The organism is Pedobacter jamesrossensis (assembly GCF_042650905.1).
GTDB classification, from domain to species: domain Bacteria; phylum Bacteroidota; class Bacteroidia; order Sphingobacteriales; family Sphingobacteriaceae; genus Pedobacter; species Pedobacter jamesrossensis.
This window is the reverse complement of sequence record NZ_JBHSBY010000127.1, coordinates 1-45,998: the sequence shown is the minus strand read 5'-3', so window position 1 is coordinate 45,998 and position 45,998 is coordinate 1. Positions and strand designations below refer to the sequence as shown.

Genomic DNA, 45,998 nt, shown 5'->3' with positions numbered 1-45,998 from the left:
TCGCACAAAGCAAATAAGCTTCAAGAACTTATGCCAAACAATTGGGCTAAAACAACTGTCTAAAAATTATCTGATAAAAAAAGATGGGTTGGTCGTATGCTTACAAATCAACGTAGTCGCTAGAAATTTGGTCAACATAACAAAATGCTAGTCTATGAAAAAATTCACTTGTTGAGTTCTTGTACCAAAACTCATTAATTTGTGGGTCAGCCCAGCTTAAACGCATACCATCAAAACTTTTCATTGCGATATGCTCATCAAGTTCTACAAAATCTTTCATACCTATAATTTAGGAAATTTAGTTAACTCTTCTTCTTTCTTCTTATCCACAATTTTGGCATAAATCTGTGTCATTTCGATTTTGCTATGTCCCAATAATTCTTTCATGGTATATAAATCAATTCCGAAAGTCAAACCAATTGTGGCAAATGTGTGTCGAGCTGCATGAAAATGCATATTTTTCGTTATTCCTGCTTCCAGCCCCCAAAATTTTAAGTACATATTAGTAACCTGTCCAGTTGGCAAATCCCAAAATATTTTTCTATTGATAGGGTGAACCTCTACTTCTTTTATAATTTCCTTAACCTGCTCAGTAAGTGGTATTCTCACAATTTTCCGAATAGTTTTTTGGGGTCTAAAAACGATGTGTCCATCTTGAATTTCGTCAAAAGTTATTTTCCTCACATCACTGTATCTCAAGCCAGTGAAGCAACTAAAAAGAAATGCATGTCTCACTTGACTATTACCTCTTTTAGGAACGCTTTTCGCTAACGTTCTAACTTCGTCTATAGTTAAAGTTGTTCTTTCCAAGTATTCTTCTTCAACGGCCTTAAACTCGGAAAATGCAGAAGATTTTATATAGCCTTTAGTAATCAACTTATTGTAATACTGCCTAAATACGCCCATGTAGGCACTGGTAGTATTCTGACTAACCTTAGTTAAAAGGTATTTTTGAAAATTTTCTAAGAACTCAACATTAACATCGCTAAATGTCGTATGCTTATCTTCTACATATCTATGAAGATGTATATTAAGACATTCCAGTTTATAGTTAAATTTTTTATTTAAACAATCGTCAACATAATCCAACAGGTTGTAATTAACCTTTCCTGGAACTTCATATCCATGAGCTGAAAAATTTAGTTCTGTTTCTCTAGCATTTCTTATTGCCTGTAGTAATTTAAAGTTTTCTTTATCAACTTCCATCACACGAGCCTTAGGATTTGAGTAATCCTTATGAACATATATGCTTAAAAATTCATAATTGCGCTTACCTTTGCCATCAGATTTCATATAGATATCTAAATAGGCGCTAAATTTACCAGATTTGAGTTCTTTATATCTTACACTTATCATTTGTTATTTTTGTTACTCGAAAACACACAAGTTACTCGATGAAGTAACAAAAGTAACATAAACTGTCAAAGATTAAAATTTAAGTAAATAAATAATTAACACTTAAAATACTATTAAATAAGTAATTAACTATTAAAATCTATATTAAGCTATTTAAATTTACATCATAATAAAAGCATGTCCGGTATTTACATCCATATTCCATTCTGCAAAAAAGCTTGCCATTATTGCGATTTCCATTTCAGCACCTCGTTAAAATATGCTGATGAAATGGTTGAAAGCATTTGCAAAGAAATTAAAATGAAAAAGGATAGGATTAATGGTCAGGTCGGAAGCATTTATTTCGGCGGGGGTACACCTTCCATCCTATCTCAAGCAGCTTTACAAAAAATTTTCGATGCCATAAATCACACTTTTTCTGTTGATGCAAATGCAGAAATTACGATAGAAACTAATCCAGATGATTTAACTGCTCAAAAATTAAAAGAATTAAAACAACTGCCAGTTAACCGCTTTAGCGTTGGCATACAATCTTTTTTTAACGAAGATTTGATTTGGATGAACCGGGCGCACAACGCTACCGAAGCGGAAGACTGTATAAGGAGAAGCCAGGATGCTGGGTTTGAAAACTTAACACTTGATTTAATTTATGGCTATCCTTTACTCACCGATGCTAAATGGTTAAATAACATCCAAAAAGCTGTAGAATTACATGTTCCACACATATCAGCCTACGCCCTTACTGTTGAGCCACGAACTGCATTGGCGCATGCGATAAAGGCTAAAAAGCAGGTTCCAGTGAGCGATAACCAAAGTGCTGCTCAGTTTGTTATTTTAATGGAACAGTTACAAAAAGCAGGTTTTGAGCATTATGAAATATCGAATTTTGCAAAACCTGGCTGTTACGCCATTCATAATACAAATTACTGGAAAGGTGTAGATTATATAGGAATTGGCCCATCAGCGCATGGTTTTGATGGCCAAAACAGATATATGAACCCTGCAAATAATGCCCAATACATAGAAACTTTAGCCGGAAATAAACTTCCAGAAGTTATAGAAGAGCTTAGCTTAAATAACAGGTTTAACGAATATATTATGACTTCGTTGAGAACCATGTGGGGTGTTGATTTAGCAAAAATAAATAGTGACTTTGGCAAAGACTACCATGAAGAAACGATGCATAATCTTCGCAGCTTTGAAGATAAAGATTGGTTAATAATTAACGAGAATAATGTTAAGCTAAGTAAGGAAGGCAAGCTATTCGCCGACCATATTGCATCAGAATTGTTTATAATTAATGATTGAATAAGCGAATTTTGAATGATTGATTATGTAAATCGCTAGCATCAATTCTTGTCTGATTCAAAATTAAAAAGATATATGTCAAAAATTGTATGGATTACAGGCGCTTCATCAGGAATCGGCGAAGCGTTGGTTTATAAATATTTTAATGCTGGTGATAAATTAATTATTTCCGGCCGTAATCGTGATGAGTTATTTAGAGTAAAAGGCAATTGCCAAAACTCTTTTAATGTACATGTTTTAACTTTCGATTTAAGTGAAACAGAAATACTGAAAAGCAAAGCAGAAGATGCAATAAAAATTTTTGGTAAAATAGATTTGCTAATCAATTCTGGCGGTGTTAGTCAAAGAGGATTAGCTTTAGAAACCTCAATAGAAACCGAACAACAAATTATGAACACCAATTTTTGGGGAACTGTTGCCTTAAGTAAAGCTGTTTTACCTGTAATGATTAAAAGCGGTGGCGGACAAATTGTTGTAATAAGTAGCTTGGTTGGTAAATTCGGAACAAAATTGCGTTCGGCTTATGCGGCTTCAAAACATGCACTTCATGGTTATTTTGATTCTCTTCGTTCGGAAGTTTACGATAAAAATATAAACATTACGATTGTTTGTCCGGGCTTTATAAAAACAAATGTTTCGGTAAATGCTTTAACCGCTAATGGCAACGCCCAGGGAACTATGGATGAGGCACAAGGCAATGGAATGAGTGCAGAAGAATGTGCAAACCAAATTATTACAGCAATAAACGCAAAAAGCGTAGAAGTTTATATTGGCGGAAAAGAAACCAAAGCAATATTTTTAAAACGTTTTTTCCCAAACTATTTTTCTAAGAAAATTAGAGAAGCAAAGGTTACCTAAATAATTGCCTACTATCTAAAAGCCTGTAAATTTTATCAGAATTTATAGGCTTTTTCATTTAAAATCTGCTGGAAAGAATAATATAAATTGAACAGAAACCAAGTTCTGTAAACCGCATTATAACGATATACTTTTTCGTTGCATTCCTTTAAGATTAAGGTAAACACTAACGAAAAAGATTTAGCGAAAAGGCGGACTACACTACCAATGTAATTTCTACAGTACCTTTTCAATACAAAATAAAACACTAAATATCAATAACTTACAATTTTATTTTTATTTCTAAAAACCAAGCATCTGTTTCCCATCGTAAATGGAATCAAATAACAGAAACTTAAAAATTAGAAATAATGAAAAAATTAATCCTATCTGCAATTGCCGTTGTAACTATGGCATTTACAAGTCAAGTTTACGCTCAAAAAAATCCAATGGTTGGTGGCGCTGCCATGTATGCAACTAAAGATATTGTTGATAATGCTGTAAATTCAAAAGACCACACGACACTGGTTGAGGCTGTTAAAGCTGCAGGGTTGGTAGAAACTTTAAAAAGTGATGGTCCTTTTACCGTTTTCGCTCCAACAAATGCCGCTTTCGATAAATTACCTGCCGGAACAGTTGCTACTTTAGTAAAACCAGAAAACAAAGCTACTTTAACCAAAATTTTAACTTACCATGTTGTTGCAGGCAAAATGGATAGCAAAGCAATTGCTGCTGCAATTAAAGCAGGTGGTGGTAAAGCTGAGCTAACAACGGTTCAGGGCGAAAAAATTACCGCACACATGATGGGCAAAAAATTAATGTTAACTGATGCAAAAGGTGGAATGAGTACTGTAACCATTGCTGATGTAAACCAAAAAAATGGTGTTATACATGTTATTGATACCGTTTTAATGCCTAAATAATATTTCACATCCCAGTAACTATAACTAAACGTTTCTACCTAGGTAGGAACGTTTTTTTTTGTGTATAAGTTAATCAGGTATAAGCTTATTTGTCAGCTGTTTTTCAGGTTTTGTATTTTGTAGCAAATGCTGCTTCCAAGTATTTAGCTTTGCACAGCAATAACTTGAATGAGTTTTGATTAATAAAATCTTAAGTATCTAAATCTTTCGCAACTCAATTATTCAATAATTAAAAACCATGCATCCCAACATCGTAAAAATTCAAGAGAATATCGAGCCGTTAAGGCAGCAGATTATCAACCACAAAGTTTATAATGAGATTAGCGAATTAGAGGATTTACAAATTTTCATGGAGCACCATATTTATGCCGTATGGGATTTTATGTCGCTTTTAAAAGCTTTACAGATAAACTTAACTTGTACCACTTTGCCGTGGTTTCCGGTTGGCGATGCTGTAACCCGCCAATTAATTAATGAAATTGTTGCAGGCGAAGAGAGTGATGTTGATGCTAATGGTGATATTAAAAGCCATTTTGAGTTGTATTTAGATGCAATGGCTCAATGTGGTGCTAATGTAGAAACAGTTAAAAATTTCTTAACTTCTATACAAAAAGGAAGAGATTTTGATATGGCCTTCGAGTTGGCTCAGGTTCCTGCTGCCGCCAGAGATTTTGTAAAATCAACTTTCGATACAATAAACATTGGCAAAACACACTTGCAAGCAGCTAGTTTTACTTTTGGTCGCGAAGATTTAATTCCTAATATGTTTTTTAGCATGGTTAACGATTTAAATAGTACGCAACCAGAAAAGGTGTCGGTTTTTAAATATTACCTGGAACGTCATATCGAAATTGATGGCGATCATCATAGTCATTTAGCATTATCTATGACAGAAAAACTTTGTGAAAAAGACGAGGCTTTTTGGGCTGAAGCAGAAGAAATAACTAAAATTGCTTTGCAGAAACGTATAGATTTGTGGGATGCTGCTTATGCAGAAATCGTTAAAAACAAAGTTTTAGCTTAATTATTAAATTGTTAAGGATTTATTAATTTTAGATTACGTGATTTTCGTCACATTTGATAGTTAGTATATATTTTGTAAAATAAAATTTACACATTTGTTGTTCGGCACAAATAACCGATTTTAAGCGCATGAGTTTCATTTTAAAACCAGTTGATATCGTTGAGAGTATCACTCCCGAAGATTTCAAGAAAAATTATCTGAAAACAAAACGTCCGTTAGTAATTAGAGGCTTAACTAAAGATTGGCCTGCGAGAGAAAAATGGACAACAGAATATCTAAAAGAAATTGGTGGCGAATTAGAAGTTCCATTATATGATAACTCTAAAGCAGACCCATCTAAACCAATTAATGCGGCAACTACACACATGAAATTTGGCGATTATTTGGATTTGATTAAGCGTGAGCCAACAGAATTGAGAATTTTCTTCTTTAATCTGTTTAAAAAAGTACCAAGCTTAATTAATGATATAAAAATACCTAAAGATTTAATGGGTGGTTTTATCGAAAGTATGCCAGCAATGTTTTTTGGTGGTTCTAACTCGGTAACTTTTCTACATTATGATATCGATTTACCCCACATTTTCCATACACATTTCGGCGGACGTAAACACATCGTTCTTTTCGATAATAAATGGAAAGACCGCTTATATTGCTTACCAAATGCTACCTATGCTTTAGAAGATTATGATGTAGCTAATCCAGATTTCGAAAAATTCCCAGCATTAAATGGCGTGGAAGGTTACGAAGTTTTCTTAGAACATGGCGACACTTTATTTATGCCAACAGGTATGTGGCACTGGATGAAATATTTAGATGGCTCTTTCTCATTAAGTCTTCGGGCTTGGGACCAATCTATTACCAGAAAGGTAGCTAGTGTTTGGAGTTTATTTACTCACGGTGCCATTGATAGCTTAATAAAAATGACTTTCAAAGAAAAATACGCTCATTGGAGAGAAAAGAAAGCAGTTAAAATTGCAGAGAACGCATTAGCAAAAGGAAAACCTTAAAATAAAACTTTAACGCCATCAATTTACTGGCTTTTTAGGAAAAAATTACAACGGGGCATCGTTTTACGATAGCCCCGTTTTTTGTTATTATTGCGTTTAAATACTGGGAATAAAAATCAGAGTTCAATGGAAAACAATATACTTACCGAAAAAGAAAAAATGCTTGCCGGCAAAGCTTACCAAGCTGGTGGCACCGAATTAGCAAATGAAAGATTGAAAGCCCGGGAAATTGTTCACGAGTTCAATAATCTTGCTCCAAAATTTATCAAACAAAGAAAAGAGTTATTAAAAAGGTTATTTGGCAAAACGCAGAAGATGTTTTATGTCGAACCACCCTTTCGTTGCGATTATGGCTATAATATAGAAATTGGAGATAATTTTTATGCCAACTTTAATCTGGTAATTTTAGATTGCGCAAAAGTTAGTATCGGAAATAGTGTTTTTATTGCACCAAATGTTGCTATTTACACAGCAGGGCACCCAATACACGCACATTTACGCGATCAGGAATATGAGTGGGCGCAAGAAGTTACGATTGGCAATAGCGTATGGATTGGTGGCAATGTGGTTATAAATCCTGGCGTAAAAATTGGCTCAAATGTGGTAATTGGTTCTGGTAGTATTGTTACCAGAGATATCCCTGATAACGTATTTGCAGCAGGAAACCCTTGTAGGGTAATTCGTCAATTATCAGATGCTGATAAAGATTTCTATTATAAAGATTTTAAGTTAGGAGAATAATTTCTACCTGTTATCTTGAGCTTGTCGAAAGATTTATAAAGGTCTTCGACAAGTTCAACAATCTTCGTTCCCATGAAGGAATGAATCTTAAAACAACAAGTTGGCTTTTCTTTCGTATTAAGATTCCCGTTTTCTCGGGAATGACGAGAACCAAAAAGATATTTCACTCTGTCATAAAAGCCTAACTGCTATGGTCTATAAATATTTTCCATTCCCCATTAATCTTCTTTAATAAAAGTGTAAAATAACCCTGAGGCTCATCCTTTTCTCGTTTCAAATGCCAGCTTCCTAACACAAAGGCTACATCTTTATTTAAAAATTCTACTTTTTTAATTCCGAAAGTTAAAAAACCCATTCCGGCTTTGCCAGGATAAGATTTTCTGTAATTTTCTAAGGTTTTTTCATAGCCATAGGTTGGCCCGCTTTTTCCTACAAAAAGTAAACTATCGCTGTTTACATAAGCCTGCATAAAAGTTTCTAAATTGCCTTTGTTCCATTCTCCTCTTTGCTTTTCTAAAATATCAATTATAGATTGTTTGTCTTTGGAGGTTTGTGCAATGGCTGAAATTGAAAACAGCATTAAAGCGATAACTAAGATTTTTTTCATAATTTTTAGGTCTTATGATAAAGATATGAAACAAATTATTTTGTTCCATGTATAATAATTGTTTCTTTACAAGCTTAATTCATCAAAATGCAAAAAACGGTAACATCAATTGGCGAAATTTTGTGGGATGTTTTTCCCGAAGGAAAGAAAGCTGGCGGCTCATCAATGAATGTGGCACTCAATCTTCATAAGCAAGGCATAAACAGCAAATTTATAAGCGCTATCGGTAACGATGATTTAGGTAAAGAATTAGTAGATTTCTTATCATCACAAAATTTCAAATCTACTTTAATTCAGCAAAGCGATTTACCAACAAGCACAGTAGACGTTAAACTTGATAAATCACATCAGGCAACTTATACCATTGTAGAGCCTGTCGCCTGGGATGCAATTGAACTTTCTGATGAACTCATTGATGCAGTTAAAAACTCCGATGCTTTTGTTTACTGCAGTTTAACCTGTCGAAACGAAAAAAGCAAAAACACCATTTTAGCATTGCTAAAGCATGCTAAGCTAAAGATTTTCGATATTAATCTTCGCCCACCATTTTATAACATTGAGACCTTAAAAACATTATTAGCCGAGGCTGATATTTTAAAAGTGAATGAGCATGAATTGCTTTATTTAAGAGAGGAACTTTCTCTAAGTGGCAGTACCGACGAACAGCTTTTAAAACAATTAAACCTTCAATTCGATATCCAGATTATTTGCTTAACTGTTGGCGAAAAAGGAGCCTACGTTTTAAATGATGGGCATTTACATCATCATAAAGGCTATCAGGTTAAAGTAGCTGACACAGTTGGTGCTGGCGATTCATTTTTAGCCACTTTTATTTCGAGTTATTTAAATGGCTACCCAATAGATACCGTTTTAGATAGAGCTTGTAAAGTTGGTGCTTTTGTCGCATCACAGGTTGGTGCAAACCCAGATTATGGCGACGAAGTTTTCATGTAGTCAAATAATTATCACTATTGATTATCATACAAAATTGAAGCGATTAAAGATTTGCAGTCATTGTTGAAAATTTACAGCCTCGATACTTTTTTTGCGTTAGGGATTGTAAGGGTTCAGTACCAATTTTTCTTTGGTACCGTAGCGAAGCGAAGCCCTGAAAAGCCCGCCCCTTGCGCAGCTTGGGGAACGCCCAAATCAGTTTTCAGTTTGCAATTTTCTATTGAAAATTCATTTTGCACATCCAGCCCTCAGCTTGAGTCTTTGGTCTTTCACCTTTAGCCTAAATATGACACCAAGCTTAAATTATTACAAATCGAAACTTTTATCTTCGATAAATCGTTAATACAAGCACATGAGAGGTTTTCGTTTTTCTGATTACAAGCCTGGCGATACGCCAAAGGGAGGGTTCGATGAGTTGCTGAAATTATTTAGCGAATTGCTAAATTATACAGCCGGAGATGCAGCAGAGGCTTTGAGCTGGCTAAATGAACTCGACAAACAATATAAATTAACCAACAATGATTACGGCATCGGCAATTTTATCGATGACCTGAAAGATAAAGGTTATCTGACTGAAGACAACAAATCGGGGGAGTTTAAAATTACGGCCAAAACTGAGCAAACAATTCGCAAATCGGCATTGGATGAAATTTTTGGGAAACTGAAAAAATCAGGACGTGGTAATCACAATAGTAACCAAAGCGGAATCGGAGAAGAGAAAAATGCAGATAGACGCGAATATAGTTTTGGAGATAGTTTAGACCAAATAGACATGACGGCTTCTATTCAAAACGCACAGATTAACCATGGTATTGGCGATTTCACGTTAACGGATAGAGATTTGGAAGTAGAGGAAAAAGATTTCAAAACATTAACTTCTACCGTGTTGATGATTGATATTTCGCACTCGATGATTTTGTATGGCGAAGACCGCATAACACCCGCAAAAAAAGTGGCAATGGCTTTAGCCGAATTAATTAAAACAAAATACCCTAAAGATACTTTAGATATTGTAGTTTTCGGAAACGATGCCTGGCCTATTACGGTTAAAGATTTGCCATATTTACAGGTTGGCCCTTACCACACCAATACTTTTGCAGGTTTAGAATTAGCAGCAGATTTGCTTCGCCGCCGTAAAACGCATAATAAACAAATCTTCATGATTACGGATGGAAAACCAACTTGTTTAAAAGAGAATGGCAAGTACTATAAAAACAGTATGGGTTTGGATAGAAAGGTGATTAATAAAACCTTAAATATGGCCGCTCAATGTAAGCGATTGAAGATTCCTATTACTACATTTATGATTGCGAAAGACCCTTATCTGCAACAATTTGTTCGTCAGTTTACCGAAATAAATGGCGGTAGAGCCTTCTACAGCTCTTTAAATGGTTTAGGCGAGTACATTTTCGAAGATTATATTAAAAATAGAAGAAAAACAGTTAAATAGACAAAAGAACGAAGATTATGGAATAAAGACCAGACCTTACAGCCAAGTCTTTTATCCTTGTTCTTTTATCATTACTCAAATATGATGCAAAATACCACACTAGGCGAATTAAAAACCACCGGATATAAATCAAGAAGCGTTAAAGAAGAACTTAGAGAAAATCTTATTAAAGTTCTGAAAGATAAAAAAACAGAATTTGAAGGCATTATCGGTTACGACGAAACCGTAATTCCTGAGCTGCAAACTGCAATTTTATCTCGACATAACATTTTGCTTTTAGGTTTACGTGGTCAGGCGAAAACGCGTATTGCCCGTTTAATGGTTAATTTATTAGATGAATATGTGCCGTATGTTGCGGGAAGCGAAATTTTCGACGACCCACTGAATCCAATTTCATGGTATGCAAAAAACGAAATTTCCACCAAAGGTGATGAAACCGAAATTGCCTGGTTACACCGCAGCGAACGTTACACCGAAAAACTAGCTACACCTGATGTTACTGTTGCCGATTTAATTGGCGATGTTGACCCAATTAAAGCGGCTACGCTTAAACTTACCTATAATGATGAGCGAGTTATTCACTTCGGCTTAATTCCTCGTGCGCACCGAAGTATTTTTGTAATTAACGAATTACCCGATTTACAGGCTCGTATCCAAGTGGCATTGTTTAACATGCTACAAGAAAAGGATATTCAAATTCGTGGTTTCAAATTGCGTTTACCATTAGATATTCAGTTTGTTTTTACTGCTAACCCTGAAGATTACACTAATCGTGGTAGCATTGTTACACCGTTAAAAGATAGGATTGAAAGTCAAATTTTAACACATTATCCAAAGAGCATCGAAATTTCTCGTAAAATTACTTTTCAGGAAGCTAAACTTACAAAAGAGCAAAGAGAGAATATTGAGGCTGATGGTTTAGTGAAAGATTTGATAGAGCAAATCGCTTTCGAAGCTCGTAAAAGTGAATATATCGACCAGAAATCAGGTGTTTCTGCAAGATTAACCATTTCGGCTTTTGAAAATTTAATTAGTACAGCAGAGCGGAGAATGTTAATTTCTGGTGAGAAAAACACATTTGTTCGGTTATCAGATTTAGCCGGAATCATACCTGCCATTACTGGTAAAATTGAATTGGTTTACGAAGGTGAGTTAGAAGGTCCGGCTCATGTTGCCACAACTTTAATTGGCAAGGCGGTTAAAACTTTGTTCGCCCGTTATTTCCCTGATCCTGAAAAAGCAAAAAAATCTAAATCAGCTAATCCTTATACAGAAATTACAGAATGGTTTACTGAAGGAAACAATGTTGATGTAACCGATACGCTGACCAACGCTCAATATAAAAAGGCTTTGATGTTGGTGCCGAGTTTATATGATACCGTAAAAAAATTCCATCCGAAGTTGAGTGAAAACCAAACTTTATTATTGATGGAATTTGTATTGCACGGTTTAGCAGAATACTCGCAATTAAGTAAAAATTACCTGAACGGTGGTTTCGGTTTTTCGGATATGTTTGGCAGTTTATTTAATGCCGAATTCGACGAGGAAGAGGACGAAGACGATTTTAGATAATTAAAGAATTCAATTTATTAGCTTTGACATTTCTTTCTAATCGAAAGAATTTGTCAAAGCTTTTTATTTACAAACCATAATTTTTAAATGGGAAGATTACCCTTTATCATTGCTGCCTGCATTTTCATTATCGCATTTGATATTTATTGCTTTAAAGCCATTATTTCCGTTTTTAAGAAATGGAAACCCACAACTAAAAAAGTCTTTGGTATTTTATACTGGAGCTATAGTATTCTATTAATTATCGGTGTTTTCGCAGGAATTTATCTGAATCTATTCTTAACATTAAGAGCAATAATTTTGGTTGCATTCTTTCTAACTGTTGCCTGTAAAATGGCGATGTTACCATTTTTGGTTGTTGACGATTTGCGAAGATTATTAATTAAACTTTTCAGCAAAAAAGAAACTATTAAAGACCAACCTGTTAGCGAAGCTGAGCCCATTTCACGTTCAGAGTTTTTGGTTAAAGCAGGTTTAGTTGCAGCTGCTGTTCCTTTAACTTCTTTAAGCTGGGGCATTATTTCCGGCGCTTATGATTATCAGGTAAGAAGAGTGAATCTGATTCTGCCTAACTTACCGAAAGCTTTCGATGGCATTACAATGGGACAGATTTCAGACATTCACTCTGGCAGTTTTTACAATAAAACAGCCGTTAAAGGTGGCGTAGAAATGTTATTAGGTGAAAAACCCGATTTTATTTTCTTTACTGGCGATTTAGTAAATAATTTAACCAATGAAGTAAAAGATTATCAGGATATTTTCTCGAAAGTTAAAGCACCGCTAGGGGTTTATTCTTCACTAGGAAATCACGATTATGGGGATTATTATTTCGGTAAAGAATCATCGCCAGCTAAAGTAAAAAACCTGAAAGACATGGTTGATGTTCATAAAATAATGGGTTACGATTTATTGATGAACGAAAACCGAAGATTAAAAGTTGATGGTGAAGAAATCGGAATATTAGGAATCGAAAACTGGGGAATGGGCCGTTTTCCAAAATATGGCAAAATGGAACTTGCAGTTCAAAACACAGATGATTTACCAGTTAAATTGCTGCTTAGTCATGACCCTTCGCATTGGCGTGGCGAGGTTTTACAAAAGTATCCTCAAATCGATGCCATGTTTAGTGGTCATACTCACGGAATGCAGTTTGGCGTTCGTCTAAAAGAATATCAATGGAGCCCCGTTCAATACATTTACAAAGAATGGGCAGGACTGTATCAGGAGCAAAAACAACAGCTTTATGTAAATGTTGGCTATGGTTTCTTGGGTTATCCAGGAAGGGTTGGAATTTTACCAGAGATTACGATTTTTACGTTGAAGAGGGCTTAAGCCTATCCCTTTGAGCGTTTTGTGTTAAGGCAAATTGAGTAAGCCCTTTCCAAAGGAAAGGGAAACAAAGTTAATGGGCTTAACCAAAACGTAAATACAATTATATTTTAGCTTTTTAGAGGGACTACTACTGACCTTGAAAACCCTCTCCTTTGGAGAGGGTCGAAAAAGACCTGCGTTTTACTTCCTACTTTAACAGGGGGAGGCTATTTACCCTGCATTAAAGCGATACCCAACACCTCTAACAGTTTGTAATAACTGAGGATTATCTGGATTCAATTCTATTTTCTTACGTAAACGAACAATATGCATATCTAAGGTACGGGTGTTCACATCAGAGTTATAACCCCATACCACTAACATTAATTCATCACGGTTAATTACCTTACCCGGGTTGCGCAGGAAATAAAGCAAAATACGGTTTTCTAAAATCGTGAGTTCAATTTTCTTTCCATCTCTAAATAAAGTATGAATATTAGGATGATGCTCCATATTGCCAAAACGATGAATTTCAGCAGTATCCTTATTAACGATGAATTTTACTTTGCTCTCCAGCATCGCTACCAAAACATCCATATTAAATGGCTTGGTAATATAATCTGATGCGCCAAAGTTATAAGCATCGATTTTATCTACATCCTGCGCTTTTGCAGTCATCATAATAATCAGATTCTCGAAACCTTGTTTACGAACACTTTCGCAAACTTCGGCACCTTGCTTACCAGGCATCATCCAATCTAATAATACAATATCGGGTTGGTCCGCCAGAATCATTCGCTCACCAGCTTCGCCATCATTTGCTTCAAGCACATTATAACCTTCTGTTTTTAAACGATGCGCAACTAAAAAGCGAAGATTTTCATCATCCTCTACAATTAATATTTTTACTTCTTTAGACATTTGTGTTTTATTTTATGTTGAAATGTTGAAGAGCTGCTTCAACGCTGGAATATTCTAAAATATTTCAAGGTGTAACTTTACAACTTCAATTCAATTTTTAATTATTATATGGCAGTACAATTTTAAATTCTGTACCAACACCTACTTTACTTTTTACGGTAATTTCGCCTTGCATAAAGTTAACCAGTTCTTTGCAGAATGCCAAACCCAAACCAACGCTTCCCATTTGGTTATACTCGTTCTGTATTCTGAAAAACTTTTTAAATATATTATTTAATTCCGATGATGGAATTCCGATTCCTTTATCGGCAAAACGAAACACCAAAACACCTTTAATTAGCTTAGCACTTATATTTAATCTCTTACTTCCCGGATTTGAATATTTATATGCATTTTCTGCAAGGTTATCAAACAAACTACCTAACAAAACTGGATCAGTAATAAAGGTTTTAAAACCCACAACTTCATAAGTAATTACAAAATCGGGATGCTTAAGCGTATGCGATTCGATTGTACTTTCAATAAAATCCTCAATATTTACCGAATCGTGGTTTAGTATAATTGCTTTATTTTCTATTTGTGTAAAGGCTAATAATTTATTCATTAAGCCATTAAGCTTATCGGCTTCCTCATCAAGAATTTTACCATAAAGTTGCTGTTCTCTCTGACTTAAAGCTGTTGCGCTTTTAATATTATTTCCTGCAATTTTAATTACACTCACCGGTGTTTTAAATTCGTGGGTTAGGTTATTCACAAAATCGTATTGCAACTTAAACATTTTACTGTTGATGTTTAGATTTCGATAGATTAAAAATGCAACCAAAAGCAAAACGCCATAAACCAATAATAACACCAATGCTATCGGCATAAAATAAATAAATATTTCTTTCTTGATGTAAGATTTTGAAGAAGTGAAATACAATTTGAAATCGGAAAACGCACCAGGTAAAGCAATTTCGGTTGTTATATTTTCATCTGATGTATCTATCGGGTCGTAGGTCATCGGCTCCACCTTAATGTTTTGATACAACAATGGACGCGTATTAATAATTTTGATTTTACTTGGCTCGAGCTGAAAAACCATCATATCCTGTTGATATATTGGAGAAGGATTCAGCTTTCGCATCATCATCTGCTTGTATACCTTTAAGTCCTCCCTTCTTGGAATATTCAGGTAGCTGATTTTATTATCATTCGAGTTTACAACCGAAAAGTTGGTAAAAAGTTCTTCTTGCGTAGGCACAACAGTAGTATCAAGCTGCCCAACAAATGTAGCCAGCTTGTAAGCCATCGCATTAAAATCATCGCTTACATCGAAAGAATTGGTATTATCTTCAGAATATAACTTAACTGAATCAGATTTTATGCCTTTACCAAACTGATAAATATATTTTGGACCTATACCTAAATGATTAGCATTAATTCCGTCTCTTACCGATGCGTTTTTAACCTCGGTATCGTAAAAAGTTACTTTAGATATAAATGGATATTTAAGCACCACTGTATCTACAAATTTCGATGCAGTAGAAGAATCTAAAAAACCATTGTAATAGGATACTTCTGGCATTTTATTTTGAAAAAACTCGTTATATGGCTTAATACTCTGCTCTAAAACATTAACTTTTTCTGATACAAACTCGTTCTCTATAGATTTTTTACTATAGTTAAAAGCCAGAAATAAGGATAGGATGAAGAGTATCGAAATTAAAACGATAAAGGTTACACTCAACGAAAAATTCTTACGATACCCACTCTTCTTTTCCAAAGCCATAACCTATTTCTTACCTAGGTTTTCTTTTAAAAACTCTTCCAATGCTTTATACAAAGCAGTTCTGCCTTGCTGGCGAAGAACCGGATTAGGTCCTTCTTGTTTCTCTATATAAGTTACTGAAACATTACGTTTTTTCAGCTCCTTAATAAACTGTACACCAATGGTAACATCAACACGCGGATCTTTTGGGTTTTGCGCAAAAAACACAGGTGCTTTAAACCTATCTGCATGAAAAACTGGTGATGCAAAGCGGGTATAGTCGGTATCGGTTTCCGGGTTGCCAAATATTTCGTAGTACATCTGCAAATTCGATTTTAAGAATGGCGGAATCGTTTTAAAATAGCTAAACAAATTAATGACACCAGAATTTGAACCTCCGCAACTATAAATATCGTTATTTTTATACAAACAGTTAAGCGCTATAAATCCACCCAATCCATTGCCATAAATTGCAATTTTTTTAGGATTAGCAATTTTCTTTTGTATAAGCCATTTTACGCCATCATTAACATCTTCCTGAATTTTATCGCTCCATTGCTTAAAACCTGCTGTATAAAAAGCTTTACCATAACCTGTAGAACCTCGATAGTTTACTTGCAATACTGCATAGCCTCTATTTGCCAGGAATTGAACATCGGCATTATAACCCCAGGTATTTCTAAAACCAGGACCGTTGTGTGGCAAAACAACAACAGGCAAATTTGTTGGCTTCTTATCTTTTGGAAGCGTTAAATACCCATTTATGGTTAAACCATCGCTACTTTTGTAAGATATCGGCTTCATTGCACTCATATCTTCCTCGTTTATAGAAGGATTTATGTCGGCAAGTTTTTTTAACTTATTTTGGTTGCTAACATATAAATAATAAGAGCCCGGATTTTTGTCAGTATAAGTTCTAACTACAAAAACATTATCACCTTTATCCTTATCCATAATACGCCATTCGGTATTCGGCAAAAGCTTATCTATTTTGGAATATCCCACCCTTGTACTATCATCCAGGTAATGCTTTTCTTTTTTCCAGGTTTCGCAGGTAACAAAAATCATTTTCCTTTTGGCTTTTGAATATTTAGCATCAACAACATTCAAAGTATCATTTCCAAAAAGGACTTGCTTTTCCTTTCCTGTTTTTAAATCGAGTGCAACAAGAGCATTTTTATCTCTGTTAACATTTGATATTGCGAAAAGAACATCTGCCTCATTTTCTGCAAAGGCAACAGGTTGAAGCGTGGTTTCAAAATTATTAGTAATAACGGGTTTAAATGGAAGGCTTTCATTCTCCCGATAAAGTAGTGTTTCATTTACGCCATCGCTTGCAACGGCAATTTTCAGAATGCCTTTATTATCGGTTACCCAATCGGTAATATTACCAGGGTTTTTTGCTGCAATATCCATTTTGCCGCTACGTACATTTAAACGATATACATCAAAAACAGTAGAATCCCTTTTATTGGATGCAACAATTATGTATTTATCGTCAATTAATTGATCTTCAATTACCCTTAGTCTTGTTTTTTCGTTCGAACTTAATTGCTTTTGATTTTTGCCATCCTTACCTACAACAAACAAATCAGACTTGCGCTCTTTCGATTCGTCTTCGGTGTAATAGATAATTTCGTTATTGCTTGTCCAGAAGTAAAAGCTAATACTCTTTTCGGTTAAATGCGTAATCTGCGTACTCGTTCCAGTTGCAATGTCTTCAACAAAAAGCTCTAGTTTTTTGTCTTGTAATTTTAAATAAGATAAACATTTACCATCAGGCGAAACATGATAGTAGGCTTTATCCTGAGTTCTGAAAAAATTATCTACAGGAATAATCTTATGCTCATCCGAACCTTTGCAGGCCCAAACAAAAGCGACTAAAACCAATAAAATAAATTTCTTCAACATATTTAATTCCTCTATGGGACAACAAAAATATAATAACCAAGCAGCTTAAAGGCTAAATACATTAAGAATGTTACCAACACTAGTTTCCTGCCGTTACAGTTTCAATTTAGTATTTAAAATAAAAAGACAAAATAAAATACAGGTAACATTTAAAATACGTTTTATATATGCCTATGCTTCAAAGAAAGAGGTATTAAAATGTTACATTTAAATCTTCTATTTTAGTAATATGAATCGATTCGTCTTCATCCTAATTATGTTTTTCTTCTGCTCGGCAAGCGCACAAAGCCTTCGCCAGAACAGGCAAATTACACCTGATGAAGATGCACTAGGGATTCAATATTATCAGGAGGGCGAATATGAAAAAGCTGCTGTAGTTTTTGAAAGGTTATTCTCCAATGCTAATAATGAAGGCTATTTCGATATTTACTTTAATACGCTTTTAAAGCTGAAAAAATATGATGTTGCCGAAAAAATAGTTAAAAAGCAAATTAAACAATCTCCACAGCCCGAAATTTATTCCATTGCATTAGGTAAACTTTATCAAGAAAAAGGGGATGCACAAGCTGCAAATAAAATTTTTACGGATGTGATTAGTAAACTTCCAAAAGATGAATTTAAGATAAGAATGCTTGCTAATAATTTTTATCGATATGAAAATTATGAATATGCAATTCAAACCTTTAAACAAGGCAGGAAGTTAATGAACGATGATAAAGCATTCGCCTTTGAACTACTGAATATTTATCGCTTTAAAAAAGATAAGCCAATGCTTATGCAGGAATATCTGGATATTTTACCCAGTAAACCTCAATTATTACCACAGGCAGAGGCTATACTATCAATGCTTTTTGAAGATAAAAATGATTATCAGACTTTTCAGGTTGGTATTTTAAAAAAAATTCAGAAAGAACCAGATGTAGAAATTTACATTCAGCTTTTAACCTGGAATTACATTCAACAGCAAGAATATGACATGGCTTTGCGCCAGTTAATCGCTTATGATAAAAGGAAAAAAGCCGATGGAAGTACTCTATTTAATGCAGTTTATACTTTTGTGGATAATGGCGCTTACGATTCGGCAATTAAAGCTTACGAATACCTTTTAACAAAAGGTAAAGAAAACCAATATTATTTACCATCGAAAATTGAATTGCTGAATACCAAGTATAACATCCAAACCAAAGGAAAATACAATACAGCAGATTTAGAATTACTGGCCAAAGATTACCAGGTTTTGTTAGATGAAAATGGCAAAAATAAAAACACACTTTTTGCAATAAAAAAATGGGCTACATTACAAGCTTACTATTTAAATCAGCCTTCGAAAGCAGAAATTGCTCTCGAAGAAGCAATAAAGCTTCCGGGAATTAGTTCGACCGAAATTGGGCAATTAAAGCTTGATTTAGGTGATATTTATATTTTAACCGCACAACCTTGGGAAGCTTTTCTTGTTTATGAACAGGTAAGTAAACAATTTGAAGGACAGGCAATAGGAAACGAGGCACGATACAGAAGTGCAAAACTTTCTTTCTATCAGGGAAATTTTGAATACAGCAACGGTCAATGTTTAGTACTTAAAGCAGCGACATCGCAGCTTATTGCTAACGATGCTTTAAACCTTGGCTTGCTAATAACCGACAACACACAAACCCCAACCGATAGCAGTGCATTAAAAATGTATGCGGATGCGGAAATGTTACTGTTCAGAAATTTGCCTGACAAATCGATTAAAAAATTAGATAGCATTTCCATTGCTTATCCAAATAATTCTTTAGCAGATGCTATTTTAATGAGTAAAGCCAAAATTTTAATCAAAGCTGATGACTATCAAAAAGCTGCAGACATTTTGAAAAAAATTACTGAAGATTTTAAAGATGGAATATGGACTGATGATGCCTTATTTACCCTTGCCGATTTATACGAGAAAAAACTAAACGATATTGCGCAGGCAAAAATTTATTTCCAAAAACTAATTACCGATTATCCGGGGAGCATGTACAGTGCAGAAGCCAGAAAAAGGTTTAGAAATTTACGAGGCGACGGTGTTTAAGCCTTTTTTTCTTCTTTACCTTCTTCCTTTTTGAGTTTGTAAACAGTTTCGCTCACAATACCTATTTCTATTATAAAAGCAAATAAAAGCGAGTTTATAACTAACCCTGCAAAGTATAGCCCATTATTATAACTGAAAAATTCCCAAAATAATGTATGAGTTGGAAATTGCAGCACAGAATATATATCTGATAAAGACCTCAAGAAAAAATTGGGTGCAAAAACATTTCTGTCTTCTGATACAAAGGCGAAAAAACAAATCGTTGTTAAAATTCCAACTGCTACGAAGGCTTTAAAAAATCTATATTTACTAAAATGCCAGATGTAGTATTTCATTGAGGGGTGAAAATTTAAATATGAGGTAAAGCCCTAAGTTCGAAAATTTTATGGTTAACTAAAAAATAAAAGGAGATTTATGACTTTTTTTATTTTCTCCAGTCCCAGATTACTACACTCCATTCTAACCCATTTTCATCCTTAGCTCTATAAATTTCTTCAAAACCAAGTCTTTTATGAGCGTTAATAGATCTTAGGTTAGTTGTCGCAACTTCGGTAACAGCAAAATCGTAAAGGGTTTGGAAATATTCTCTATAAGCTTGATATGACTTATCAAACAAGCCTTGACCACGATAATTTTTATCGACACACACCTGCCCCACCACGATATAAGCATACTCAGAAATAGGCTTTCCTTTGTATTCTATATAATTAAAACCATTAAACATCGGAACTAAAATCGGAATATCATCTTTTGATTTTGCAGTCATACCTAAAACATAGGCAATCACTTTTTCTCCATCCTTTGCAATAATATTTGGCTCATATTGCTGCATTTTTTTTAAATCTATCATGCTATGCGCTACGGTAACAAAACCTTGATTTTGTTTTTCTTCAATAGATAAATTGGATGATAAATTTTCTTTATGCAGTTTTAAAATACCTTCTAAATCTTGTTCTGAAGACGACGTTGTTATTGAAATCATTTTGCTAAAATAAATAACCCTTGCTGCTAAATAAAATTACTTACAGATTTTTAATCGCAATATGCTTATTTACTATCTTTGCGCTATGTTATTATACAATGTTACTTTAATTTTAGAAGATACAGCTGCCGAAGAGTGGTTACAATGGATGCAGGAAACACACATTCCTCAGGTTATGGATACCGGTATGTTTGTATCTCATCGCTTGTTAAAAGTATTAGATTCGCCGAACGAAGGTGTTACCTACTGTGCACAATATGTTGCAGAAAGTTTAGAAAAATATAATGAATATCAATCTGTATTTGCTCCTGCCTTACAGCAAGATTTAAATAAACGATTTGAAAACCGATTTGTTGCCTACAGAACTTTAATGGAATATGTAGATTAAGTTAATAAAACAACTACCTTAACTTTTCATTATTTTTATGTCTGTCTGCATCGCGGATGGTCTTCTTTTGTAGATTTTTTTCAAGCGCATCAGTCAGGTTAATTCCTGTTTGATTAGCCAAACAAATCAGCACAAACATCACATCTGCCATTTCATCAGCTAAATTTACATCCTCATCGCTTTTTTTGAAAGATTGTTCCCCATACTTTCTAGCCATAATTCTTGCTACCTCACCAACTTCTTCCATTAAAATGGCTGTGTTGGTTAGCTCGTTAAAATACCGGATTCCGGTAGTTTTAATCCATTTATCTACAGTTTCCTGTGCTTCGTTAATGGTCATTTTGTCTTTCTTCTATTTCTGATTTCAATCTGCTGTTAACATCTATTTTTGCTCCCTCTAACAAGAAAACACTCGCTCCCTTTTCCCTAGACCATCGATTTTTCAACTCACCAATTTTTGTGATTCTATTAAAAAACGGCTTTTCCTTTTTTCGTTGCGGGTCAGCTTCGCCAGCTTCTCTTATCAAAATTAAATCTTTAATAGGCTTATCCATTTTAAACCAATAAAGATAATCGGCATTGTAAGAAACTGCGTTTATATTTCTGTATCTCGAATAATAATTAATAGCTCCAGCCTGCCCATAATTATCAGTTCGTACAACAACGGCAGATTTATCTTTTACCCTAGAATATGCCGAATCGACAATTGCTGCAAGCTCCTTCCAACCTTGCATATCAGCATAATCTTGTGGCAAATCATGATTCTTACCATCTTCCCACCTCAATGCACCTACCCTTTCGTACCTTTTATGATTTGCCGCAATATGCTCGGGCGAGTACACAGGCATCATAATTGGTGTGATGTAAGCAAAAAAGCTAATTATAAATACCATAAGCAGAGAAGCAAGAATAGATTTTTTACCTATAACTTCACTAAGGTAAACGCTTCCAAAAGCTAATAAAACAGGGTATAAACCTAAAGCATAATAGGCTTTTGCATTAAAGTAACCAAAAATAAGCAGCGTAAAAATATAGGCTAGAATTACCCAAATATGCTTTCTAAATGGTTTGTAAATTGCAAAACCTATAAAAGCTGCCAGAAGAACAAAAATATCATTAACAAAAGATAGAATCTGATCTTTAAAGAAATCAACCCGCTTAACATGTACCAATTGTGTTTCTGCAAGTTCTTTCATGTGGTGAATCACCGGAAAATGATGGGTAATTTGCCAGATTACATTCGGCGAAATAATTAATAAGGCAGCCGCAATAGCAAAATACAAATGCTTGCGTGTAAAAACCGTTCTTTTGGATGTCATTAAAATTGCAGGCAAAAGACCTAGCACTAAAAAAAGAATATTGTACTTATTCAAAAAGCCTAAAGCAACCCAAATGGCGAAATAATAAAGGTATTTTGGTTTATTATTTTCGAAATAACTAATTAGGCAATAAAACATGGCCGTCCAGGCTAAAACATCGAAAGAGTTTGGTTGATAAAGAATATTTAGTCTTATAAATACCGAGCATACAAAGGCTACTGCTAACAAACATTTAGCATATAAACTTCCTTTTAATCTTTCTACAATTAACCAGGCAAAAACCATTGTTGATGCACCAAAAAGAGCAGGAAAAAACCTCACCCAAAAAATACCATTTCCAAGAAATTTAATAATTATAGAGAACAAAGAAGTTAAAGGTGGAACCGATGTAAAGCCTGCAGCCAAATGATTGGCTTGATCTAAATGTAAAAATTCATCACGATGAAGTTCATAAACCTCGTTAACTAAAGCATAGCTTAAAATAAATTTCAACAGAATAAATACTGATAAAAAAAGATAGTCGAAATTACCTGACTTTGAGCGATTCATTACTCTTTATTTTTAGTGTCAATTAAAATGGTAACCGGCCCATCATTTAACAAACTTACTTTCATATCGGCACCAAAAATTCCGGTTTCAATCTTTTTTCCAAGTAAAGAAGTTAACTTTTCTATCATTTTCTCATAAAGCGGAATGGCAACTTCGGGCTTAGCTGCTTTTGTAAAGCCCGGTCTATTTCCTTTCTTGGTTGCGGCAAACAAAGTAAACTGACTGATTAAAAGAATATCTCCGCCAACATCTGCAAGGGCTTTATTCATCAAATCGTTTTCATCAGCAAATACACGCAGCCCGATAATTTTTTGTGCCAGCCAATCTAAATCCTCAATTGTGTCGGCATCTTCAATTCCTAAAAGGATAAGAAAACCTGTTTTAATTTGGCCCGTTATATTTCCATCCACTACACAACTTGCCTGGGTAACTCTTTGTAAAACTGCACGCATTTTATACTACTTTTGGGAATCTGATTAATATGCACAAGATAAGTATTTTAGTAATTATTGCACTTTTGTTTACCGCCTGTAAACCAAAGTTCGCCGTACACCCTACCTTTTATTTTTGGCGAACACAGTATAAAAACCAAAAACAAGAAACTGAGTATCTCAATAAATTTAAATCGAAATCTTTATATGTACGCATTATGGATGTTGATTTAAATCCTGATACCCAAGAACCTGTTCCTGTTTCTCCGATAAGTTTTACTGATTCCTTGCCAAAACAAATAGATATTATTCCGGTGGTGTATCTGGTTAATAATATTTTTAATAATTTAAGCGAAGCACAAAGCACACTTCTGGCCGAGCGAATTTCGAAATTTGTTACCGCAAAGGTTAAGCAGGCCGGCAAGCAAAACTACAAAGAGCTTCAAATAGATTGCGATTGGACTCAAAACACAAGGGATAAATATTTTAGCTTTTTAAAAAAACTCATCTCCAATCCATCGCTAAAAGGAAAAGAAATATCGGTTACATTAAGGTTACACCAGGTTAAAAATCTGGTTTCCAGCGGAATTCCACCTGTAAAAAAAGTAATTTTGATGTGCTACAACATGGGTAATCTAAGAAAGTATGGCGAACAAAATTCTATTTTAAACATGCAAGAAATGGAAACCTACCTCAAAAATGAGCTGGAAAAATATCCATTAAAAATAGATGTTGCTTTACCTCTTTTCAGTTGGGCAGTTGTTTTTAGAAAACAGCAATATCAAGGTATTTCAAAACGGATAAGTAAGGTGCAATTGAGTGATAAAAAACTTTTTAAAAGAAGAGAAAACTCTATTCTTTATGATTTGCAAATGGATTATCCACAGGCTGGCTTAAGAAAAGGCGATGTTATAAGGTGGGAAGAAATTTCTTTGAATGATTTGCTTGTTTCATCTCACTTTTTATCCCGATATTTAAACCCGGAAGACCGAAATCTCGTTTTCTATCATCTCGATACCGACCTTTTAAAAACATTTAAACATGACAACCTTCAAAAAGTTATCGATAATTTTTAGCGCCTTTATTTTGGCTTACTTCGGCGAAATTGCCATAAATGTTGCATGTGGAGGTGAAATCGACCCTTACGATTATTACGTTTCTTACTTCCACAACAATACGCAAGGCGATGATTATAGCCCATTCGCTTTTACCGAAATGGCATATTTATACAGCGATTCCGAAAAGGAAAGCGAGTCGGATATAAACAGCAATGAATGGGCAAAATATCTTGATATTAAAGAAGCTGATGTTTACAAAGTGATGTATGCCAGCGACAGTGCAACCAGCGCATTGCTTAATAACTATAGTATAAAAACCAATTTACCCGATAGTTTAAGCAAAAACTCCTTTCTATTAGGGCTTGCTAAAAACAAAGAAGCATTAAAATACTTCGTATATGCAAAAAGCTGCGAACCATTTGCTAGTGCAACCTGGAATGAATGGAACCCCGCACCAAGAGATTCTGCAGGTATGGAAGAAAAAGCAAAAGAAGGTTTAAGCTTAATTGAAAAGGAAAAAGATGCATTTTTAAAGTTACGTTATGCTTATCAAACGGCAAGAATGTTTCATTATGCAGGTCTTTATCAAGATTGTAAAAACGTTTACGAAAAATTCATAAAAGAAAACAAAAGTAAAAGTGCCGTAAAAGGATGGGCCGAAGCATTGTATGCAGGCTCGGTTCGTAAATTGGGTAATCCCGCAGAGGCAGCTTATCTATTTTCCAAAGTTTTCGCAAGTAATCCTGAACGTCGCGTACAAGCCTATAAAAATTATTATTACACAAGCTCACCACTTAATGGCGTTCTAAAATATGCTAAAAACAATGCAGATAAAACTAACATCTGGGCGATAAATGGCTTTGGAAATCCAGACACTGATTTAGAAAGTTTAGAGAAAGTTTACGAATACAGTCCTAAAAGTTTGTTAAGCGGTTCGCTCCTGGTGCGTGAAGTAAATAAATTGGAAAACAGCTTAATTAGTGACGATGACATTGCTAAAATAGGTTACAATTATTATTTCGATGATGCTGAAAAGAATTTAAAATACCAAGACAGCATCCGTAATCAAAACCGAAAACATCTACATCAGATAAGAGATTTCTCTGTAAGGCTTGCATCTGAAAAAAAATACCCTCAACCAGAATTAGGTACTTTAACTGCAGCTTACTTATCCTGGATGGAAAACAAGGATGCTCTGGCATCGAGCTATTTAAACTCGCTAAATCCAGATAAATTACCTGAAAGATTAAACAATCAATACAGGATTATAGAGCTTTTAATAAAATCAAAAAATATTAAAAAGGGCAATAGCTTTAATGAAAACGATTTGCTGCCTGCTTTAAAATGGCTTGATGCAAAGCGATTTGAAGAAAATAAGGAGCAACAAAAAAATGGAAATTATTATTACGAATGGTACGGAAATGGTAATAATCGATTTACAATAACAACAAGAAATTTTTACCAGCAAATTTTAGCCCCTGCTTATTTAAAAATGGGCGATACTGCAAAAGCAGCTTTAGCCATGGTTAAGGGAGATTTAAAGTATAAAAAGCTTAATGAAAATTCATTATTTAAAAACATATCCTATAAAACCATCACTTTCTGGCAGAAAAATTTAACACCAAAAAGTATGCGAGATTTAGCAAATCTCAAGAATGCAAAGCCAGCAGATAATATGAATGGTTTACTTTCGAAAGCGCTAAATCAATTAAAAGACGATGATTTCTATGAGCTTTACGGAACAACGTATTTACGTACACATAACTATGCCAAAGCTGTAGAAATTTTTAATAAAGTATCTCCAGATTATAACTATTTTGCACCCGAAAATTGGTATGCAACAGAAGGCGAGACTAAACTCTATGCAAATCCATTTATAGAAACCATAAATGACTACCCAAAACAATATCAGGTAGGTAAAGCATCAATTACTAAAAAAACTTTTGCGGTAGAGATGTTGCGTTTGCAAAAATTAATTACCAGCGATAAAAAAAACGCAGCTTTATATTATTACAAAATGGCTAATGCTGTCTATCAAACTGGTTATTATGGCAACAGTTGGTTTTTAATCAGCTACGATTGGTCGTCTTACGATGGTTATGCAGAATCTAAATTTAATTATGATGTAGATTATAAAAAAGCAAAAACAGCAAAAGCCTGGTATTTAAAAGCCAGAGCCTTGAGTACAAATGCCAATTTCAAAGCAAAATGTACTTTTATGCTTGCAAAATGTGCGCAAAAGCAAATTAATACAAATAGTAGCCCATTTTCTTTCAGTTATTACAATAAAGATAATCAGAAGTATAAAGATTTTATTAAGGCAAATTATAACAATCCATACTTTAAAGAGATGAAATTAAAATATGCTAAAACACCTTTTTATGCAATAGCAACAACCGAGTGCAGTTATATGAGCGACTTTATTGTGCCTAAAACTTCAAAAAAGAAATAAGTGCCAGGCAATATGAGCACGGATAACAATTCGTGCTCATTTATAATATCATACTTAATTTTTCACCTCAAGCCTAGTGCCTTGTATCGTTACCATGAAAAATGCTCAGGTAACTTTCGTACCTCGAAACTGCAATTTCATCATTATTCACAGCTTCAATTACAGCACAACCAGGTTCGTTAACATGCCTGCAATTATTGAAACGGCAATTATGCGAAGTTTTAAAAATTTCTCTAAAGAAATGTCCTAACTCTTCTTTTTCTATATCGATAACGCCCAATTCTCTAATTCCTGGTGTATCTACAATAAAACCACCTTGAGGTAATTCGAACATCTCGGCAAAGGTTGTGGTATGTTGCCCCTTATCACTCCAGTCAGAAACTTCGCCGGTACGTAAATCTCTATCCGGTAAAAGCGCATTAATTAAACTCGATTTACCAACGCCAGAATGACCAGAAATCAGTGTAATTTTATCGGTAATTAGCTCTTGAATAATCGGAATATTAATGCCTTTTAAAGCAGAAACCTGATAACATGGGTAACCAATATTTTCGTAAATATCTTTAAACTCCTGTAAAATTCCTAAGCCCTCTTTGCTAAATAAATCCAGCTTGTTAAAAACTAAAACAGCAGGCACATCATAAGCCTCGGCAGTAACTAAAAACCTATCTATAAAGCCTAAAGAAGTTCTTGGAGATGCTAGTGTAACCACCAAGATGGCCATATCTAAATTCGCAGCCAGAATTTGAGCTTGCTTACTCAAATTAATCGATTTGCGGATAATGTAGTTTTTCCGGGCTAGTAATTCATTAATTAAACCCTGATTACTATCCTTTTCAAGCTCGAATTTTACCCGATCGCCAACAGCAATAGGATTAGTGGTTTTAATCCCTTTCATTCTGAATTTCCCCACAATCCGGCAATCGTAACGTTCGCCACCATCGGCTAAAACGCGGTACCAACTTCCCGTAGATTTAATAACTAAGCCCTGCATATTTGTAACAAAGGTATAAAAAGGATGTAAGATGTGAGATGTAAAAATGGAAGATGAAATTAAGATTGATTTTTTGGAAAGCAAAACCTGTTTTTCATTTTAATGTTAATCCCGCTGTACGCTTTACCCCGATGAAAAAATCGGGGGTGTTCGCTCCCATCGGGTTTAAAAACAAAAGTTTTTCCGTCCTTTTGCGACTGGAGCAAAGCGGAACAGAGAAATCTAAAATACTCGTCATGCTGAGGGTTAATTTATTTCATAAAAATCACTATAAATGACATTAACAGTAACTAAATTAAGGGAATGAATGGATTATGTTCTGTAAAGACACAGACCATGGAGCAGCTTAGATTTTCTTAGGTGCCTTAAATGGTTTAAAACATTATACAAAAACGTCAATGGTAATTATTTCAGCATCTTAATAGCATAAAATATCCTGAAATAAATTCAGGGTGACGAATGCCATGACTAAATTTTGTTGAAAACATAAACTCAAAATCCCTGTTACAAGCAATATCTTCGTTAAAAACTTAAACATGGAAAACTTCAAAATTATTGGCATTTCAGTAGAAACCTCTAACCAAAACAACCAGGCAGCTACAGATTTAGGCCAACTCTGGAGCAGATTTTATGGCGAAGAGGTTTTTAATAAAATACCGAATAAAGAAAGCGAAGATATTTACGCTGTTTATACGGATTACGAAAGTGATTATACAGGTAAGTACACAACCATTATAGGGCAGCGAGTAAGTTCGTTAGCTAGTATTCCCGATGGTTTAGTTGGTAGAGAAATTAATAACAAAAGGCTTTTAAGATATGTTGCAAAAGGTGAAATGCCAAATGCCGTTATAGAAAACTGGAAAGAAATCTGGGCGAACGACATTGCATTATATCGTACTTATAATGCCGATTTCGAGGTTTATGGCGCAAAATCTCAGCTAGGAGCAGCATCAGAAGTAGAGATTTTTATTGGGATTAGGTAAGTATGGAAAAGTCATTCCCTCCAAATAACAACCTAAGGGTTTAAGCCCTAATTTCGTTGCCCGTTTTAGTGCTAATCTTAATTTGGAATTTAACACCTATTATTCAGGCTAAATTTCAACTGGTTAATGATTTTATACCATCGAGTATACTTTATGAAGTTACAAAACCTTTTATTTTCATTAGCTGTGCACTTGTTGTAATTATTGCAATTGCTTTAGTATTGTACTTTAGGAAGAAATTTTTGACTGTAGCTATCTTGAGTGGTTTAGTATTTTTCTTCCAGCTACTTTACACATTCATTTTTGGAGCAAATTGAGCAAGCTTAATTTTGCATGTAATCTCTTTATTCTTTTATCCGTTGGTTAAAACCAACGGCAATGAACTCGAAAATGCTTATCAAGCAATTTGTTTAAACACTCGGCATCTAATTGCAGGCTGCTTTAGCTGCCTGTTTTTTATGATGCAGAATGGGGCTTTAGCCAAAAACTTAGTTTCTAAACCTGACAGTCGAGTAAATACCTTTAAATAGCAAGAACATAATGACAGAAGTTTTTAAAAGATTGTAGTAAGTGGCAGGACTGTTGCAACCGATATGTACAAAACCTTGCTTTTCTAAATATTTTTCCCTCTATTCTCAATCGAAATGTCATCTTGAGCGTAGCCGAAGGACAAATTTCAAGCAATAAAATAAAAAGTCGCCGACAAGCTCAGACTAACAAATATTTAATAAAAACCCAAATTGGTTTCCAGTTCAAAAAATGCAGTTATTTCACCTACTTAAACGTTTTATTAAAATATTCGAAAGAAAATTTAAAAAATATTTGCATTTTAAAAAAATTATCTCCTACTTTACGGTGTACAAAGTACACAAAGACGACATGAATTTTAACACATCAATTATTACAACGATTATTATTACCACCGGAGAAAACCTGGGAGGCTAATTTGTTGTAAATTGAAAAAAAGATAAACAAAGAAAGCGTCCCGACCCAAGTCGGGACGCTTTTTTTTTAAACCAAAACCATTGAAAACGGCACAAAACGATAATTAACAAGCAACGTGCAAGATTCATTAAAACCAAAAACTAATGAAAGTATTAAAATTCGGCGGCACATCCGTAGGTTCGGCCGAGAACATTAAAACCCTCTTACGCCTGGTTGGCGAAGAAAAACAGAAGAACAATCCGGTAGTTGTATTATCGGCGATGAGTGGTGTAACCAATTTGCTTACCGATATGGCCGAAATGGCTGAACGTGGCGAAGATTACGACGCCCATTTAAAAGAAATTGAGGCTAGGCATTTCGCGGTTATCCGTTCGCTTTTACCAGCAGCAGCTCAAAACCCGGTGTTTACGCGGTTAAAAATCTTCTTCAATGAGTTAGAAGATTTATTACAAGCAGTAGCCAACTTGCGTGAGTTGAGTTTGCAAACCAAAGACCAGATTTTGAGTTATGGTGAACGTTGCTCGAGTTTCATGATTGCACATATTGCAGCGCAAAATTTTGGCAACGCAATTTACGTTAACGGAGCAGAGTTAATAAAAACCGATAGCAACTTTGGGCAAGCAAAGGTTGATACCGAATTAACTGAAATGTTAATTAAAAATTTCTACCAGGCTAATAAAGACAAAGTGCTTTTTGTAACTGGTTTTATTTCGAGCAATGCTGCAGGAAGAATTACTACTTTAGGTCGCGGAGGTTCTGATTATACCGCAGCAGTTTGGGGTGCAGCTTTAAATGCAGAAGAAATTGAAATCTGGACGGACGTAAACGGTATGATGACTGCCGATCCACGCATCGTTAAAAAAGCATTTTCTTTACAAGAATTAAGTTATACAGAAGCAATGGAATTGAGTTATTTCGGAGCGAAAGTGATTTATCCGCCAACGATGATTCCTGCTTTCATGAAGAAAATTCCAATTGTAATTAAAAATACTTTTGAGCCTAACTTCGGAGGAACTTATATAAAAAGCGATGTTAAAGCATCAAACTTACCCATAAAAGGCATTTCGTCTATAGACCATATCAGTATCATTAACCTAACCGGAAGCGGAATGGTTGGCAAGGCTGGTTTTAGTGGCAGATTGTTTTCTTTGCTTTCTCGTGAGCAGATTAATGTGGTTTTAATTACCCAATCATCATCAGAACATAGCATTACTTTCGCCGTTAAACCAACAGATGCGGGTCAGGCAATCGCATTAATAAAAAAGGAATTTGAACTGGAATTAGACGCCAATAAACTGGCTTTACCAGAAGTTGAAAACAATTTAGCCGTTTTAGCTATCGTTGGCGAAAACATGAAACGTACACCAGGCATGAGTGGTAGATTGTTTAATGCTTTAGGCCGTAACGGTATTAATGTTAGAGCCATTGCACAAGGTTCTTCAGAATATAACATCTCAGTTATCATCAGCGCAGCAGATTTATCGAAAGCGGTAAATGCAGTGCACGATGCGTTCTTTACTGATTTAAAACGTACGCTAAACATTTTCTGTTTAGGAACGGGCAACATTGGTAAAACTTTGTTTAACCAGCTAAAAGAACAAATGCCTTTCCTTGCTGCAAATAATGATTTACAAGTTAAGGTTACCGGAATTTGCAACACCCGTAAAATGATTTTCAACGCTGATGGCTTATCATTAGAAAACTGGGAAAGCGAATTAAGTTCTAATGGCGAACAGGCAGATTTAGCTGAATTTGTAGCTAAAATGAAAGCCATGAATCTGCCAAACTGCGTATTTGTGGATAACACTGCGGCCGAAACGCCAATCGAGTTCTACCAAGGGGTTTTTGAAAGTAGTATTTCGGTGGTTACATGTAATAAAAAAGGTAATTCTGCCGATTTTGCTCAATATAAATCGTTTAAAGATACTGCCCGTAAATTCGGTGTAGATTTCTATTACGAAACCAATGTTGGCGCTGGTTTGCCAATCATCCGTACGCTGAAAGAGCTGATGATGAGCGGCGATAAAGTTGCCCGTATTGAAGCGATTTTATCTGGAACAATTTCTTATATCTTCAATAATTTTAAAGGAGAAGCTGGGTTTTACCAAACTGTTAAGGAAGCTCAGGAATTGGGTTATACCGAACCAGACCCTCGTGATGATTTAAATGGAAAAGATTTCATGCGTAAAATGTTAATCCTGGCTCGCGATGCTGGCTATCCTTTAGAAGCTGCTGACGTTAAAATAGATAATATTTTACCTGAAGCATGCTTAAATGCAACTTCTGTTGAAGATTTTTATGCTGAATTGCAGAAAAACGCAGCTTACTTTGAAGACTTGAAAAATAAGGCGGCGAATGATGGAAAAGTTTTACGCTACATCGGTAAACTGGAAGATGGCAATGTAGAAATCAGCCTGCAAATGGTTGATGATAGTCATCCTTTTTATATGCTTTCTGGCAGCGATAACATTATCTCTTTCACTACTGATAGATATAAATCTCGTCCGTTAGTGGTAAAAGGCCCAGGTGCTGGGGCAGAAGTTACCGCCGCAGGTGTTTTTGCAGATATTATAAATGTTGGTCAAACCACCTAGCCCCCTAAAGAGGGAACTACAGGCGAGTTGGAAAGACTAAATAAAAATCAAAACAATAATTATCAGGTTTCAACCTTGGTAGAGAAAATATAAAAGATGTCAAACAAAGATTTAAATCCTGCTGAAACATTAGAAATCGCCGATGGAAAGGCAAAAGCCCCCTCTAGGGGGTTGGGGGTGATTCGTGTTTTCGCTCCGGCAACTGTAGCTAACGTAGTTTGCGGTTTCGATGTGTTAGGTTTCGCAGTTAATGAACCTGGCGATGAAGTTGAAATGCGTTTAACAGACACACCAGGCGTAATTATAAAGAGAATTACTGGCGATGATGGGAAACTCCCATTAGATGCTGCAAAAAATACAGTTAGTGCAAGTGTTCAGCATTATTTAAAGCATATTAACCGAATGGATGTTGGTGTAGAAATCGAACTGCACAAAAAAATGCCAATTGGCAGTGGTTTGGGTTCGAGTTCGGCCAGTACGGTTGCGGGTTTGTATGCCATTAACAAATTAATGGGCGATTTATTAACCGCTAAAGAGCTGGTTCCTTTTGCCATGAAAGGTGAAGAGCTGGCTTGCGGTTACGGTCATGCAGATAATGTTGCACCTGCCATAATGGGCGGTTTTGTTTTAGTTAGAAGTTACGAACCACTTGATATAATTTCGTTGCCAACGCCCGTCGGGATGTATGCAGCAATTGTTTACCCACAGGTAGATGTACCTACGAAAGATGCCCGCCAGATGATTCGCAGCAAGGTGTTTTTAAAAGATGCCGTTACTCAATGGGGAAATGTTGCAGGTTTGGTTAGCGGATTATTCATGAACGATTTCGACTTAATTGGAAGAAGCATGAAAGATGTTTTGGTAGAACCAACCCGTTCAATTTTAATTCCAGGTTTTGAAGTAATGAGAAACTTAGCCATGGAAAACGGCGCCATTGGTTTCGGAATCTCAGGTTCAGGGCCATCAGTTTTTGCCTTAACAAAAGACGAAGAGACCGCTAAAAAAATAACCAAAGCGCAACAACAACATTTACATAAACTAAATATTAACAGCAAAGCCTTTGTTTCTTCAATTAATGCCGAAGGACCACGAGTGCTATAAGGCAGAAGGTTGAGGGAATTGAGGTTAAGGGATAAAACCCAGAAATCTTGAAATCTCCAACCTTGAAAGCTGTTAAGAAAAGAGACATTAAATAAGGATGAAAAAGTTAAAAACATTGGAAAGTATAAATCCAAGCCTTCTAACCATTCAACCATCAAACTTCCAACCATGAAATTATATTCAACCAATAATAAAGATTTAAGCGTTTCTTTTAAAGAGGCCGTTTTTAACAGCATGCCGCAGGATAAAGGCTTATACATGCCAGTAGAAATTCCGCAACTGGATGCTGATTTTATTCAAAATATTGAGCAATATTCTTTAACTGAAATCGCCTATAAAGTAGCCTCAACATTATTAAAAGATGAAATTCCGGCTGAGGATTTAAAAGCCTTAATTGAAGATGCCATCAACTTCGAAGCACCTGCCGTTAAACTTGATGATAAAACTTTTGTCCTGGAGCTTTTCCACGGGCCATCCTTAGCTTTTAAAGATTTCGGTGCTCGTTTTATGAGCCGCGTAATGGCTTATTTCCTTAAAGATGGCGAGCAATTGTTAGATGTTTTAGTCGCAACTTCGGGCGATACTGGTGGTGCAGTAGCCTTGGGTTTCTTAGGCGTACCCAATACCCGTGTTACCATTTTATATCCAGAGGGAAAGGTGAGCCCAATACAGGAATTACAGTTAACCACTAACGGACAAAATATTAGAGCCATTGAAGTAAAAGGCACTTTCGATGATTGCCAGGCTTTAGTTAAACAAGCCTTTGCCGATGATGAATTAAACGCAAAATTCCGTTTAACTTCTGCCAATTCGATTAATATTTCGAGGTTAATCCCACAAACTTTCTACTATTTCAACAGCTATGCACTGTTGAAAAAACAAGGTTTAAATGAGGTGATTTTCGCTGTACCAAGCGGAAACTTTGGAAACATTGGCGCTGGCTTATTGGCTTACAAATTAGGTTTACCAGTTAAGCAATTTATTGCTGCTACAAATGTAAATGATACAGTTCCTCGTTTTTTAGAAACTGGTGTTTACAAAACCAAACCATCAACTCAAACATATTCTAATGCCATGGATGTTGGCGCACCAAGCAATTGGATTCGCATTATGGATTTGTTTAACCAGGATGTTGATGCATTAAAAAAAGTGGTAACTTCTTACCGTTTCAATGATGATGAAACGCTTGCAGGAATCAAAGAAATCGATTCTAAATTCGATTATGTTGCTTGTCCACATACTGCAATTGCGTATTTGGCAATTGAAAAATACAGAAAAGAAAACCCAACTGATGAAAGTGCTGCGGTATTTTTATCAACCGCACATGCTTGCAAATTCCCGGATATCTTCCCAATCGAGATTGCCGCTAAAATCGAAATCCCTGAACAGGTTAAGGAACTTGAAAGCAGACCTCAACATGCAGACAAATTAGGTGCGGATTTCGAGGGTTTTAAAAGTTATTTGTTGAATAAAATGGATTAAAAATCCACAAATTTTATAGAGCCTGTATCATAATTAGAAAATTTGTTACGATTATATTAGAAGCTCAGTGCGACAAGTTTTTCGAATAACCGATTATGATACAGGCTCTATCTTCATTAATTTAATTTTACAACAACGTTCCACATCTTCGAGAATTTTAAATTCTCAAATAGCATTTATAATTATTTATAAGCACTTAGCTATAAGCCAATAACGGCTATATCAACAACTAACCTGCTTATAGTTTAAAAACCTACCCAAAAAATCCCAGCGCAATTTTTTATAAAAATATATAAATGTGATCATTAAATTTTGCTAAATTTAGAGAATAGCAAAATCAAACATTGTTATTCATCCCTAATCGCTCGCAAAATGACAACAATTGATAGAAGATCGAATATCTCTTATAAAGAATTTATAGAAAAATACCAAAAGACAGGTACTCCAGTAATTCTTGAAAATGCAACTGAAGCCTGGGGTGAAAACAAAATTTTTACGCCCGAATTTTTTAGAAAAAATTTCGGGGATAGAACTACAACTTTTGGAACAGAAAAATACACAATTTCCGAAATCCTGGATTTAACAGAAAAAGGAACATTAGAAAATCCTGCGCCTTATCCTGTAAAATTCAATATTCTGGATCAATTACCAGAATTGTTAACTTACATGACCCCTTTACACTTGAATTTGGCAACCCCAAATTGGCTGAAAGCAAAAGTATTGAAGAATAAACTTTCAAATGCAATGGATCTTCACATAGGTGGCATTGGGAATGCTTATGAAGTACACAAAGATACCTATCATGTTCATGCTTGGCTAGTTCAGCTTTATGGCGAAAAAGAAGTGATCGTTTTCCCTAAAGAACAGGAAGACTTAATGTATCCTGGTAAAAATGGTTTACTAGCCTCACGCTCTCCTGTAAATATCATGAATCCGGATTATGAGAAATACCCGAAATTTAGAGATGCAACCCCAATCAGAGCAACAATTAAAGCTGGCGAGATATTTTACATTCCAAGCGGCATTTGGCATACTACTAAAGCCTATGGCCAAAACATCTCGACCATAATCGACCAGATGAACACATCAAATTTTAATGCTTGGAGAAATGATGTTTATTCATACAAAGCTTACCATAGCAAACCCCGGGCAGTAGTTGATTATGTAGCAGCAAGCTTAATTGGCGCAGCCTGCAAACTAGGAGACAAGATTGGGGTAAAAATTGAATAATTGTTTATAGCCTCCTAAATGCAGAAAGCCTCAAACATTGACGTTCAAATCTTTTACAAGTTCTATGTAAAGAATTTGTAGGCTTTACTCGGTAGCTTATCGCGTATTCAAGTTTAAAATATCCAAATCACTCTCGTTACCCGTTCTATCGATAGCAGTAACAGCAATGGCCTGTAAATTTTGAGCTATTAATTTAGCAGAATCGGAAAACACAGTTTTTGGAACTTGCAGAAACCGACTTTTATAATTCAAAATAGTATAACTCCATTTCCCCCCATAGTTTGTATAAACAATATACTTAAAATCATCTTTCTTATTTGCAGGCTTCCATTCTATATAAATATCAGAATCTCTATCCTTAGTTTCTACTTTTGGAGCCAATGGTTTTTCACTATCAAGCCAGGAAGAGGCTGGAACTAAAGCTTCTTCTTTATATGGCCCTTTAAGCAAATCGTTTCTTAAACTTTCGTGGGTAGTTAAAGCCGCAATACTCCAGTGTGCAACACCTGGAGATTTTGGTAAAATACCTCTGGTAATCATTATCTGATTAATGATTTCATCGCTGTTTTTTTCTCCCCCACCAATACCACTATTCATTCCTGGCCATAAATGCCTTTGTTTTGTATTTTCAGTTTGCCACCAGGCTAATAATACAGGAAAACTTTGTGGAATATTATTTATCTGCCAATATAACTGCGGCATAAAATAATCTATCCAACCTTCGTTAAGCCAAAGTTTAGCATCAGCGTATAGCTTACCATACTGGTCGAAACCTTTTATTGATTCCGGGAAACCAGGTCTCCATATTCCAAATGGACTGATACCAAATTTAACATATTTCTTCTCCTCTTTAATTGTTTTGTAAACCCTTTGAATAAATACATTTACTTGCTCACGGCGCCAATCACCTCTGGATAATTGCCCACCACCATTTTGATATTCTGCATAACTGGTTGAATCCGGAAAATCTTCTCCACCATTATATTCTTCATATGGATAAAAATAATCATCAAAGTGAACGCCATCAATATCGTATCGTTTTACAATATCCTTTACAACTTCTACTGATAAATCTTGCGTTCCTTTTTTCGATGGATCTAACCACCAGTAGCCTTGTTTTAACTTATAAACCAATTCGGGATGTTTCTTTACTACAGAAGACTCAGAAGGTTGACCGCCAGAAATGTGATGCGCCCGGTAAGGGTTTAACCAAACATGTAACTCTAAACCTCTTTCATGTGCTGCCTCAATCCAAAACGTTAAAGGGTCGTAATAAGGTTTTGGTGCCTGCCCTTGTTTACCAGTTAAAAAGTAAGACCATGGCTCTAGGTCACTTTTATACAACGCATCTGCCTGTGGTCTAACCTGAAATATTACGGAATTAAAATTATTTTTCTTCAACATATCTAACAAAGCGATTGCTTCATCTTGCTGCTGTTGAGTAGATAAACCCAGCTTACTTGGCCAGTTAATATTTGCAACACTCGCAACCCAGGCTGCCCGAAATTCTCTTTGCGGTTTAGGGATAGAAGGTATAATTACTTCCTGAGCATTAATACTTATTGATATGAATATCAAAAAGGTGAAAAATATGTTTCTCATATAATGATTATATAGAATTTAAGCCTTGAAATTTGCTTAGAAAAAAGGTTTATCTGATATTACTTGCAAGATATTACATAACCCTATAAAAACAAAAAAGGCCGGAATATTAAATATTCCGACCTAACCAACCCTAAACTAAAAACTATCTTGTGTTGCGAGATTTTAAGTTGCTAATCTCTTTTCTCAACTGTTCTATTTGTTCTTGTTGCTCTTTAATACTTCCAACTAAAAGCGGAATCAAACTTTCGTAATCTACTTTGGTTAGCGTTGCAGAATTAAAAGCATTTTTACCTGCCGGATATTGTTTTGCTTGCACAGCCACCACAGATGGAACCGCAGCTTTGGCATCAGTACCCACAAATCCATATTGTGAAGTTGAAGGAAGCTTCAGTTTTTCTGCCCAGGCTTTATCGTAATTAAAACTTACCGGTTGTAATTTCGAAACCATCTCTAAAGAATTATTTAATGGTTTCACGTTGGTTTGTGCAACTTCTTGCGCACTGATTTTTAAAGATGCGGATATTAAAAATACCGCAAATGATAATGAAATTGCTCGTTTCATATTGTTAGAATTATTAAATTTAAATGAAAGGCCAGCTGGTTTTATCCAGCAGCGGTTTAATTAAGAGAAATTAAACTACTGATGACGGAGGTGGCGTTAAAACCTCGGGGAAATATGCAGGCACAAAGAAATTCAGGGGCAATAAAACCTTTACCGGAACCAAAATCGGAGCTTTTAAATCCTGATAAGAAAATTGATGATTATCAAAGTACTCAGCTTCAATCTTTTTTTCTTCCTTTTCAGAAGAATCTTTAGAGTATTCTATTTCACTTATAGAATTTTTGAAAACAGATAATACACTGCTCGCTTTAAAAAGTAATGTTAAAGCAAAACAGCAAATTAAAATATATTTAAAAATATCTGAATTCATTACTGCAAAGATAAAACCTCCGCGTTTAAAACAGAATTTTTAAGTTAAAGTTCTGTCACAATTTGAAGCATTTCATTTGTAGCAAGCTCGATATCGGCAGCAGTTGTTCTATAATTTACAAAAGCAGCCCTTATTCCCTTTCTTCCATTATAAACTGTTGCAGTCATAAATACTTTTCCTGTCGCATTCAATTTATTAAGAAAGTCTGAGGCTAGAGTTTCGTTAGTCAAGGAGAAACAAACTGTATTTAAACGTGTTGGGGCAAGTAATTGGAAGTGTGGGTTTTCATCAATAAATTTTGAAAACAATTCCGCCATCTTTACATTACTTTCTACAATTTCCTGATAACCAGTTTTGCCGTAACTCATTAAAGTAAACCAAGCAGGTAAAGCTTTTAAGCGACGGGAATTTTCTGGAAGGAAATTTAGATAGCTAAAATTTTCTAACGGATTGCCTAAATAAGCAGCATTAGAATTTTGGAAGGTTTCTACCTGGAATAACTGATGCTTTTCTTTAACGAGAAATATTGCACTTTCATAAGGAACATTTAACCACTTATGGCAATCGACTGTAATACTATCAGCATTTTCCCAACCTTTTACAAGATGTGCGTATTTAGGAGAACAAGCGGCAAAGCCACCGAAAGCCGCATCGATATGCCACCAGAAATTATATTTTTCTTTTAACTTATTAATGGCTTCGAAATCATCAAAATCAACCGTATTTACCGTTCCTGCGCTCGAAATAAGGATGAAAGGTTCGCCATTTAGCGAGATTAGTTTTCGTTCAAAATCTGCTATATCTAAAGCTTCACGATTACCGGGGAGCACATCTATTTGAATAAAATTATTACTTCCTAAACCCAGCATTGATAGCGCTTTTATAGCCGATGAATGCGGAGTTGCAGATAAAACATTTACGGAACCGGAAATACCTTCCCTCGCGAAATCTTTATCCTTTTGCTTTCCTATCCATTGTCTGGCAACCGCTAAACAAGTAAAATTTGAAATTGTAGCTCCGGTTACAAAACCGCCAAAAAAATCTTTTGGCAGATTAAATAAATCCAGTAAAAGCTTAACGGTTTCTAATTCTATAGTCGCAGAAACGTCGCCATTACCCTTTGCCGATTGCGTATTCTGGTCGTAAACTGTGGCTAACCAATCTCCAGCAATTGCAGCTGGCGTGGTTCCACCAGTTACAAATCCCCAATATCTCGGCCCAGACGAAGCCACAATGGTTGGTTCGAAACGTTCATTAAATCGCCTTAATGTTTCAATCGTTCCTAAACCATTCTCGTTTAATTTGGAAATGCTTTCGACCTCAATTTGACTTTTAGTTGGCCTGTTATGAATATCATTTAAATAATCTAAACCTTGTTGTGAAACTTGATTTAGTATTTCCTCAAGGTTTTGTAAATCGTTATTTAAATGATTCATGATAAGGTTGATAAAGTATTATTCTACACAATGATAAACATCACGATTAAAATATTGCTTTCGCGATTTGTTTCGTTTGCTCTGGTCTGCCCATTGTATAAAAATGTAAAACTGGCGCACCAAAATCTATCAATTCTTTACATTGCTTAATCATGGCTTCTGTTCCAATTTCTTTTGCCTCGGCATTATTTTTAGCATGAGATAAAGCATCAGTTAGTTCCTCTGGCAAATCGATGTGAAAAATCTTTGGCAAAACATTTAATTGTGAAAGCGTGCTGATAGGCTTTAAACCTGGAATAATCGGTACATTGATATCATTCTCTCTGCATTTTTTAACGAAGTCAAAATATTTCTGATTATCGAAAAACATTTGCGTAACGATAAATTCTGCACCCATATCAACCTTTTTCTTTAGATATTTAAAATCTGCATTTAAGTTAGGTGCTTCGAAATGTTTCTCTGGGTATCCGGCAACGCCGATACAAAAATCGCTTTTAAATGTTTCTATATCCTCGTGCAAAAATTTACCATCGTTATGATTTTTGATGTGTTCAATTAAATCTGTTGCATAACAATGCCCGCCTTTTGTGGGCACAAAAGAATGGTCGGCAGCACGGGCATCACCTCTTAAAGCCAAAACATTATCAATACCCAAAAACTGTAAATCAATAAGCGCATTTTCCGTTTCTTCTTTGGTAAATCCACCACAGATTAAATGCGGAACAGCATCAATTTTATATTTATGAATAATGGCAGCACAAATGGCAATAGTGCCCGGACGCTTACGATAAGATACCTTTTGCAGCAAACCATTTTCCTGCTCTTTATAAATATAATCTTCACGTAGGGAAGTTACATCTATAAAAGGTGGGTTAAACTCTAATAATGGGTCAATTGCATCGTAAATCCATTGAATACTTTGGCCTTTTATTGGCGGCAATAATTCAAAAGAGAATAAGGTTTTACCCTTTGCGTTTTTTATATGTTCTGTAATCTTCATACCCCAAACCCCTAAAGGGGCTTTTAATTTTCAATTTATAATATTTATACCCTCCCCCTTCAGGGGGTTGGGGGGTTAATACGCCAAATTCGGACTAAGCCACTTCTCCGCTTCTTCCAAATCCATTGCTTTTCTATTAGAATAATCTTCTACTTGGTCTTTGGTTATTTTTCCTAAACCAAAATAGCGAGCATCGGGATGAGAGAAATAAAACCCACTAACCGCTGCAGTAGGATACATGGCATAGCTTTCGGTAATTTTCAAGCCGATTTTTTCTTCTGCATCCAATAAAGCAAATAAGGTTCCTTTTTCGGTATGCTCAGGGCAAGCAGGATAACCTGGTGCAGGACGAATGCCAGCATATTCTTCCTTAATTAGTTCTTGGTTACTCAGATTTTCTTCTTTTGCATAACCCCAATAATCCTTGCGTACAAGCTCATGTAGTTTTTCTGCAAATGCCTCTGCTAGTCTATCAGCAAGTGCCTTTACCATGATACTGTTGTAATCGTCGTAGTTCTTTTCGAATTCAGCTACCAACTCATCGCAACCTATACCAGTTGTGACTGCAAAACCACCGAAATAATCCTGTACCCCACTTTCTTTATCTGCAATAAAATCTGATAAGGCATAATAAGGTTGCCCATCTACTTTTTCCGCTTGTTGACGTAGTGTATGAATTCTTACTTTTTCAGCCTTGCCATTTTTGAGTTTTTCATCTGCTTTAAGCGTATTGCTTTCCACTTCTAGCTCAATATCATCGCCTATCGCATTAGCAGGCCAAAAACCAAATACCGCTTTGGCAGTTAACAGCTTCTCACTCACAATTTTATTTAAGAGTACTTGGGCATCATCAAATAATTTTTTTGCCTCAACTCCAACAACTTTATCATCAAATATTTTAGGATAACTCCCTCTTAATTCCCAGGTATGAAAAAATGGAGTCCAATCTATATAGGGAACAAGTTCTGCCAAAGGATAATCATCCAACACCTTAGTGCCGGTAAAGCCTGGGGCTGTTGCAACTTTTGTAAGGTCTAACTTAAATTTATTTGTTCTTGCTTCTTCAATAGTTTTAAAGCGTTTATCAGAACGTTTGTTTAGGTGCGCTTCACGGGCTTTGTCATATTCAGCCCTAATTCCGGCTACATATTCATCTTTTGTTTCAGGATTCATTAAGGTGCTACAAACCGTAACACTTCTTGAGGCATCTAAAACATGTATTGCCGGACCAGAATAATTTGGCGCCACTTTTACTGCCGCATGAATTCTAGAAGTGGTTGCCCCTCCAATAATCAAGGGAATGGTAAAGCCTTCACGTTCCATTTCTTTGGCAAAGTGAACCATTTCATCCAGCGAAGGTGTAATCAATCCACTTAATCCAATAATATCTGCGTTAATTTCTTTTGCTTTTTTAATGATTTCCTGTGCAGGCACCATCACGCCCATGTCTACAATTTCGAAGTTATTACAGGCTAAAACTACACCAACAATGTTTTTTCCGATATCATGTACATCACCCTTTACGGTTGCCATTAAAACTCTACCTGCCGATGAACTTTGATTTTGGTCGGGATTATCTAACTTTTCCTGTTCAATGAAAGGCAATAAATAGGCTACTGCTTTTTTCATTACCCTGGCTGATTTTACTACCTGAGGCAAGAACATTTTCCCTGCACCAAATAAATCGCCAACAATGTTCATTCCGTCCATCAAAGGACCTTCAATTACCTGAATCGGGCGGGCATATTTCTGACGGGCTTCTTCCACATCATCATCCAAATACTCTACTATACCTTTTACTAAGGAATGAGATAATCTCTCTTCAACTGACCCTTTTCTCCACTCTTCATCCTTAACAATTTCTTTTCCCTTTGATTTTACGGTATCGGCGTATTCAACCAAACGTTCAGTAGCATCATCCCTTCGATTTAAAAGTACATCTTCTACTCTTTCTAAAAGTTCGGGGGGAATTTCCTGATAAACTTCTAACATACCGGCGTTAACAATACCCATATCTAAACCAGCCTGAATGGCATGATATAAAAATGCAGAGTGCATTGCCTCGCGAACGGTATTATTTCCTCTAAAAGAGAATGAAATGTTCGACACACCACCACTTACTTTTGCATGGGGCAGGTTTTCTTTTATCCACCTTGTGGCATTTATAAAATCGACAGCATAGTTGTTATGCTCTTCCAATCCGGTTGCTACTGTTAAAATGTTCGGGTCGAAAATGATATCCTCTGGAGGAAAACCAATTTCCGAAACCAATATATCGTAACTTCTTTTACAAATTTCTTTTCTACGCTCGTAATTATCAGCCTGACCTTGTTCATCAAATGCCATTACCACAACCGCAGCACCGTATTGCATAATTTTGCGGGCACTTTCGCGGAATTTATCCTCGCCTTCTTTTAAGGAAATTGAGTTTACAATTCCTTTACCCTGCAAACATTTTAAGCCATTTTCTATCACCGACCATTTAGATGAATCGACCATGATGGGCAATTTTGCAATATCAGGTTCGGATGCAATCAGGTTTAAGAATTTGGTCATGGCCGCTTCTGAATCCAACATCCCTTCATCCATATTCACATCGATGATTTGTGCACCACCTTCTACTTGTTGCAAAGCAACGGCCAGTGCCGCTTCGTAATCGCCCCCTAAAATAAGTTTAGAAAACTTAGGCGAGCCTGTTATATTGGTTCTTTCGCCAATGTTAACGAAAATACTTTCTGGGGTAATCGTAACGGGTTCCAATCCACTTAAACGCATATAAGGTTCTAGCGTAGGAATTTTTCTTGGCGATGCTTTACGGGCATTCGCAGCGATACAGCCAATATGTTCTGGTGTTGTGCCACAGCAACCACCAACTATATTTACAAAACCTGAAGCAATAAAATCATCAACCAAATGAGCTGTTTCATGTGGTTGCTCATCATAAGCACCAAATTCGTTTGGCAAACCTGCATTCGGATAGGCAGAAACATAACACCCAGCTTTAGCAGCCAGTTCTTCAATGTGAGGACGCATTTCTTTTGCACCCAAAGCACAGTTAAAGCCAATACTTAACGGCTTAGCGTGCATTACAGAGTTTAAAAATGCTTCTGCCGTTTGGCCAGATAAAGTTCTTCCGGAAGCATCGGTTATGGTGCCCGAAATCATTATTTCTAGCTTTCTGCCGATTACTTCTTCATATTTTTTAATGGCAACAATGGCCACTTTAGCATTTAAAGTATCGAAAATAGTTTCGATTAAAAGTACGTCAGAACCACCATCAACCAAACCACGAACCTGCTCGTAATAGGCTTCTTCTAATTCATCAAAATAAACAGCCCTAAAACCTGGGTCGTTTACATTTGGCGACATTGACAGGGTTCTGTTTGTTGGGCCGATTGCACCAGCAACAAAACATTTCCTATCGGGATTAGCAGCCATAAACTCTTTAACTGCTTCCTTAGCCACGCGAGCACCTTCGTAACTCATCTCATAAGACAAATCTTCCATCTGGTAATCAGCCATCGAAATGCGTTGCGTACTGAAAGTGTTGGTTTCAATAATATCTGCTCCTGAAGTTAAGTATTCCAAGTGAATGGCTTTGATAATATCAGGATGTGTAATGTTCAGCAAATCGTTATTGCCTTTAACATCACAAGGGTGATTTTTAAAACGTTCCCCTCTAAAATCTTCTTCTGTTAAAGTATAGCGCTGAATCATGGTACCCATCGCACCATCAATCACCAAAATACGTTTCTCTAATTCTTCTCTTATGCTCATTTGTTTATAATAGCAAGTCGCAAGTATCAGGTATCAAGATTTTCTTGACTGTTGACACAAACGTTCAGATTAAAGCTGAAAAAGTATTAGGCCTGTTGAGCTCGATACTTGATACTTTATACCTGATACTTAAATAGCTTATTTAAAAAAGTTGGCATTTTGATTTACCTTCTAAACTTATCTTCTCTCGCCACTGCTGAGATTAGAATTTAGCACCTTGTTGGCACAGGTTGCTAAGACATCGTTGGGTCTAATCCCTCCGTCTTTCTTAATAAGCATACAAAAATGCAACAAAGCAACATCATTTCCAAAAATTATCGCCTTGCCACCAAATAAAATTACAAAGGCCATGTAAACGCGTACAAAAAGCAATACAATATTTCGAATAATCAATCATTTGATACTGAATTAAATCTTAACAAAGATTTTTTTAAGTCAGATAAACTTTTAATTTTGAGTTATTATTTAAACCCTACAATAAATTATATGAAACACTATCTATTTATCGCATCTCTATTGTTTATTAGTCTAAGTTCATTTAGTCAAACTAAGATTAGTGTGGATGAACCAGAATATATTGGTGAGGCGGTCAATGTATCACAAGAAAATGCAATAACTCCATTAGAAAAACAAAGTGTTAAAATTCAAGCAAAAGCTGGAGCTTCTATGTATTTAACAGGTATTGGCAAAGTCAAATCAAAAATGGTTATTGAAGGAGGATCATCTCCTGTAAAATTCAAAACTGGTATCCCACTAACTTTTATTGTTAAAAGTTTTGATAATAAATCAGATCCTTTATCAATTATCAGTATCGTTAAATTTGAAACAACCAAAAAGCAGAGAAAATCAGAGCTAAGTTCAATTGGTACTTTTTCAGGTGGCTCATCAAATAATCAAGATTACGTTGCTTATAAATCAAAAAAATATAAAGATAGCTCTTACGAAATAAGAATTGATTCAGTTGAAGCAGGTGAGTACGGGATAATTGTTTCAAATCCAAATGCACTTGCAAATA

General features: G+C 35.4%; 38 protein-coding genes and 1 riboswitch. Of the genes, 20 read left to right on the top strand and 18 right to left on the bottom strand.

From position 1 onward, the window contains the following. Positions 1-100: 100 nt before the first annotated feature. On the bottom strand, positions 101-280 hold the full coding sequence (locus tag ACFOUY_RS13945; RefSeq protein WP_378961443.1) for a hypothetical protein: 180 nt from the start codon (positions 278-280) through the stop codon (positions 101-103). Positions 281-282: 2 nt separating this feature from the next. Next, the gene (locus tag ACFOUY_RS13940) at positions 283-1,356 is read right to left on the bottom strand and encodes a site-specific integrase (RefSeq protein WP_378961442.1); all 1,074 of its coding nucleotides are present in this window, start codon (positions 1,354-1,356) and stop codon (positions 283-285) included. A 177-nt stretch (positions 1,357-1,533) separates the two neighbouring features. Between ACFOUY_RS13940 and hemW the strand changes: the two genes are divergently transcribed. The 6 genes from hemW (at position 1,534) to ACFOUY_RS13910 (ending at position 7,196) form a co-directional block, all read left to right on the top strand. Beyond that, on the top strand, positions 1,534-2,664 hold the full coding sequence (gene hemW, locus ACFOUY_RS13935) for a radical SAM family heme chaperone HemW (RefSeq protein WP_378961441.1): 1,131 nt from the start codon (positions 1,534-1,536) through the stop codon (positions 2,662-2,664). 75 nt (positions 2,665-2,739) lie between these two features. Beyond that, a complete protein-coding gene (locus ACFOUY_RS13930; protein WP_378961439.1) occupies positions 2,740-3,522 on the top strand; it encodes an SDR family oxidoreductase in 783 nt (260 codons plus the stop codon). 350 nt (positions 3,523-3,872) lie between these two features. Continuing rightward, entirely contained in the window at positions 3,873-4,424 is a 552-nt protein-coding gene (locus tag ACFOUY_RS13925) for a fasciclin domain-containing protein (protein WP_378961438.1), read from the top strand. A gap of 238 nt (positions 4,425-4,662) precedes the next feature. Further along, positions 4,663-5,448, top strand: a complete 786-nt coding sequence (locus tag ACFOUY_RS13920; protein ID WP_378961437.1) for a DUF3050 domain-containing protein — start codon at positions 4,663-4,665, stop codon at positions 5,446-5,448. A gap of 128 nt (positions 5,449-5,576) precedes the next feature. Next, complete coding sequence (locus ACFOUY_RS13915; protein WP_378961436.1) at positions 5,577-6,455, top strand: cupin-like domain-containing protein; 879 nt, start codon at positions 5,577-5,579, stop codon at positions 6,453-6,455. Between the two features lie 126 nt (positions 6,456-6,581). Next, on the top strand, positions 6,582-7,196 hold the full coding sequence (locus tag ACFOUY_RS13910; protein ID WP_378961435.1) for a sugar O-acetyltransferase: 615 nt from the start codon (positions 6,582-6,584) through the stop codon (positions 7,194-7,196). Positions 7,197-7,377: 181 nt separating this feature from the next. Here the strand turns inward: ACFOUY_RS13910 and ACFOUY_RS13905 are convergent, their stop codons facing one another. Beyond that, positions 7,378-7,803, bottom strand: coding sequence for a YybH family protein (locus ACFOUY_RS13905; RefSeq protein ID WP_378961434.1), 426 nt, complete (start codon positions 7,801-7,803; stop codon positions 7,378-7,380). 87 nt (positions 7,804-7,890) lie between these two features. Here ACFOUY_RS13905 and ACFOUY_RS13900 point away from each other — a divergent pair, with 87 nt between their 5' ends. The 4 genes from ACFOUY_RS13900 to ACFOUY_RS13885 all read left to right on the top strand — a co-directional run bounded on the left by ACFOUY_RS13900 (position 7,891) and on the right by ACFOUY_RS13885 (position 13,111). After that, on the top strand, positions 7,891-8,757 hold the full coding sequence (locus tag ACFOUY_RS13900; protein WP_378961433.1) for a carbohydrate kinase family protein: 867 nt from the start codon (positions 7,891-7,893) through the stop codon (positions 8,755-8,757). Between the two features lie 352 nt (positions 8,758-9,109). After that, the gene (locus tag ACFOUY_RS13895; RefSeq protein WP_378961432.1) at positions 9,110-10,207 is read left to right on the top strand and encodes a vWA domain-containing protein; all 1,098 of its coding nucleotides are present in this window, start codon (positions 9,110-9,112) and stop codon (positions 10,205-10,207) included. 84 nt (positions 10,208-10,291) lie between these two features. Further along, a complete protein-coding gene (locus tag ACFOUY_RS13890) occupies positions 10,292-11,779 on the top strand; it encodes a MoxR family ATPase (protein WP_378961444.1) in 1,488 nt (495 codons plus the stop codon). 87 nt (positions 11,780-11,866) lie between these two features. Next, the gene (locus ACFOUY_RS13885; protein ID WP_378961431.1) at positions 11,867-13,111 is read left to right on the top strand and encodes a metallophosphoesterase; all 1,245 of its coding nucleotides are present in this window, start codon (positions 11,867-11,869) and stop codon (positions 13,109-13,111) included. Between the two features lie 210 nt (positions 13,112-13,321). On the opposite strand, the gene ACFOUY_RS13880 is transcribed toward ACFOUY_RS13885, so the two are convergent. From ACFOUY_RS13880 to ACFOUY_RS13870, 3 genes are all read right to left on the bottom strand, one after another. After that, on the bottom strand, positions 13,322-14,011 hold the full coding sequence (locus tag ACFOUY_RS13880) for a response regulator transcription factor (protein WP_378961429.1): 690 nt from the start codon (positions 14,009-14,011) through the stop codon (positions 13,322-13,324). A 97-nt stretch (positions 14,012-14,108) separates the two neighbouring features. Then, positions 14,109-15,782: a sensor histidine kinase gene (locus tag ACFOUY_RS13875; RefSeq protein WP_378961428.1), complete on the bottom strand. Its 1,674-nt coding sequence runs from the start codon at positions 15,780-15,782 to the stop codon at positions 14,109-14,111. A gap of 3 nt (positions 15,783-15,785) precedes the next feature. After that, a complete protein-coding gene (locus ACFOUY_RS13870; RefSeq protein WP_378961427.1) occupies positions 15,786-17,672 on the bottom strand; it encodes a S9 family peptidase in 1,887 nt (628 codons plus the stop codon). 256 nt (positions 17,673-17,928) lie between these two features. Here ACFOUY_RS13870 and ACFOUY_RS13865 point away from each other — a divergent pair, with 256 nt between their 5' ends. Continuing rightward, positions 17,929-19,725 carry a tetratricopeptide repeat protein gene (locus ACFOUY_RS13865; protein ID WP_378961426.1) on the top strand — a complete coding sequence of 599 codons (1,797 nt, stop codon included), beginning with the start codon at positions 17,929-17,931 and terminating at the stop codon, positions 19,723-19,725. On the opposite strand, the gene ACFOUY_RS13860 is transcribed toward ACFOUY_RS13865, so the two are convergent. Then, the gene (locus ACFOUY_RS13860; protein WP_378961425.1) at positions 19,722-20,060 is read right to left on the bottom strand and encodes a hypothetical protein; all 339 of its coding nucleotides are present in this window, start codon (positions 20,058-20,060) and stop codon (positions 19,722-19,724) included. The two genes, ACFOUY_RS13865 and ACFOUY_RS13860, sit on opposite strands and share 4 nt — an antisense overlap. A gap of 89 nt (positions 20,061-20,149) precedes the next feature. After that, positions 20,150-20,707 carry a GNAT family N-acetyltransferase gene (locus ACFOUY_RS13855; protein WP_378961424.1) on the bottom strand — a complete coding sequence of 186 codons (558 nt, stop codon included), beginning with the start codon at positions 20,705-20,707 and terminating at the stop codon, positions 20,150-20,152. 85 nt (positions 20,708-20,792) lie between these two features. Here ACFOUY_RS13855 and ACFOUY_RS13850 point away from each other — a divergent pair, with 85 nt between their 5' ends. Then, positions 20,793-21,095, top strand: a complete 303-nt coding sequence (locus tag ACFOUY_RS13850) for a DUF4286 family protein (RefSeq protein ID WP_378961422.1) — start codon at positions 20,793-20,795, stop codon at positions 21,093-21,095. Between the two features lie 13 nt (positions 21,096-21,108). Here ACFOUY_RS13850 and ACFOUY_RS13845 read toward each other — a convergent pair whose 3' ends face one another. From ACFOUY_RS13845 to dtd, 3 genes are read right to left on the bottom strand one after another with little or no spacing between them, the layout of a single operon-like run. Beyond that, positions 21,109-21,435, bottom strand: coding sequence for a nucleotide pyrophosphohydrolase (locus ACFOUY_RS13845; protein ID WP_378961421.1), 327 nt, complete (start codon positions 21,433-21,435; stop codon positions 21,109-21,111). Next, the gene (locus ACFOUY_RS13840) at positions 21,425-22,963 is read right to left on the bottom strand and encodes a glycosyltransferase family 39 protein (protein ID WP_378961420.1); all 1,539 of its coding nucleotides are present in this window, start codon (positions 22,961-22,963) and stop codon (positions 21,425-21,427) included. Before ACFOUY_RS13840 ends, ACFOUY_RS13845 begins: the two co-directional genes overlap by 11 nt. Further along, complete coding sequence (dtd, locus tag ACFOUY_RS13835) at positions 22,963-23,415, bottom strand: D-aminoacyl-tRNA deacylase (RefSeq protein ID WP_378961419.1); 453 nt, start codon at positions 23,413-23,415, stop codon at positions 22,963-22,965. Before dtd ends, ACFOUY_RS13840 begins: the two co-directional genes overlap by 1 nt. 29 nt (positions 23,416-23,444) lie before the next feature. Between dtd and ACFOUY_RS13830 the strand changes: the two genes are divergently transcribed. Both ACFOUY_RS13830 and ACFOUY_RS13825 read left to right on the top strand, forming a co-directional pair. Next, positions 23,445-24,470 (top strand): hypothetical protein, encoded by a 1,026-nt coding sequence (locus tag ACFOUY_RS13830; protein WP_378961418.1) that lies wholly within the window; start codon positions 23,445-23,447, stop codon positions 24,468-24,470. After that, a complete protein-coding gene (locus ACFOUY_RS13825; protein WP_378961417.1) occupies positions 24,436-26,904 on the top strand; it encodes a hypothetical protein in 2,469 nt (822 codons plus the stop codon). The genes ACFOUY_RS13830 and ACFOUY_RS13825 overlap by 35 nt, the downstream gene beginning before the upstream one ends. 73 nt (positions 26,905-26,977) lie before the next feature. Here the strand turns inward: ACFOUY_RS13825 and rsgA are convergent, their stop codons facing one another. Then, entirely contained in the window at positions 26,978-27,898 is a 921-nt protein-coding gene (rsgA, locus tag ACFOUY_RS13820; RefSeq protein WP_378961416.1) for a ribosome small subunit-dependent GTPase A, read from the bottom strand. A gap of 536 nt (positions 27,899-28,434) precedes the next feature. On the opposite strand from rsgA, the gene ACFOUY_RS13815 reads away from it, so the two are divergent. The 5 genes from ACFOUY_RS13815 (at position 28,435) to ACFOUY_RS13795 (ending at position 36,233) form a co-directional block, all read left to right on the top strand. Next, on the top strand, positions 28,435-28,881 hold the full coding sequence (locus ACFOUY_RS13815) for a GyrI-like domain-containing protein (RefSeq protein WP_378961415.1): 447 nt from the start codon (positions 28,435-28,437) through the stop codon (positions 28,879-28,881). 1,088 nt (positions 28,882-29,969) lie between these two features. After that, positions 29,970-32,420, top strand: coding sequence for a bifunctional aspartate kinase/homoserine dehydrogenase I (gene thrA, locus ACFOUY_RS13810; protein WP_378961414.1), 2,451 nt, complete (start codon positions 29,970-29,972; stop codon positions 32,418-32,420). Between the two features lie 96 nt (positions 32,421-32,516). Beyond that, entirely contained in the window at positions 32,517-33,521 is a 1,005-nt protein-coding gene (locus ACFOUY_RS13805) for a homoserine kinase (RefSeq protein WP_378961413.1), read from the top strand. Positions 33,522-33,689: 168 nt separating this feature from the next. Then, a complete protein-coding gene (gene thrC, locus ACFOUY_RS13800; protein ID WP_378961411.1) occupies positions 33,690-35,003 on the top strand; it encodes a threonine synthase in 1,314 nt (437 codons plus the stop codon). 372 nt (positions 35,004-35,375) lie between these two features. Beyond that, on the top strand, positions 35,376-36,233 hold the full coding sequence (locus ACFOUY_RS13795; protein WP_378961410.1) for a cupin-like domain-containing protein: 858 nt from the start codon (positions 35,376-35,378) through the stop codon (positions 36,231-36,233). 96 nt (positions 36,234-36,329) lie between these two features. Here ACFOUY_RS13795 and ACFOUY_RS13790 read toward each other — a convergent pair whose 3' ends face one another. From ACFOUY_RS13790 to metH, 6 genes are all read right to left on the bottom strand, one after another. Continuing rightward, positions 36,330-37,835 carry a glycoside hydrolase family 10 protein gene (locus ACFOUY_RS13790; RefSeq protein WP_378961409.1) on the bottom strand — a complete coding sequence of 502 codons (1,506 nt, stop codon included), beginning with the start codon at positions 37,833-37,835 and terminating at the stop codon, positions 36,330-36,332. A gap of 145 nt (positions 37,836-37,980) precedes the next feature. After that, positions 37,981-38,400, bottom strand: coding sequence for a tail fiber domain-containing protein (locus ACFOUY_RS13785; protein ID WP_378961408.1), 420 nt, complete (start codon positions 38,398-38,400; stop codon positions 37,981-37,983). 70 nt (positions 38,401-38,470) lie between these two features. Then, the gene (locus tag ACFOUY_RS13780; RefSeq protein WP_378961407.1) at positions 38,471-38,770 is read right to left on the bottom strand and encodes a hypothetical protein; all 300 of its coding nucleotides are present in this window, start codon (positions 38,768-38,770) and stop codon (positions 38,471-38,473) included. 44 nt (positions 38,771-38,814) lie between these two features. Beyond that, complete coding sequence (locus tag ACFOUY_RS13775) at positions 38,815-40,206, bottom strand: pyridoxal phosphate-dependent decarboxylase family protein (protein WP_378961406.1); 1,392 nt, start codon at positions 40,204-40,206, stop codon at positions 38,815-38,817. A 46-nt stretch (positions 40,207-40,252) separates the two neighbouring features. Next, positions 40,253-41,206 carry a methylenetetrahydrofolate reductase [NAD(P)H] gene (gene metF, locus ACFOUY_RS13770; RefSeq protein ID WP_378961405.1) on the bottom strand — a complete coding sequence of 318 codons (954 nt, stop codon included), beginning with the start codon at positions 41,204-41,206 and terminating at the stop codon, positions 40,253-40,255. 75 nt (positions 41,207-41,281) lie between these two features. Beyond that, on the bottom strand, positions 41,282-44,983 hold the full coding sequence (gene metH, locus ACFOUY_RS13765) for a methionine synthase (protein WP_378961404.1): 3,702 nt from the start codon (positions 44,981-44,983) through the stop codon (positions 41,282-41,284). 174 nt (positions 44,984-45,157) lie between these two features. Then, positions 45,158-45,261: riboswitch (SAM riboswitch) on the bottom strand. A 280-nt stretch (positions 45,262-45,541) separates the two neighbouring features. Here metH and ACFOUY_RS13760 point away from each other — a divergent pair. After that, positions 45,542-45,998: hypothetical protein (locus ACFOUY_RS13760; protein WP_378961403.1), on the top strand; the 457-nt coding region annotated here is incomplete at its 3' end.

What these genes read in the sequence shown, in the direction of transcription:
- metF (WP_378961405.1), bottom strand. Translation starts at nt 41,206, where the DNA reads ATGAAGATTACAGAACATATAAAAAACGCAAAGGGTAAAACCTTATTC.
- ACFOUY_RS13780 (WP_378961407.1), bottom strand. Translation starts at nt 38,770, where the DNA reads ATGAATTCAGATATTTTTAAATATATTTTAATTTGCTGTTTTGCTTTA.
- ACFOUY_RS13920 (WP_378961437.1), top strand. Translation starts at nt 4,663, where the DNA reads ATGCATCCCAACATCGTAAAAATTCAAGAGAATATCGAGCCGTTAAGG.
- ACFOUY_RS13900 (WP_378961433.1), top strand. Translation starts at nt 7,891, where the DNA reads ATGCAAAAAACGGTAACATCAATTGGCGAAATTTTGTGGGATGTTTTT.
- dtd (WP_378961419.1), bottom strand. Translation starts at nt 23,415, where the DNA reads ATGCGTGCAGTTTTACAAAGAGTTACCCAGGCAAGTTGTGTAGTGGAT.
- ACFOUY_RS13795 (WP_378961410.1), top strand. Translation starts at nt 35,376, where the DNA reads ATGACAACAATTGATAGAAGATCGAATATCTCTTATAAAGAATTTATA.
- ACFOUY_RS13785 (WP_378961408.1), bottom strand. Translation starts at nt 38,400, where the DNA reads ATGAAACGAGCAATTTCATTATCATTTGCGGTATTTTTAATATCCGCA.
- hemW (WP_378961441.1), top strand. Translation starts at nt 1,534, where the DNA reads ATGTCCGGTATTTACATCCATATTCCATTCTGCAAAAAAGCTTGCCAT.
- ACFOUY_RS13830 (WP_378961418.1), top strand. Translation starts at nt 23,445, where the DNA reads ATGCACAAGATAAGTATTTTAGTAATTATTGCACTTTTGTTTACCGCC.
- ACFOUY_RS13945 (WP_378961443.1), bottom strand. Translation starts at nt 280, where the DNA reads ATGAAAGATTTTGTAGAACTTGATGAGCATATCGCAATGAAAAGTTTT.
- thrA (WP_378961414.1), top strand. Translation starts at nt 29,970, where the DNA reads ATGAAAGTATTAAAATTCGGCGGCACATCCGTAGGTTCGGCCGAGAAC.
- ACFOUY_RS13845 (WP_378961421.1), bottom strand. Translation starts at nt 21,435, where the DNA reads ATGACCATTAACGAAGCACAGGAAACTGTAGATAAATGGATTAAAACT.
- metH (WP_378961404.1), bottom strand. Translation starts at nt 44,983, where the DNA reads ATGAGCATAAGAGAAGAATTAGAGAAACGTATTTTGGTGATTGATGGT.
- ACFOUY_RS13825 (WP_378961417.1), top strand. Translation starts at nt 24,436, where the DNA reads ATGACAACCTTCAAAAAGTTATCGATAATTTTTAGCGCCTTTATTTTG.
- ACFOUY_RS13775 (WP_378961406.1), bottom strand. Translation starts at nt 40,206, where the DNA reads ATGAATCATTTAAATAACGATTTACAAAACCTTGAGGAAATACTAAAT.
- ACFOUY_RS13925 (WP_378961438.1), top strand. Translation starts at nt 3,873, where the DNA reads ATGAAAAAATTAATCCTATCTGCAATTGCCGTTGTAACTATGGCATTT.
- ACFOUY_RS13885 (WP_378961431.1), top strand. Translation starts at nt 11,867, where the DNA reads ATGGGAAGATTACCCTTTATCATTGCTGCCTGCATTTTCATTATCGCA.
- ACFOUY_RS13840 (WP_378961420.1), bottom strand. Translation starts at nt 22,963, where the DNA reads ATGAATCGCTCAAAGTCAGGTAATTTCGACTATCTTTTTTTATCAGTA.
- ACFOUY_RS13860 (WP_378961425.1), bottom strand. Translation starts at nt 20,060, where the DNA reads ATGAAATACTACATCTGGCATTTTAGTAAATATAGATTTTTTAAAGCC.
- ACFOUY_RS13910 (WP_378961435.1), top strand. Translation starts at nt 6,582, where the DNA reads ATGGAAAACAATATACTTACCGAAAAAGAAAAAATGCTTGCCGGCAAA.
- ACFOUY_RS13870 (WP_378961427.1), bottom strand. Translation starts at nt 17,672, where the DNA reads ATGTTGAAGAAATTTATTTTATTGGTTTTAGTCGCTTTTGTTTGGGCC.
- ACFOUY_RS13855 (WP_378961424.1), bottom strand. Translation starts at nt 20,707, where the DNA reads ATGATTTCAATAACAACGTCGTCTTCAGAACAAGATTTAGAAGGTATT.
- thrC (WP_378961411.1), top strand. Translation starts at nt 33,690, where the DNA reads ATGAAATTATATTCAACCAATAATAAAGATTTAAGCGTTTCTTTTAAA.
- ACFOUY_RS13865 (WP_378961426.1), top strand. Translation starts at nt 17,929, where the DNA reads ATGTTTTTCTTCTGCTCGGCAAGCGCACAAAGCCTTCGCCAGAACAGG.
- ACFOUY_RS13930 (WP_378961439.1), top strand. Translation starts at nt 2,740, where the DNA reads ATGTCAAAAATTGTATGGATTACAGGCGCTTCATCAGGAATCGGCGAA.
- ACFOUY_RS13895 (WP_378961432.1), top strand. Translation starts at nt 9,110, where the DNA reads ATGAGAGGTTTTCGTTTTTCTGATTACAAGCCTGGCGATACGCCAAAG.
- ACFOUY_RS13880 (WP_378961429.1), bottom strand. Translation starts at nt 14,011, where the DNA reads ATGTCTAAAGAAGTAAAAATATTAATTGTAGAGGATGATGAAAATCTT.
- ACFOUY_RS13790 (WP_378961409.1), bottom strand. Translation starts at nt 37,835, where the DNA reads ATGAGAAACATATTTTTCACCTTTTTGATATTCATATCAATAAGTATT.
- ACFOUY_RS13940 (WP_378961442.1), bottom strand. Translation starts at nt 1,356, where the DNA reads ATGATAAGTGTAAGATATAAAGAACTCAAATCTGGTAAATTTAGCGCC.
- rsgA (WP_378961416.1), bottom strand. Translation starts at nt 27,898, where the DNA reads ATGCAGGGCTTAGTTATTAAATCTACGGGAAGTTGGTACCGCGTTTTA.
- ACFOUY_RS13805 (WP_378961413.1), top strand. Translation starts at nt 32,517, where the DNA reads ATGTCAAACAAAGATTTAAATCCTGCTGAAACATTAGAAATCGCCGAT.
- ACFOUY_RS13850 (WP_378961422.1), top strand. Translation starts at nt 20,793, where the DNA reads ATGTTATTATACAATGTTACTTTAATTTTAGAAGATACAGCTGCCGAA.
- ACFOUY_RS13890 (WP_378961444.1), top strand. Translation starts at nt 10,292, where the DNA reads ATGCAAAATACCACACTAGGCGAATTAAAAACCACCGGATATAAATCA.
- ACFOUY_RS13875 (WP_378961428.1), bottom strand. Translation starts at nt 15,782, where the DNA reads ATGGCTTTGGAAAAGAAGAGTGGGTATCGTAAGAATTTTTCGTTGAGT.
- ACFOUY_RS13905 (WP_378961434.1), bottom strand. Translation starts at nt 7,803, where the DNA reads ATGAAAAAAATCTTAGTTATCGCTTTAATGCTGTTTTCAATTTCAGCC.
- ACFOUY_RS13815 (WP_378961415.1), top strand. Translation starts at nt 28,435, where the DNA reads ATGGAAAACTTCAAAATTATTGGCATTTCAGTAGAAACCTCTAACCAA.
- ACFOUY_RS13915 (WP_378961436.1), top strand. Translation starts at nt 5,577, where the DNA reads ATGAGTTTCATTTTAAAACCAGTTGATATCGTTGAGAGTATCACTCCC.